This window comes from Cupriavidus sp. Agwp_2, assembly GCF_040784895.1.
Lineage (GTDB): Bacteria > Pseudomonadota > Gammaproteobacteria > Burkholderiales > Burkholderiaceae > Cupriavidus.
The window spans coordinates 288,358-345,242 of sequence record NZ_CP088085.1 but is presented as its reverse complement, the minus strand read 5'-3'; the positions used below and the strand labels follow the sequence as shown (position 1 = coordinate 345,242).

Sequence of the window (56,885 nt, the reverse complement as noted above, 5' to 3'; positions counted from 1 at the left end):
GCCGCTCAGGGCGCACGACGGCTTGCCCGCCATCGGGTGTTTCGACGAAATTCGCCATGCCGAGAAAGGTCGCGACGAATGGATTGCTCGGCCTCAGATAGGCTTCGTTCGGAGGCGCTACTTGTTGTAGTCGCCCTTTATCGATGATCGCCAGGCGGTCGGAAAGAGACAGCGCTTCCTCCTGGTCGTGTGTGACCAGAATCATGGTTACGCCAAGAGAACGCTGCAGCTCCTTCAATTCAACTTGCAGGCGTTCGCGCAATTGCCGGTCCAGTGCGCCCAGGGGCTCGTCCAGCAGCACGATCGATGGCCGAAATACCAGTGCACGCGCAAGCGCGACCCGCTGCTGCTGACCGCCTGAAAGTTGCGAAGGCCGCCGGTCCCTGACTCCCGTGAGTTGAACTCTTTCCAGCATCTCGTTGACCTTCTCGGCGATCTCGTGTCTTGGGCGGCGTCTGATCGAGAGCGGAAAGGCCACATTGTCGAAAACCGAGAGATTGGGAAAGAGCGCGTAGTTCTGAAACACCACGCCAATGCCTCGCTGAGCCGGCTCAAGGGTAGTGACGTCACGGTCGCCAATCAAGATCCGGCCGCGACTGGGTGCAGCCATCCCCGCGATCAGAGATAGCAACGTTGTTTTTCCAGATCCGCTGGGACCCAGGATGGTGAAGAGCTCACCCGGCTTAACGTGCAGGTCGATCTCATGCAGCACCGTCGTGCTGCCATAGGATTTGCCTAGGCCTTCCAGCGTGATCGAGTTTGAGCGCGGTGATGCCGCGCCACTGGAATCTCCCCTCAAGGGGAGAATGTTCGGCTTCGAGTTTGCACGGATGATTCGGTCCCTCGTGGTTTCCATCGAGTTCAACCTTTCGCGACAATGAGTCTGCATAGGCGGGCCGCGCCCGGGCCGAGACCCGGGCGTTAAAGTCCGCCAGGATTGTTCAACTGCTGGGAGTGCGCGGTCTGAATCAGCCAAGCAGGCGTTGTTCCCACTCGCTGAGAGCGGTGTCCAGCCGATCCATCATGTCGTCGATCTCGTCGGGCTGAATGCACAAGGGGGGAGCGATCATGATTGGCAAGCCGCGGCGTAGCGCCGCGCTGCGACGGGGGCCGTACAAGGTCCCATAGATCGCCAGGCCGTTTTTGAGGGCATAGGCCTGGAAGAGTCGTTCTGCTCCCTTTTCGACGTCGAAGTATTCCCGTCGCTCCTTCGACTCAACCAGTTCGATCGCCATGAACAGCCCCCAGCCGCGAACGTCAACCACCGTGGGATGTTCCTTCAGCCTCTTGGCGTGCTCGAACAAGCGCGGGCTCATTGCGGCGGTTTGCTCGACCAGCTTGTCTTCCTTCAGGATCTGCAGTGTTGCCAGTCCTGCCGCACAGGCCATGGGATGGCCTTGGTACGTGAAGCCGTGCAGGAAATATGCGCCATCCCGGCGGAAGGGCTCGTTCACCTTATCGCTCACCAGCACAGCGGCGAGCGGCAGATTTGAACCCGAGATGCCTTTGGCCAATGTCATCAGATCCGGCTCGACATCGAAGTGTTCCATTGCGAACCACCGGCCCGTCCGGCCGAACCCTGTTACCACTTCATCCGCGATGAGGAGTACGTTGTGCTCGTCGCAGATGCGGCGGATTTCTCGCCAATAGCTTGCGGGAGGAACAAGGCCGTAGTCCGCGCCGACGCCATGCGGCGTGGCAATGAAGGCGGCCACGGTATCCGGGTTATTGAAGTACAACACTCGCTCGAGCTCTTGCGCACACTGCACGCCCCAGGCATCGCGACCGATGCCCGGTGGCATGTGAACTTCGCTGTATTGGCCCATGTGAAGCCAGGGGGACATGATTGGATCGAAGGTCTTTCTGTAGCCGGGATTGCCTGCCAGCGACATGGTTGCCAGCGTCATGCCGTGATAGGACTCAAAGTAGCTGACCACCTTGAATTTGCCGGTCGACCCGGTCAGTACGTGATACTGCCTGGCAAGCTTGAGCGCGGAATCGACCGCTTCGCTGCCGCCACTGCAGAGATAAACGGCGTTCAGTGATGGCGAGGCGATGGCCACCAGAGCCTCGCAGAGCTCTGCGCGTCTGCGGTTGGCAAACGTGGGGTGGACGTACGCATAACGATCGAACTGTTCACTCAGCGCCGCCTTCATCCGCGGGTCGCCGTGGCCAATGTTGACGGACATCGGGCCGCCAGACGCATCGATGTATCGCTTTCCCTCGGTGTCGTACAAATACACGCGTTCCGCGTAGGCGAGTTCCACATCGAACGGGTGGTGCGAAAAGCAATGACGCCACGCCCCCTCGGGGGCCAGCATGCCGGGCAGGCCATGGTCAAGAGGGCTAACAGGTGAATGGGAAAGCATGCGGTCTCCTTCTGGGATTAGGGCGCGGTCGCAGGCGTGAAGTCATGCACCCTCATTGGGGCGGCACGCACGACGTTGCTGTTGTTGTCTGCTGACGGACGAATGCTATAACGTGTGTTATACAATTACAATTGTTGGGACGTCAGGGATTACGCGTATGAAACGGGTGTCGCTGGGGGGCGCGGTAAAGCCTTCCCCGTTAGGTGCATGACCGGTTACATTAATCGTTGCTGCGCGGCGTCTTCAGGTGGGGAGTGTGCAATTCATCACCTGGAACCGCAGGGTGGGATTGCTAGGGGCAAGCTCGGCCAATGCTCGACTCCTGGCCGTTCCGCAAGATGACGTCTTCATTTTTTGCGCCATATTCCCGAGCCGATCGCATCGTCCGCGGACATCGGTATTTCTCTTAAATTGCTAGCTCTCTTCCATGACACAAGCCAAGAACTTGGAGACGCCAGATGGTCGTGATTCCGCGACCACCAAAGCCGAGACCAATGCGCGGAGGCGGCGACCCGGGCCAAAGGTCGGGGATCACGAAGCCAGGCGCGCGAGCTTTCTTGCGGCCGCAACCGCCGTGGTTGCGCGGGAGGGCTATGCCGGAGCTTCCTTGCGAAAGGTGGCGGAGGAGGCGGGCTGCACCACAGGTTCCTTGCTCCACTATTTCGAGAACAAGGAAGCGATGATCAAAGCTCTTGTTGAAAGCCACTTTGACAAGTTCGAATCCTTCATGGCGCCTGTCCATGACCCGAGCGATATCAAGGCGACTTTCAAGCGCTTCGTGACCTGGACCAACGCCGAGGATCCGGGACAGTGGTGGATCGTGCAATTTCAATTGCTAGCCCAGGCGAAATGCGATCCGGCCCTCGCTGCCGTCTTCCAGCGGCGCAACGCCCAGTATCGGAGTAAGCGTGTGGCGCTACTGGAGAGGGGCCAGGAAGAAGGTCTAGTCCGCAGCGATGTCTCTGCAGACCTGCTCGCCGACCAACTTAGCGCGATGGGCGACGGCTGGATGATGATGCTCCCCATCGAGCCGGAGCGATTCACGCCGAACCGTATCGATGCTCTTCTGGACGCCGTCATCACAGTGATAAGCCCACCCGGACCGCCACCTGCGAAAACAGATCCTGTGAAGCCGGCAGTCCGCAGGCGCCGCCCAAATAAGAGTCACCTAGCCGATTGAAATGTTGGTCTCAGCGATTGCCGCGAAGACCAAACGTCGACTGACTTGGGCTGGAGATGCCCAAGAGCGCGCAGCGGGCCGAGTAGAGGCGAAGGAACGGGGCGCGGCCTTAACGTCTACTTCAACCGTTCCGAGTTGGGGACACGGCGGGCAGCGCCAAGTTGTGGAGAGAATCAAGGGCGCTTTGCGACCCTTCTCCGCCGGTCGGCGGTCCAACTGTTCTGACTGAAGTCGCGACAAGAGCGGTCGCCCGGCTCGGTGCTGCGACCGTCGCCCGCGAGTTGGATATCAGGTTTTGGCAGACGATCAGGCTGCAGTGCAGGAGATCAAGCTTATGTTGTCGGATCGGCCAACGAGGCGAACGACAGGTTGCTCCCGCAGGACCGCGAGATGCTCACGCTTGCCTCGACCAGCGCTTGGATTGCCTTTGTCTTGATTCGCCGGACATCAGGGCTTGCGCCGATTAGCGTCAGACAGGCGACTGCCTCGTTCTGAACATCGAGAATCGGCGCGCTCATGGCTGACAGTCCTGGAATGAGAACCGATTCCGCTTCATCGTATCCGACTCGCCGGATCGTCGAAAGACGCTCAAGCAACTTGACTGGCGGCTGTTCATGGTTCTTCGAAACGGCCAACTCGATCAGGTCATCTCTGACCTGATCGGGGGTGAAGGCGAGTAGCACGCGACCTGTAGCCGAGTTCGTCAATTGGAATGTCGAGCCCACCGACAACGTAGTGATGAACGGCACATAGCTGCGTTCCCATCGCACGATAGTGGGGCCGCGATCGCCGAGCACACACAGGAGGGCAGGCAATCCCGTGCTGGAAACTAGCTGTGGCATCGCTTCGCTGGCGAGGCGCAAATGATCAACACGCGCGAGGGCGGACGCGCCAATGCGTACCGCCGTCGGCCCAAGGTCGTAGAGACCGGTGACTTCATCCTGTACCGCGAGACCGCTTGCCATCAGGCTCGCGAGGTAGCGATGCGCGAGGCTGTTTGGCATGCCGATGGCGCGCGCCAGATCTTTGAGGGGTGTCGCCTTACCCGCCTCGACAAGCGCAAGAAGAACCTCCGTTGCCTTGTCGGCCGACTGAATCCGGCGCCGTCCTGCGCCATTGCCGGCAGCAGTCGGTGGCAGGTCGTCCGCCGATACTGCCGATGGTTCTGCGATGGTTTTTTTTGCTTTTGTCAAAGCCGTCGATACTCCTCTCGGAAGGGGCGCTCGGATTCAGGGTGCGCGAACGACTTTTGAGTTTATCACGGGCGATGACACGTGAACTCACCCGGCCCCTGGCAAGCAAATGACGCGCGCGTCGGCATTTCGCAGGCGGAGCGGCAGAATGCGCTGATAGTCTGTGGAGGTGTACCAGGCTTCGGCTTGCTCAGGGCTCTCGAACTCCAGAACCACGAACGTCCCCGTCTTGGCGTCGCCCTCGAGGACGTTGGGCGTGCCTCCCCGAATCAGGAACACGCCGCCATAGAAATCCAGCGTGGGCTGGACCTTCCTGGCGTACTCATCCCACTCCGCGCCGGGGGAATGGATGTCTACCTCGGCAAAAATATAACCTTTCGTCATGTTGTCTCCCGTCAGAAGGATGAGGTGAAGTTCGCTGGCGGGTCGCAGGCCACCGTTCCCATCTTTGCCGGAATCGAGACTTCGAGAAGCTCGAGGTCTGGTGAGATCGCCAGCTCGTTGTGCTTGAGTCCGCCAGGGATCAGGAGCGATTCTCCCGCGCTGATGCGAAGGTGGCGGCCGTCCTCGAAGACCAGGTCGACCCAGCCGCGCAGCGTATAAATGAACTGGGAATCGCAGAGGTGATAGTGCCACCCGGTTTGCTGCATTTCGCCGGTTGCAAGAGTTATCTGCGCGCGCATGCGGCCATCAGTGGGAGTCGTCACGCCCAGGTCCCGATACTTGAAGAATGAGCGGCGTCCCGGCACCTGTGGCGCCGTTTCGGGCGTGGCATAGGCAAGCTTTGCCGCAAGCGCTTCTGCGTCGGCAATCGACGCGTCGGAATGAACGTTGTCGGTGGATGAATCCATGATCTGCTCCATGAGTGTTGTCGTTGTCATGATTGAAGAACCGATTGGCGGGTCACCGCCGTGGTGCCCCGCGTACCAGCACGTTGGCGCGTTCTTCCACGCTCTTGATGATGGAAGTGAAATCGTCCTGGCTGCGTCCTTCTTCCATTGCCGTGTGCCAGACGCCCCGGGCCTGCTCCAGAACCCGCGCCGGGACGCCCAGATTGCGGGCCTCCGTGATGGCGAGTTCCACATCCTTTGCGAGGATCGACATGTGTGCCCCGAAGTCGAACGATCCGGGGAGGGCGAAGCGAGCGAGTATGTCTGCCGCCGCGCTCTGCCCGGTACTGGATTGGATGACGTCAGCCATGGCGTCGGCGCTCAGCCCTGCCTTGGCGCCCATCGCCAGCGCCTCCGATGCAACGGCCATGTTGGCGGCCAGCATGATGTTATTCACCAGTTTCATCGCCTGTGCCTGGCCGGGCTGATCGCCCAGGTTGTGAATCGTATTCGCGATGCGAGCCAGCGAGGGCATGACCAGCGCAATGTCATGGTTCGCGCCAGCCAGCATGATGGACAGCGTGCCCGCACGCGCGGCAGCCGGCCCACCACTGACTGGCGCGTCCACCGTGGCGATATGCTGACGCTGAAGTCTCTCGGCGATGGAGGACACCGCGGTCGGACCGATGGTCGACATCTCGACGTATGTCTGCAACGCGTTGCCGGCCGCCACGCCGTCCTGGCCGAAAATCGCCGCTTCGCATGCCGCCTCGCTTGGCAGGCAGGCCATGACGATGGCGGCGGCATCGGCCACCGAACGCGGACTGGCATGCGCCACCGCGCCAGCGTCCACGAGTCTCAACACGGCTCCCGGGTTGGGGTCGTAGACGTGCAGTCGGTACCCGGGATGAATAAGCCGCAATGCCATTGCGGCACCCATGTTGCCAAGGCCTAAAAAGCCGACGTGGGTCATCTCGCTCATGTTCGTATGTCTCCGTATCTGGGTAGATCTCCGCGCGCCGCGACCAGCAGTTGGTGCCACGCGGCGTGCTTCGGGTAACGTTGCAGTGCCGGCCTTCACTCAGATCAACAGTTCGATCAGGAAGGGACCGTCCTGGCGGAAGCTCTGCTTCATGAGATCGGCGCACTGCTCGAGCGTCGTTGCGCGTGCGGCTTCCACCCCCATGCCGTTGGCGAGCCTGACCCAGTCGAGATCGGGATTCGACAGATCGAGCATGCTCATGGCCGTGGGCCCCGGTAATGCTCCAACGTTCTCGTACTCGCCGATCAGGATGTTGTACTTGCGGTTGGCCAACAGAATCGTCGTGCAGGGGAGTCGTTCACGTGCCTGCGTCCAAAGCGACTGAAGCGAATACATCGCCGAGCCGTCAGCCTGCAGGCTGATGACCCGTCTCGAGCCCCCACAGGCCACCGCCGCGCCGGTTGCAACCGGGAGTCCGTCGCCGATGGCACCGCCGGTCAGTGAGAGCCAGTCATGTGGTGCTGCAGCGTGGGTGAATCGGTAGAAGCTGCGGCCATACGAAATGCTTTCGTCCGATACGATCGCGTTCTCCGGCATCACGGCGGCGATCGTCTGGGCCAGCCCTTCCGGCGTGGGGGCACCGGTAACGATTTCAGAGCAGGGCTGCGCGGGCGGCATATCGACCACTGGCGCGTTCAGCGCCTCCGCCAGCGCAAGCAGGGCCGCTTCGGGATGCTGGTCGATGCGCGACAAATGATGGATCTGGGCTTCGCGCGGATACTGGAGGGACGGCTTGCCGGGATAGGCGAAGAATCCGACTGGTGGCCTGGCGTTGACCAGGATGATGTGCCGGAACGATGCCATCATCTTGATGGCCTGATCGGTGCTGTAGGGCACCCGCTCGATCGGCAGACGGCCTCGTCCACGCGAGACGCGCCCCATCACGTACTCGTACTTCAGGGTCGCGCCCGTCGAACTGGCAATGCGCCAGGCGAGCGCCTGCGCTTCGGGCAGCGCGCATTCGCCGCCAAGCAGGATCAGCACGTCATTGGTGTTCTGGCGCAGAATGCGCGCCGCATTATCGACGGCAAATGGATCGATCGATGGCGCCGACGGTACGGGCAATGCGCGCGCGGCAACGCCGCCCGCATCCCAGGAAGTATCGGAAGGCAGGATCAGTGTGGCGATCTGTCCGGGCGCGGTGCGCGCAGCGGCTGCCGCGGCGGCCGCATCACGACCGACGTCGGCTGCGGACTGGCTCGTGCGGACCCATGCCGATACGGCGCCCGCGAGCGCGGCCGTATCGGCAGTGAGGGGCGCATCATACGGGCGGTGATAGGTCGCCTGATCTCCCACGATGTTGACGACCGCGCTATTCGCACGGCGAGCGTTGTGAAGGTTCGCCCAGCCGTTGGCAAGTCCCGGGCCGCAATGCAATAGCGTGCTCGCGGGCTTCCGGGCCATGCGGAAATAGCCGTCGGCCATGCCGGTAACGACATTCTCCTGCAGCCCCAGCACACACCGCATACCTGGTATCTGATCCAGGGCCGCGACGAAATGCATTTCGCTGGTGCCGGGATTGGCGAAGCAGGTATCGATGCCCGACTCGAGCAGTGTGGTGACCAGACTTTCGGCGCCATTCATGTTGTGTGTTCTCCGGTTCGATGAAGATTGGTCGCGTGGGGTCAGCGCGAGCAGGCAGGATCCGCCCAGCCAGAAACCGCCTTGGCTTCAAGAAACTCCTCAATGCCCCAGATCCCGCCTTCGCGGGCACGTCCGGACGCCTTGATGCCACCGAAAGGAGATCCCGGTGCGCGTGGCCTGCCATTCATCTCCACCATGCCCGAACGCAGCCGGCCCGCGACGCGGCGGCATCGTTCGTCATCGGTCGATTGCACGTAATTGGCCAGCCCATACGGCGTATCGTTCGCGATGGCGATCGCCTCTTCCTCGGTGTCGAAGGGAATGATCGAGAGCACAGGGCCGAAGATCTCCTCGCGGGCGATGGTCATCTGGTTGGTCACGTCCGCGAAGACGGTTGGCAGCACGAAGTAGCCACATTCGTGCGCTTCGGGACGCCCGGGGCCGCCTGCAACAAGTCGCGCGCCCTCCGCCATGCCTGTCTCGATCATTTCTTGGACCTTCCTGAATTGCGCCGCCGAGGTCAGCGGGCCAAAGAACTTCCCCGGCGCGTGCGCCGCCTCGGCCGCGAAGTTCTCGGCGATTTCGCGGGCCTCGTCGACTACGCGCGCATAGACCGAGCGCTCGACCAGCATGCGGGTAGGGGCGTTGCAGCTTTGGCCGGTGTTCTTGAAGCAATGGAGCACTCCGCGTCCGACCGCATCCGCATCCGCGTCGGCAAAGACGAGGTTGGCCCCCTTTCCGCCGAGCTCGAGCACCACTCGCTTGAGCGTTTCGGCTGCGGCCTTTGATATGGCGATGCCAGCACGGGTCGAGCCCGTGAAGCTGATCATGTCGATATCGGGATGGGACGACAGACGCGCGCCGACTCCCGTGCCATCCCCGTTCACGAGATTGAACACACCATTCGGAAAGCCGGCTTCCTCGATGAATTCGGCAAAGAGCATCGAGGAGAGCGGCGCAATCTCGGATGGCTTCAGCACGACGGTGCAGCCGGCAAGCAATGCGGGCACGACTTTCAGCGTGACCTGATTCATGGGCCAGTTCCACGGGGTGATGAGGCCGGCGACGCCGATCGGCTCCATCAGGATCCGATCGTTGGGTGCATGCGTGCCGAGGGAACGTTCGAACGAGAACGTGCGAAACGCGGTAATGAAGTTCCTCATGTGATACGCGCCGGCGCCGACATGTTCGGAGCGCGCCATGTCTAAGGGCGCGCCCATCTCCAGGCTGATCATCCGCGCCATTTCCGTAGCGCGTCGTTCATAGATCTCCAGCAGGCGCTCTACCAGCCGAAGGCGCTCGCCCGGGCTGGTACGAGACCAGCCTGAGAAGGCTTGCCTTGCCGCCCGCACCGCAAGGTCCGCATCGAGCGCATGGCCGACGGATATCACTGCGCAGGGTTGTTCGGTGGCTGGGTCGATCACCGTCAGGTCTTGGCGCCGCGAGGACGTGACCCACTCCCCATCGATATAGAACAGTCTCTTATCAAGCACGTTATCTCTCGCTGATTTGCGTTGCGGCAGGCCGGTCGCGCTGAAGGCCGCTGCCGATGAACCGAACGGTAGAACATCAGAGTCGCGTTGTAAATAGGGTTGTAGTGTTATCCATAGGATAATTTTGTCGAAGAGTGGGGCGCAGGGCACTTTGCGACAAATTATCCTATGGATAACCATGAAACCTTATTTACAACACAAAGCGATCCGACTATGGTTGATCCGAGGGCGCTTCCGATCGCCAGGACAATCCAGGAGACAACCAACCATGACCCACCGCTTCAGCCCCATTTCTCATTTCCGTTCACGCCGCGCGGTACTGGCGCTGGCTGCCGCCATGCTGGCTGGAGCAGCGTTTCCGGCGGCAAGCCAGAGTCCCGCGTGGCCGGCACGGCCCATCCGCCTAGTGGTCGGTTTCGCTCCCGGCGGCGGAACGGACGTGATGGCGCGTGCGATTGCACAGTTGCTGAATGAAGCACTGGGGCAGACGGTGATCGTCGACAACAAGCCAGGGGCGAGCGGCAACCTGGCGCTCGGCGAAGTCGTGAGGGCGGCGCCGGACGGGTACACGTTTCTGATTGCGCCCACCTCGGTTGAGACGGCCAACCCATATCTGTTCAAGTCGAATCTCGTTCCGTCCCGGGATCTGACGCCCGTCATGGCGATCGGACGCGCCCAGATGTATCTGGTCGCCCGTCCAACACTTGAGGCCAGGGACGCCAAGCAGTTCATCGCTTTGGCGAAGTCGCAGCCGGGCAAGATCAACATCGCGTCGGCCGGTACCGGTACGGCACCGCATCTCGCCGCCGAGCTATTGAACCAGAGCATCGGCACGTCGATCACGCACGTGCCTTACAAAGGCTCCGCCCCTGCGCTGCAGGATGTGATGGCCGGTCAGGCGGACGTCGTATTCGACCCGGGGATTGGTTTCCCCCACATCCGTAGCGGCAAGGTCAAGCTGCTGGCAGTGGCGAGCGAGAGCAGGTCACCGTTCTTTCCGGACGCGCCGTCATACGCGGACCTGGGCATCCGCAATGCGAGCCTTGATATCTGGTTCGGTGTCTGGTCACCGAATAAGGTCCCGGCCGACATCAGCGAGCGCTTTTCTGCGGCGTTAAAGAAGGTGTTGGCCTCGCCAGTGCTCAAGCAACGGTTCGCGCAACTCGGCGCCGAACCGGTGGCACTGGACAAGCCATCTTTCCGAAGCCTGCTCAATGACGAGAGCAAGCGGCTGTCAACGCTGATCAAGGAGCGCGGGATCGTCGTCGAGTAAGCACCTCAGCGGCTGCCTCTCAGGGAACGAATGTCGACAGAAGTAGGTCGGGAGCTTGCATGAGGTTCATTTGGATGGCCGAAGCTAAGCGTAGACCCGCCGTTCGGGGCGTGCGGCCGACCGTCGCTTCCTGGCCGGCTACTGCCGTTGCGTTCCGCCGGCCTCGCAAACAAGGGGAGCTGCTGCGCGCGTGGTCAGGATGCTCGTGACGCCGGCGTTGCCAGGGTGCGGCGATAAGGCACGATAACGTTGTGCCTATCGATGCTACCTAATACAGGTCTGGCGGGAGGGGATAGGCTATCGCGGCACAATTCTGTGTGGAATGGGGCGATTAGGTATCGCTTGCACGAGCTGGTACCCTCTTGAATGCTCAGGGCCTACGCGAAAGAGGCGATATTCACGAGAGTCAAGTGCCGAGATGGATTGACTTGGGTTCGTGGCGGCCTCAATGCTTGGCGCCCAACCTCCACTCGCTACGTACTGGTTGAGGCTTATTGATTCCAGGCGCGCAAAGAGCGTCATCGAGGGATACAAGTCCTTCACGTTAGGAATGGGATGCTCTGTGGTGACAGTGAGGTTCATTTACGCCCTTGTTTACGTCTGAGCCTAGTAATCCGGGTTACCTGCGGATCTCCTGCTACACCTTGGATCATTGACACGAATGGTCGCTCTGCCTCTGCTTCTCAGCGCTTGTGATACCGAGGCAAGCTCACCGGGCTTTGCGCTCCCAGCTCATTGCCCACCCATAAAGGGCAATGCATCCGAATACAATCATCGTAGGGCCGAACACAAAGGACAACAGCGGCATCATCAACAATGAACAGCACGATAGTAGGTACACATGCAACGTCATCTGCAGCGGCACAGCGAGCACGACAAAGGCGATGCTCAGCACCGTGAGAAAGGCTTTCTTGGACCAAGAAAAATCGAAAATGTAATAGACGAGCGCATGCCCCCAAGGCAGCAGCAGCAAGAACCCGGCGGAAGTTTTGATACCGTTGTCAACATAGCCGCTCACCGTGTACGGGAAGCTCTGCGGCGCTACTGCGAAGTACAGCAGGGCCGTGACCTGGATGAATACCGCGAATAGCAGGAAATACCGAAGAGGTAGGTACTGATCATTTATGCGCGGCGCCAGCACGCCGGCGGCGAGCGTGATGACAAACGTCGCCAACCACGTCTGTGAATCCGGCGCGTTAGCGGCGACATCCAGGTAGGGCAGGGTGACGTCGAACCACACGAGCGGCGTGGTGCGTTCGACGACCGTGCCATCGATGTGCAACTTGTCGAGCCAGAAGGCTAGCACCTTGGCCCAACTGGCGCTCAGGCGGTCGCTGAGCCCCCATTCGGCCAGATTGAATGCCACGGGCACCAGTAAGATGCCAACAAGCGTTGACCGGGACAGCGTCAGGCGATCCCGCGACCGGTGTCTGGCCAGGGCCAATACCGAAAGTCCGAGTGCGTCGCACTTGTCCGGGGCAGGTTTCGCGTCACCAGGATCGTGTGCCATGGCTAGAACTCGACGAAGAATCCTATCTCTGCCTGCTTGCGCTTGTAAGACGGGTTGTCGTAGTACACGGCGCGCAGGTTCATGCCGTAGCGCTTGGTGAACCATTTGCGCCAGTTTAGCGAGACCTCGTGGCTGGTGAAATCGCTCAGCAGCGACTGCTCGCCAGTCAGCTGGTAGGCTTCGCTGCCGCCGTCGTATTTCAGCGTAATGTACTGGTCCTTGTCGCGGCCATAGATGACGGCGATGATGCCGCGGTTGGAGCGGACATTGCCTGGATCGCTTCGATTCAGCCTTGCCCCGAGCTGGATGATCCACGGAGCGTCGAAGTAGTAGGTCAAACCGAGCAACAACGTCTTGTCCGTATAGACTTCCTTGGCCCGGTAATAGGTGAAGCCGACACTGGCCACCAGGTTCTTTTTTTCCAGTAGCTTGCGAAATAACGCGCCATCGAGCCGGAATTCCGGCAGGAAGAAGCCGCCCGCGCTAGTGCCGGCGCTCAGGAAGGCATACCAGTTCTCGTCAAAGGTGCGCGTGTAGCCAAGGCCGAAGAAGGTGCCCTGGTCATCGAAATGGCTCTGGTGGCTGATTTCACCGGTGACGTAGTCCTTGGGTGTCAAGTGCACGCCGCCGCGCAGGTACTGGTCATTCCAGTTGGCGTTGTTGCCGGTAAGGTTGGCATGGCCAATCCCGCCTTCCACGAACCCCGTGAGCAAGGGAACGAAGGTCCGTGGCGGCGTGGCTTCAGCCTGCGCGCTCGCATCTGTCGCCGCTGACATTGCCAGCAGCCAGGCCAGCGCGTAGGCGCCGGGCGTTCCGGTTTGCGAGAGCTTCACCATGCGTATCCTGTCGTTCCAGTCGATCGCGAGCGAAGGATCCTTCAGGACCCACCGGCCCGGCAACAGCTTTTTCACGATACACCGCTTCGCGGTCAGAAGTCGATGCCGAGTCCCTTGTGTTGCGCGACAGCACGCATGCTCAGCGTTCGCCAGCGCTCATCTCCACGACGCTCATGCCGCCGCTCAGCGGCACCGCACGCCTGTCGGCGGCGGCGCCAGGGCCTGTTCAGGTGTCAGGCGTGCGTCGAACGCAAGGTACAGCGCTTCTTCCAGGACATTCCAGTGGCTTCCGTGCCGGAACTGGATCGAGCGTGTCCTCCAGCATGCGATCGCGTCCTTGTCGTTCATCTTGTCGGCGACAAGGGCCACCAGTCCCCACGGGAAATCTACTTCAGACATCTGCAGCCATGTCATGCGGTACTGCTTCATCCAGGCGCCGTACGCAGCAGCATGAGGGTGGCTGGTGGGCTGGATGTCGGCAAGGATGGGAAATATTTGCGCTACCGTGTCGGGATAGAACTCGGTCTGGTTGCGCGGCTGGGTACTGACCAGGTAGCCCCGGCTTGCGTGCCAGAATACCCTTAGGATGTCCTGGTCGAGGTGCTGGGCCTTGTGCATCCAGGCGGCGGCGCCCGCATTGTCCCCGAGGCGCTGGCTATAGCGGCCGGCTGCCTTGAAGGCGCTGGAGATCTCAACGTTGTCCATCAGCAACGCCACTGGGAGGGCAGCCGAGATGTGGTAGACACTGGTGCGCTTGTCGCGCAGCGTTTCCAGGTACTTGCTGGCCTTGTCGAAACTTCCCTGCCAGGCAGGCGGCAACCCCTGTGGCGGTGCCGACCGCACAAGCAGTTCCATCCATGCTGCCATCATGGCATCGTCGGCATCGGCGGGCTGGCAGGAAACCAGCCGCTGGGCCTTCATGCAATAGCGATCGAATCGACCGTCGGTGTGCTGGTGCGGCAGCAGCCAGGCGATCCACCGGCCTGCGGCGGATGTCGTGGACATGCCAGCGTCCTGGGCTGCCAGCAGTGCCTTGGATGCAAAATAGGGGTCGACGGAGTCGCCCTCAAAGTAGGTGGTGATCGCGCCGTCCGCGCGCTGGTAGCCCCGTAGCGACAGTTCGGCGCAGGTGGCCATCTGGTGGCACTGGGCAGTGAGCATTAGAAGCAGGACAAGCAAGGTTTTCATGGTGTCGGAAGCGCATCAATCGGTGGGTGCGACGCCCGTGGAAACGACCCGCCCTTCCTCCAGCGCGCAGACCGCGCCATGGATCACCGCGCCAACCTGCACCCGGAGTACCGGTGCCACGACAGTGGTCGGCTGCGCCGCGGTACCAATCACACTGTGCGCACTGACGGCGATCTCGCGCTCGGCCGCCATTGGCCCGGCGACGCTGCAGGTGTCGCCAACTGTGATTGCATCGGCGGCGACCAGTGCGCCGTCGATGCGCACCTGCGCTTGCAGCCATATGCTGCCGCTGGCCTTGACGCTACCTCCGATACGTGTACCCGTCCCGAGCCAAAGGTTGCCGTGCACCACCAGATCGCCCAGATACAGGCTGTCGGCCGGCAACCGGAGGTCGTGCGTGACGAGCCAGCGGCCATCGCGGGCCTCCGCCGGCTCAAGCGGGGTTGCAGAGGCCTCGCGTGGCGCCGGTTGCGCAGCGCCTTTCGTGCGGTTGTCTCCACCCCGTATCGGCTCGGCCGGCCCGAACCGAATCACCGGTGCGCTCACCGAAGCAAAGCGGCAATCGTCGTCGATGTGGACGGCATGCAGTGCGCAAAGGGGGCCGAGCAGTTGGCATTGCGGCTCCACTCGCACGCTGCGCGCGTGCGCCCACCGGTTCAATTCGCTGCCCTCGCGCAGCACGATCACGCCATCCGACAGCAGTGCCTGGACCCGATTCTTACGCCCGGTGCAAATGCCGACTTGGCCGAAGATATCGCGGGCAAAAGTATAGCCGTCAGGCAGCGACAGGGCACCACGGGCGACTAGGGTCTGCGCGCACACGCCTGTCGCGATCTGCGCCGCGGTCGGCTCGAAGGTGTTCGTCACATGTGCGACGGGCCGCAGCGAACTGACCGGATGCTCCATGCCGCGTTGGAAAGAGAGATCGTCCTGGCGCTCAATCATGGAGCGGAACCCGGCCGCCACTGCAGCCACGTCCAAGGTGTGCTCACCATCGATGGGAAGTGGTCGGATGTCACGCCTGCGCCGCCATTCCAGTATTGCCGGCAACAGCGGCAGCATGAAGGTGAGCAAGGTCAGCGCGGCAAGCAGCAGGGGCCACATGTTCAACTCCGCTGTCGATAGCGGATAGTCTTGTCCCAACGCAGTTCGCGGCGCAGCAGGTAGTCAAAGACGATCTGGTCCACAATTGCGCGCGACACGGCGAGGACGCTTACCAGGAAGCCAAAATAGTTCAGCGGCAGCAGGCGGATGCGCTCGCGGCTGCCATCCAGATACACGGCCGCTGCGATCTCGAAGAAGGCGGCGAAATTGCCAAGCGTGCCGTATGACATCAGCGCGAACAGCAGCACAGCTGTACCTAGCAGCGGCAGGCCGCCAGCATAGAACAGCAGAATCGCCAACAGCCAGCCAAACAGCATCAGCGGCGCCATCATATAGATGCCAAGCAGCGCGACACCGTCGACCTTTTCCAGCAGGCCGTGGTGCCGACACGTCGCCATCCTCCACCCATGGCGATAGAGCGCCTGGTTGTGCCCCTTAGTCCAGCGCATGATCTGCCGTACCCGCACGGGCCAAGTTTCCGGCACCTCTTCGTAGCACTCGGACCAGTTCTGGTACACCGTTTTCCAATCCGACAGCAGCAGCCGATAGGTCAGATCGGTGTCCTCGGCCAGCACGTCGTCGTGCCAGCCGCCGGCACTGTGCAGTGCCCGCATCCGGATGCCCCCAACCGTGCCACCGTACTGGGGCACCAGGTTCAGATTCATCCGCGCCTGCTGGTCAACCTGGTAGCCGCCAGAGCGCTCCAAATCGAGCAATCGCGTCAGCAGGTTGCTGCCAAGGTTCATCGGCACTACGCGGCCCATCGTCGCACCGACCTCAGGATCAAAGAAAGGTGCCACCAGTTGCTTCAACAGCCCTACCGGGGGCAGGTAGTCGGCATCGAACACGACGACGATCTCACTAGCGACTTCTGCGCTTGCATCCTTCAGCGCGGCCGCCTTCCCCGGCTTGCCGACAGTGCGGTGGAACGGGGTGATGCGCCCGGGGTACTTGGCCACAAAGTCGTCGATGATCTCGCGCGTGCGATCGCTGGAGCGGTCGTTGACAGGCATAAGCGTGAGACGGTCGGTAGGGTAATCGGCACGCAACAGGCACTCCAGCGATCCCGCGATGACCGCCTCTTCGTTGTGCGCGGCGATCATGACAGTCAGCGTCGGCCAGCACGCGATATCAATGTCAAGATATGGGTGACGCTGCCTGCCAAGCAGGCGGTTGAGCGTAAATAGGTAATGCCGCACGGCATAGAACAGCACCAACCCCACGATCATCAGGAGCAGAGTGGTCAGCGCCGCCACGATATCCAGCGTGCCATCGCGGGCTTGGCGCTGGAGAGTCGGCGTAGTCCAGCCATGCGGGCGCAAGGACGGCTCGGCAGACTCGGCGCCTTCCAGAGAGTCTGTTTGCACCATCGCAAGTGCCACAGTGGCATCGACCGGCTTGTCGGTGGCGCGTTCCGCGACGCTGGATAGGGCTCTCGCTGCGGCTTCGGGGGCGTTGGCTGCCTGCACAAGCGCAGTACCATGGCCGAGGAGGTCCATGGCCTGCACTTGCGAGGCGAGTACGACAAGGAAGAGTTTCCCACTAAGGGACAGCAGCAGCCGGTACGGTAGGCGCATGATTAGTTCCGCTAATGCGGGTTGGCACGTTCGCTTGTTGCCGATGCGCCGGCTGCGCACCCACCCCGGGGCGCGGCCGGCTCCTGCGCGTTATAACTTCCCGCTGACGAATGCCAGGGAGGTGCCGCCCAGCGATGTGACGATCCAGTTGTTGGCATCCCAGGTCACGATGCCAAGGCCCTGCGTCACTACGGGCTGGGTATAGGCTGATCGGGGCAGCACCCAAGCCATATCGGTCAGATCGCTCGGATGGCTGGCCTGGATCGTCCAGGCATTGCCCATGTCGGTAGCCTGCCAGATGGTCTGCTGGCGCCTTTGGCTAAACTGCGCGAGCGTGTCCATCGTGTACCAGCTGAAGCGCCCGAGCGAGGCCTGGGACGCAGCCCGGTTGAAGAGCGCACTAAGCACCGTCGGGTAGTCGACCGCTCCGAGCGGATGCATGTAGATCAGGCGGCTCGTTCGATTCTTGACCACGAAATCGATGAGCTGGCGATACCAGGCGGTGACGCTGGACGCTGGCACATTGAATTCCTCGAACTCCTCAAATGTCGCATACTGGCCGAACGGCATCACCGGGAACGCGCGGATGGTCTCGTTCGAGAGCGCGCCGTTACGGTAGCTGCGAGTCGGTGCCATGCCCGTATGGCCAAGGAAGTAGTAGCCGTTGTTGCCATTGGCTTCGAGCCAATTGACAGACCATTGGGGCGTATTACCTTCCGGCGCGGCGTACTCCTTCGCAGCTTGCCCTGTCACGCCTTCAACGCTCTGCTTGTTCATCACCAGGTACTGCTCGAAGGTTGCCTGATTCCCCTCGCTGGCATTGCCGCCCCAGTAGTCATGGATCCATCCGCCATGACTACCCACCTTGTGTCCTTTGGACACAAGGTATTGAACGAGCTGCTGCGCCGTCGCATTCTGCGAAAGGTTGATGCCTTTTGCATCGCCAAAGGTGATCTGGTCGGAACCAGCAGTTACGGAGATGGAAAACGGGCCGTTGTTGAAGGTTCCCCAGCCCTTCATCTTATTGGCGGGGGCGATCTGGTCTCCGGCGCAAAAATGCATGTTCAGCACCATCCCGCCGCGCGCCTTCGGTTGCGCAGAGAGCCGCGGCATCTTCATCAAGTTGCTTCCAAAGTAGCGCAGGAAACCGTGCATCAACATGCCGTCGGTCTGGCCCTTCAGGTAGGCGAGCGGCGTGTTGATAAACAGCACGCGGCCCGAGCCAAAGCTGCGCAGCCCTGCCACGAGTCCGAAGTTTGGTGACGTCAGCAGTGCCGTGCCGGTGTATGTGCCCTGCGTCACGAAACTCGGATAGATCAGAAACCCATAGACGTATCCCGAGATGCCTTCCACGGGATCGGTGGTGGATGGGCTCCACACCATTGATTTGCCGGGCGGAACCTGGATGGTCCTAAGCGTGCTGCTCAGCCCGGTGACCGGCCCCAGGCCAATCATATTGCCGAGCAACTGGTCGTACAGTACGTAGTCGACCCCAGCAAGATTGCTTAGGCGGCTGCGCTGAGCAGCGTAAAAGCCGGTCGTGGTCAGTGCGCCGAAATCGTAGACTAGCATCAGGTTCCCGCCCTGGCTGGCGTAGGTCTCCAGCGCTGCGATCAGCGCGTCGCTGGCGTTGACGTGCACCTGATCCGGCAGGATCACGCCGGAGAACTGCGCGGTTGTCGTGCCTTGCTGGAACTGCGTGTCGTTGATGACGGTGATCTTCAAGCCTTCTTCCTGAGCCGCATCCAGCCAGGCCGAAACGCGCGGGTCAGGAAGAGCGAGTTCGTCGGGTATCAGCAGCGCGATCTGGTTGGTGGCGGCATGCGCTATGACCGGCAAAGTCAACGCCAGTGCCAGCAGAAACTGGATGACCAACAAACTGCTTCGCTGCAAGAGCGGATGAGATTTGCAGTGCACGATCTTCTCCCAGCGAGAGGATTGTCAGATTGCGGTACAGGGCCGAACGGCCAGCTGGCGCGTCATCGTCAAAGCGGAAGGGCTCGCCATCCGCACGTTCTGGAACATCATTGGAGCTCCGCTTCCGCTGCGGGTGCGGGTGCGGGTGTATAAGCGCCGCTTTTTACCTTGGGCCCACTCACAGCAGTCTTTGGCTTCTTGGCTTTCGCCTTGTCCTTGATCGCCTTGTTCTTGCCCACGCTGTGCGCTTCGAACGCAAGATCCATCTGGAAGCTGTGATCGTAGCCTTTCAGGCCGCCGGGATTCGTCGGGCTTGCCGGAAGGTAGAGCGGGGGCGCTGAAGCGGCTGTAGCAGCTTCCTCGGTCAAGGCGGCGAGGGCATTGGCCGATGTCAGGATACTGGCGGCGAACAACGCTGCGGCCCCTGCTACAAGCCGAGCGTTAGTTGTCACCCATGCAATACGTGAATGATTCATTGCCTTGCTCCTGCAGAGAGCGTCCAGCGAGCCGCAGGCGTTGCGGCGTTCCGCTGGGCGCACTGGTATCACTTTGTTGACCATGGCCGGCTGCCTATGAACTCACAACCCCGCTAAGGTTTATCGTTTCGCCGCATCGCAGATCCGCCTGCTGGCGCTTGCCTTGTAGCGCTAACACAATGCGTTCGCTCGCTCGCCCGTCACCAAACGGGTTGTGCGCCCGCGACATGCAGGCGTACTCATCGGGATCGTTCAGCAGTTGCTCCGCTGCGGCGATGAGGCGCGCCGGGTCGGTACCGACAAGTCGGGCAGTACCAGCCGCGACGGCCTCCGGCCGTTCTGTGGTTTCCCGTGTCACCAGCACTGGCTTTCCCAACGCCGGCGCTTCTTCTTGGATTCCGCCTGAGTCAGTGACGATCAGGCAGGCACGGGACATCAGGAAGACAAAGGGGAGGTAGTCCTGAGGCTCTATCAGATGGATGTTTTGATGGCCTGTTAGCAGCGCCTGCACAGGCTCGCGCACCTGCGGATTAAGGTGCACCGGATAGACGATTTGGATGTCGGGGTTGCGGTCCGCCAGCGTGCGCAACGCAGTGAACAGCCGCTTGAAGGGCGCCCCAAAGTTCTCTCGGCGATGCCCGGTCACCAGAATCAGGCGCCTGGAAGGATCAAGGAAAGGGTACCGGCCGGCGAGTTCGCGCTGCATCTCGACATCCGTGTCCAACCGGCGTTTGACCTGCAGCAGCGCATCGATCCCGGTATTGCCGGTTAGGCTGATGCGGCTCGGGTCGACGCCTTCGCGTAGCAGGGTTTCCTGCGCTTGCTGCGTCGGCGCGAAGTGCCACGCTGCCATCACGTCGGTGACACGGCGGTTCATCTCCTCGGGCCATGGTGCGCTGAGGTTTCCGGTGCGCAAGCCCGCTTCAACGTGCCCGACTGCCACGTTTCGATAAAACGCGGCGAGCGTGGCAGCAAGCGTGGTAGTCGTATCCCCATGCACCAGCATGGCATCCGGCAGAAACCGGTCCAGCACCTCATGCACGCCGCTGAGTACTCGTGTGGTGATGTCGGCCAGAGTCTGACCTTGGCTGAGCACGTTAAGGTCGAAGTCCGGGACGATCCCAAACAGCCGAAGCACCTGGTCCAGCATATGGCGGTGCTGACCAGTCACGCATACACGCAACGTGAATCCGTCGGATGCTTGGAGGGAATGAATAAGCGGCGCCATCTTGATAGCTTCGGGCCGGGTCCCGAATACAGCGAGGATGTTCTTTGGCATGTCAGTCTCTCGTCTTGCTGTTGGTGCCAGACGGTCGCGGTCGAAGTTTGGGCCGCGGGCCTGCCGCATTAAGCGCTGGTGTGTTTCATCGCGCGGGGAAACGGATAGCGATGGCTGTGCCACCCGTGGGCAATTCCTGAATTCATGCGGGTTCTAGGACATTTGGACCTGAGCGACGGGGCCGCCTGTCATAAATGTGGTTGCAAAGCCGTAACAACGGCTTTTATTCGCGGCGTCCGTATGCTGGCGCACGGATGTGGCTGCTACAGCACGATGCACCGCCGCAGCGCATGAAAGTGGATCATAGGGCGGTTGAGCGGCGGGATCGGCAAGCGCACTTTGCTGCGTGCGAAACGCAACCCTTCTAGTGAGGGTGCTTCACATTAGGGACTTCGATGCACAGGGGAAAACGGTCTTTTAGGTCGTAAACAGCGGGACTGGCGCAGGACGAGAGACCGCAATAGCCAAAAGGCTTAAGACAAAAGGGGGAAAGTAAGCACTTGACGCAGTTGGTTTGGTCACGGCACCCATCCATTCGAGGGAAGGGATCACCCGAATGTGCGCATGCGGCAATCAACCGAATCGGTTTCACGAATGAAAAGGTGTCTATATTAGATATAAATAAAAATTAATCGCAATAATATGCAAGCAATACAAGTATCCGCACGCAAGAAGAAACGAGCGGATCGCACCGCCGAAGAGTTGCGCGCCGAACTGGCGGCGCGCAGCGGGGCCCGCGACGCGGCCGAGCGCAGGCCGAAGCGCGCCCGGATTGAGGCGCAGTCCGCGGCGGTCGCCGATCGGCTCGCCAGCGCCGAGCAGCGCAGGGAAAGCGGTGCACACGTGGACGCGGTGCAGGCGGAGTTGGGCGACCGCAACGCCGAGGGGCAGAGCTGGGACGGGCAGGGCGAGATGCCCGCCTAGCTGCGGCGGGCGGTCAATGCAGGGCAATCGGTGGAGTTCACCGGATCGGATAGCTTCGACAGCGGATAAGCTTGGATCTCGCCCGTGCCGCGGGGCGGTTTTCGCTGTTCTCGCGTCCAACCCCATCGGAATATCGCGGCAAAGCGCCCATTAAAATACATTACAATGCACTATATTTGTCATCAAATGATGCTATAATTTGTGCATGCTTACGGAGATTTCCATGCGTACGACTATTGCGCTTGATGACGACTTGATCGCCAAGGCTCAAGCCTATACGGGCCTGGAGGAGAAAACGGCACTCGTGCGCGAAGCACTAAAGGCCTTGATCCAGCGTGAAGCCGCGAAACGACTCGCGAATCTTGGCGGTAGCCAACCGGGCATCAAGGGGGCACCGCGTCGCCGGCAGGACATCGAATGATTCTGGTCGACACGTCGGTCTGGATTGTCCACATCAACGCTTCTGATCCTATGCTGATTAGCCTGCTTGCCGAGGAGCGTGTGCTGGCTCATCCCTATGTGATAGGCGAGATTTCGCTCGGTAGTCTGCGTGACCGTGACGTCGTGCTTGGCGCGTTGCTCGATCTGCCACGCGCGCCAGTTGCGACGCCGGAGGAGACGTTTTATTTGATCGAGCGCGAAGGGTTGTTCAATCGTGGAATAGGATATATCGACACGTCACTCCTGGCGTCCGCGCGCCTACAACCAGGCATCACCATCTGGACGCGCGACAAGCGATTGAAGAAGGTTGCCGATGAACTTAATCTCGGCGCGGTGCTTGCGCACTAGATAAACAGTCTGGCGCGCTGGTCACTGCATTGCCTGAATTTCTGGGGGGTCACCCTTTTCGGCCAGACCTTGCGGCATGTCGAAGCGGCGCCTACGACTCCAGAATCTCCAGCCCGTTTTCGGCACACCATTGCCTCAGAGCTCTTTCGACAGAGTCGGCTTCAAAGGAATACCAGATTTCGAGAATGCCTTCGCGCTCCACCAGATCCTTAAAGCGCGCGTAAGCCCCTTGCCGGCGGAAGAATTCTTCAACTTGATCGTAACGCTCAGGCAACTCTTGTGCGACAAATTGGAGGGCGAGACGTCTTCCGGAAAATACCCATACGGGGCTTTGGCTCATTGGAGGGATTTCGCCATAACGCTGCGCACGAGCGGCCCTTTTTCTGTTGTCGGATTATGCAAGGTTAAGCGTAGCGAACAGATCGGACAGGGGCTTCAGAGCCAAGCGGACCTCGTCACCTGTCAAGCGTTCTTGGCGCAAATTGCGATTTTTCTTGGCGGCTCCCAGCTTGCGATAGGTGTATTGCTCATCGAATTTTTTTCAGTAAGTCCATTTCTCCCCTAAGCTCCGGCTTTGGGGGGCTCTAGCACATGCCTGGTTAGAGCAGCGGACCTAAAATCCGTTGATGCCGCGTCCGACTCACGGCGCCCACCATAAAGCCGCGAGATCTCTTCAGTCACACCGTTCTGCGAAATCCGCCTCGGCCCCAGGGTTCTATGTCGGGACCGTGACCAGACACGGCACTAAACGATGCCGCTGCCATTCTTCATCCGATGAGCGCCATACAATCTTCTACGCTATTCATGCGTCGCTGTGAAGAGATCTGGCGCAAAGCGTAGCCGTTTCTGCGCGATTCGTCTGACGGCATTCGCCGCTGATGTGTCTACTTTGAGTCAAAGCCGACATCAGAATGCGATGCGATTTGACGCGATCGGCCGAGCCATACATTAATACAAGCAACCAGCCGGTTCGTATCGACAGCCAAGTCAACTGGAAGGTTTAGAGAAACCTTGCAGGCCGTCGATGGAGTGCGTATAAGTCAATAGTGGTCAAAAAAATTGGAGGCAAAAATGGCAACGTATCAGCAACTACTGGAGCAAAAGGAAGCTTTGGAAGCGCGGATCGCAGAGGCGCGTTCGACTGAGGTCGCTGGTGTTATCGAACAGATCCGCGAATTGATGATTCGGTATAATCTCTCGCCCGAAGATGTGGCGCCTCGGCGTCGTCGCGGCCGGCCTGCCGGTGCAGCATCCGCTGGCACGGAGAAAACTCCGCTGCCGCCAAAGTATATGGATCCCAAGACCGGAAAAACCTGGTCGGGTCGCGGCCGGACGCCGGCGTGGCTGGGCAAGCGGCCCGAGCGTTTCCTTATCGAGCAGGTTGAATGACACGCGCCGGAGCCGTTGACGACTACGGCAGGTCCGTCATGAAGCCGGCCCATGTCTGAGTGATCGGCGCGCAAAAAGGGCGGCTCTCGAGCCGGTAGCAGAGAGCCGCGGAACGTCCATAAAGAAATCGGGTAATGGATACGTTACCCGTTCTCAGTATGACCCCGTCGCCCTTGCTAGGCAATGGACCTGCCCAATGAGTTCTCCTCCGCGCGGACTCACCAAAAAATGCCCGTATGCCGAGGGACGGTGAATGCGGGCGGTAGCAGGACTGCCCCTGATATTATGGGGTCCGATAAGCAAGCTCTAAATCTGAATTAAAGCCGCTTTCGCCCCTCAGTCAGCGGGCAACGTCATGTTAGTGGCCTTGCGCGGGCGGGCTTCGACTGTTTGACCCATAGCTACCTCCGTATGGTCATTTTGCGCATGATAGCCTTATGACAGTGCGCAAGCCATGTCGGCACAAAAAAAAAGTGCGTCATCGGGAGCTATGCCGACGTGATTCCTGAGCCTGTCTCGTACGGTCCCAGTTTGGCGCGGTCTCCCTGGCACCACGGAACATCCCGCTTAGGCAGTCCGCAGCGAAGCAGGAACCTGAGTTGCGAAGCTCAGGAATCCCCTTCCTTTCCGGCATTCGCCGACGCCGCAAGGCGAATGAGGGGAGGACGTCAATCAGGCGGCTTCTTTCTCCAAAGTTTCCAAGGACCCTCGAATTCCTTCGAAGAGGCGGTCCGCAACACGTGCAGGGAAGTTTGGCGGAAGTCGATCTGCCACGTTAGCAACTGCCGTCGGAACTTGTGCCAACAGCTCCCTGAGAAGGGGCTCCGCAGATTGGCCATAGAAGCACTTGGGTGCCATGGCGTTGAAGTGCCGGCGCTTGATGTCGTTTAAGTGGTAGTGCCGATTCTTGCTCGCAACGGCCATTGCAAGTCTCGCCTTCTGGTACGGAACTTGGTTCGGTCCATCGCCGATGATGGGCCAAACCGTCATGATGTCGTAAAGCGGCGTCAGTTTGTAGCGGCCGCCAGGCAACAGGTGAATACTGAAGTTTTTTGCATGCCCATCGGTAGCCGCAAACATCCAGAAAAGGACCTGTGCAGTAAAAAATGTCCTCAGATCTTCTTCAGCCGTCTCTGACTGTCGCAGCGTAGAGGCGATATCGATCATGCTTGGCCCGCCAACGTTTTCGTATTTGAGGTGTGACGGCACACCAAATGCTTGGCAGAAGTCTTCCTGCGGTAACCGCATAATCCACTTACCACTGGAGTGCATCTGCCGGTCGAATCGACTGACGACAAGCACTGTATGCTTGCCGAAGGTCTGTATCTCACAGTCGGCGGTGGGAAGGCCGAGTTCTTTGAAGAGCTGCATGCAGAGCCATTCGTTCTCGACCGAAGTCGTGAAGTCCGCATTGCGGCCACCCACCAAGCCAATAGGCAGTTTGAGAATGTGCGTGGTCGGAGTGGCTCCATGCGGGAGTAGCCACTGGCCTTCATGGAAGAGCAGGGCGGTTTTCTCTTGTGCACCAGCTATCGAGATTCGGAAATCTTCTTCTTCCGAAAAATTGGCAGGTCCGGTCGACGTAATGGCGTGGTTAAGTAGCGTTTCGATGTCAGCTTCTGCCTGCGGCGTTCCGTCGATGCACTGGACATTCTGCGGCACATCGTCCTCTTCAAGGAGCTGTACAGCACCTACACAATCACGGCCAATTGCTTCTAGCAGGTCGAAGGCGTCCGTAGAGCCAGTATGATATTTTGTGGCGAGGCGTCGACGAATGGGGTCACTGTCGGGCAGCAGGTTGTCGAAGTAATTCTGGACGTTGTCGCCTCGGAGCGGAGCGTTATCAATTCCAAACGGTAGTGAAAGGGACAGTGGTCGCCCGGCCTGCGAGGCGACCCACTCCGCGTCATATTGGAGTTCCATTGGCCGGTGTGGGGCCATTCGCCAAGTGCCGACGCGTAGGCCGTTGGCCCAGACCGACAAAGCTCGTGTGTGCGATTTTCTTCCCATCGTTACCACTCAGATTCCGAAGATTCCGCGGCATGTGTTGTTGAAGGTTTCGATTGGATGACTAGTTCGAGCCCGTAAAGGCTGACCAAGGCAAGCAGTTGCTCTGCCGTAATAGCCTTAGGATCAAGCTCCATCGCGGACAACCGGCTCTGGCTGAGCCCGAGTCGGGGCGCGGCCTGACCTTGCGTAAGCTTCTTGGCGCGGCGCGCGGTGCGCAAAAGGTTGCCGAGTTGCGATGGAGAGGACACCACGAGTTTCATATCAATTACCTGCTATACGAATATATTCATATTACTCGTTTTGCAGCTAAAAACAAGATACCTTCCACAGAGGTATTACAAATTTACGCGTTTGGCAGGTATTATTTGGTCTAGATGAGGCTCATGAGCCTCGTGCAGCCGCTCAGCCGGCCGACTAGTCTCTTGGCGGGTGCCCAAGTTCGCGCCGGTGGGCTGGGATCTGAAGCTAAGGCCAGCCCCGAAGAGGCCAAGCTCCTCGGCAAGCTCGAAGAGTCCATTGTCTACCTCGACAACGATCGGCACTTCATCGTGAACTACGGTGACCGCTATCGGCATGGGGAGCCCATTGCATCAGGTTTTGTCGAGTCGGCCGTCAACCAGGTGGTGAGCAAGCGATTCGTCAAACGGCAGCAGATGGCCTGGAACACCAGATCGAGAGCTCGGCGGATCGCAGACAGCATGCCAAGCGCGAACCGTCGACCTTGAGCAGACTGCCGCGAGCGCAGGTGCTGCTCGGCGTTGGGCAGTACATACCCACACTCGGGAACCGGGCGATGCACACGAATGGCAGTCAGCCATGCAGGGGCTTGCGCCAGCGCACGTGCCATACAGTATTCACCTGTACGGAACGCAACACGGCGCCCGCGTCTCGTCCCATCGTTTCAAGAAGCTCAAATGGGAAGTCAGGAAATCCGTCAGTTGTCACGTAACAATCGACACCTGCGGAAGCACATTTTGGCGCAATGGGAGGCGTTTGTTGCCACCCAACTGCCTGCTGCCAAAAACCTGGATTCCCTCGCCCTGCGCGACCACGCGCCGCAGATCCTGCAAGCCATCGCTAAGGATTTGATGACTCCCCAAACAAGCGAGGCGCAACACGAAAAATCATTGGGACGGGCCCCGAAGGTGCCCGGCACGCCAGACACTACCGCACAAATACACGCTGTCATGCGGGCGCGCGGTGAGCCTTCGACGCCGGCCAGGAAAATGGCATTCAGCAGCCCGAGGCCGATCTGCACAGCTGATTGGTGTCAACCAGCGTCCGTTTGCATAATTTTTATATGGACGCCTCCCGTTTTGCCAAGAGAGATTGGGTGTATTGGCGGGCAGGAAGGCTGCGGTTTTATATCCGGCCTTGTTGCAGGTCGAACCCGCTGGCCCCGATGGAATCCGCTGACCCACGCCTCATTTGTTCCACGGGCTGTGAGCCCGCAAAATTATTCAGGTTTAGTGAGTCCCGGTCTGACCTGTTTTGCCATCACACTCAACTACCTTGCGCAACCTTTTGACGTGCCTATCCTCTGCAAAGCTGGTTATTCAATCATCGAGCTAGTCACACGGGCTTGACACTCACATAGGTGCTCTCATACGAGCGGTCGTAAGCGAGCAACGCCCAGATCGTCCGCGCCATCTTGTTTGCCAGCGCTACAGTCACTACGTTCTTCGGTCGCCGCTTGCTGATCTGCTCGACCCACGGCGCTGGCTCTTTCGTGTGCGAGAGCACCGCTCGAGCCCCGTGTATGAGCAGGGTGCGCAGATACGTGTCACCTCTCTTGCTAATGCCCAGTAGCCGCACTTTGCCGCCGGTGCCGACCTGACCTGGAACCAGTCCAAGCCATGCTGCAAACTCCCGCCCCGATTTGAACGCTTTCGGGTCCCCCATCGTCGCCACCGCGGCTGTCGCCGTCAGCAGTCCAACGCCAGGAATCGCCGCGATCTGCCGGCACGACCGGTCCTCTTTCATCCACGCCGACAGTCGGTGCTCGATCTCGGCGATCTGCACATCCAACTCGCCGAGCCGGCTCCATTGTTCGCGCAGCGTGTTCACCAGCACGGCCGGCAGCCGCTCGTTCAGCCGGGCTAGAACTTCGGTCATTGCCCGGTTCAGCGCTGCTCGACCGACTGCCATCACCTCACCGTATTCGGTCAGTAGTCCGCGCAGACCATTGCTTTGCATCGTGCGGAACTTAATCAACTGCTGCCGCATCCGGTGCAACGCAAGGATCGCCTGCTGCGCTTCGCTCTTGACCGCCACCGACTTCACGCCCGATTGCTGCACAGCCATCCAAATCGCTCGTGCATCGGTCACATCGTTCTTGTTGCCGCTCACGAACGCCTTCACCGCCTTACCCGGCATCAGCCGCACCTGGTGCCCCATCTCGATCAGTTGGCGTGCCCAATGCTGAGCTCCACCGCAAGCCTCCATCCCAATCAGGCACGGCGCGCGATTCGCGAAGTGTTCGAGGAATCCCGCGCGCTTGATCTGCTTGCTGATGATCTCGCCGGTTTCCGGTTCGACCCAGTGCAGTTGGTCGGGTAGCAGCGACGCATTACTGCGCCGCCGCCCCCTCAGAACCGGACGTGCAGGTCGCCCCGCATCCGGCTCAAGCCATTCCTTCAGCGCCATTGAGTGGCACCGGGCAACCCGACAGAGCGTTTCGCGGATCGACGGCGGGCAAGGTAGAGGTCCCATGCCGGATCAAATGGATTGGCCAGTCCCCGGATTTTGACGTGACGCTGAATCGCGACCGTCGTTGCGCGGAAGAGTTGTAGGCCGCAGGTGTCATCCTCGGTCGAACTCCTCGTTGCAAAATCCCAGGACCGGTGTCCGTCTCGCCGGAAGTACCGTTGCCTGACCCACCGGGCTCCTTTCGTGGGGTGCCTACGTCTTGCCCACTTCCAGAGCAGGTGCCAGATGTGCGAGTCGATCGTCGAGAAGGTCGCTTTTGCCACGACGTGGCGATGATACATAGCCCAACCCCGAACGATCGGGTTCAGCCTACGGATCAACGCCTCTTGGGTGACACTCGCGTTGCCCTTGATGACTTCCCTGGCCTTGTCGAGCAGCGATTTGCTACTTTTCTTCGCTGGCTTGATCAGCAGTTTGCCGCCGTACTTGCGCACGTTTTGGCCAAGGAAATCGAAACCCTCCGCTATGTTGGTGATCCTGGTCTTCTCTTCCGAGAGTTCCAGACCTCGGGCGGCCATAAACTGCCTGACCGCGGGAAGCACCCGGGATTCCAGCACATCTTTCGACACGCCAGTCACCACAAAGTCATCGGCATAACGGACGACGTTGAGCTGAGCCTTGCTGCGAGCAAGTTTGGATGTTCCCACACTTGCATGGACTGCCGCTTCAAGCCCATCCAGCGCCATATTCGCGATTACGGGCGAGATAACACCCCCTTGGGGTGTACCCGCCCGCGACTCGAACAGAGTTCCCTCATCGATATATCCGGCCTGAAGCCACTTTCGCAGAACCCCCTTATCCATCGGTACGTTCTCCAGGAACCAGGAATGACTGAAGTTGTCGAAACAGCCTCGAATGTCACCCTCCAGAACCCATTCTGGCGAGGCACGCTTAGCCAGAACGTTGAAGCACTGCTCGATGGCATCGGCAGTCGAGCGTCCGGACCGAAAGCCGTAGGAATTGGCATCCGCCAGAGTCTCCGCGACGGGTTCCAGAGCGAGCTTCCATAAAGCCTGCATCGCCCGGCACCGCATACAAGGAATTCCTAACGGACGCTTCTTGCCGTTACTCTTGGGAATGTAAACCCGCCGCAGCGGCATCGCCCGATAGCCGCGATGTCGTAGCGACACCATTCCGTTCCATCTGGCCGCCGGGGACGACCATATCCTGCCATCCACCCCCGGCGTCCTCTTACCGCGATTTTCCGTCACACGCTTCACGGCCAACATCTTGCCGCTATGCGAGCGGGTCAGCAGACGTTGCAGGGCTTTCACCTTGCCCCATCGGCCTTCCCGGACCACCTTGGCGATACGCACCTGAAGCCGTTTCACCTCTGCCTCAATGTGCGGCCAGTTCGCCTGATCCCACATCTGTGCAGCGTGAGAGGACGCACCAGCTCCCGACACTTTCGCATCGTACGCCGTCATCTGCTTTCCCTCGTATAACGGTTGGTCAAAGTTCTCTCGCCATGAATGACCCTGCGGAAGTCTGCCCACTTTCGTGTCGGGCCATGTTGCAGCCCGTATCCCGGCCATTACAGCCGGGCGTTCGCTTTCTCCGCATTCCTTTACCCACCGTGCCAACAGCGTTCCTTACGGTTCGCCTGCCGTCACCGGCAGCATGATGGGCTTACCCTGTTCCGCATGAATCTCCGAGCGGGGCGGACCCTTCCTCTTCGCCGGCGGCTGGTTGTCCATGGTGGTCCAGTCTTCGAAGACCACTCCTCACCGCATACCGTTTTGGTTCAAGCCTGTCAGCACGTTTGGCTTGTCAAAGATCACGACGTTTATCAGAAGTTCACATATGTTGGTCGTACCCACTCATCCCTTGCTCCTCTCCGCCTTCGTGCTGGCAGATTCCGCTTCGCCTCGCGGCTGGGCGTACCGGTTATCCGGCGGCTACGTTGTCCCCAGAGCTTCACACCGAGCTGTTACCGGCTCCGCATGTCTGGGTAGGGAACGGTTGATGGAACAACCGGTTTCGTCAGGCCATACGTTCTCCTGTGAAACAGAAATTCAGGCGACTTGCAGGTCGCACAAAGACTCGCTTTGCAACATCGACGCCGACTGCGGTGAGCTTCATTCGGATTCTCCTACCTCAAGTGGTACTTGCTGGAACTTCCACTTTGGCACATCTGATGCCGTCGGCTGCGAGAACCCGGCCTTCCTGCTTCTGAACTGCTTCACTCGCTAGCCCTTGCGGGGGGAGGCGTCCATTCCATTTGTTCCTGCTGGTCGCCCGCCAGTTGGCCGTTTCCGAGGCACCGGGAACAATTTTATGCAAAGAAACTTTGCAGAATATTGTTCCTCCAGGCGACGTTTTGCGTAATTTTGTTCCTTTTCCCAACGGAGCGTTCAGTCGCTGCCTGGCCCGCTGCGGCTTGCGAAGACGCGGACGCGCGCCGTCAGGGGCCCCCGTGCGCGCCCCGTGCGCTCACGGTGCCAAGCCGGCGGCACGCCGGTGAGGCTGGAAGGGCGGTCCCCGCGACGCACTTTGGTCTGGCCCATGGGGCCAGGAACAAAATTCTGCAAAAACCGGGAACAAGTTTGTGCAAACCGACGCAGGCGTAATGCACTTTGTTATATAGCATAACAATTTAACATAATACTTGTTATCCGAAAAATGCTTCTGGAGAGACTTCGAGTATCGGGTTATAGTGCATCGAGCTTCTTCAACTCGGTATCCGCCCAATCGCTGAACTCCTTGACTTGCATTGTGAGTGCGTCGAATTCCGCCGGATCCTCGAGTGCGCAAGCCATGTCGGCACACAAGCAGTGCGTCATCGGGAGCTATGCCGGCGTGTTTCCTGAGTCCCTTTCGCACAGCTCCAGGCAGAGGGCCGCATCAGACACGGCATCGCCCTCCTTCACATGGCTGACGCTCACGCGTGGGAGCGGGCCCGATCATCTATTGCTATTTCGGTAATGACCAGTTGCAACATTTGGATTATTGTTGCGATAAACTACACTCAATGGGAACCCAACGCAACCATCTCACTGTGGAGCCCATCATGGCCAGGCCGACCGACATCAAGCTAAATGACAACCTCGAGCGCAAGCTTGCCGAGACGACTGTGCACGGAGGCGACTCCCGGCCGCTTCTGGCAGACCTAGTAACCACGATCGAAGGTTACCAGGCCTGGATGCTCCGACTGAAAGCCACTGCCCGCAGTGCGGGTGTCATGTTCGCCGCGGGCTAATACCGTTAGCGCGCAGACTAACCCTCGGTCAAGAGTAACGGCGCGTCTTTCGTGTAGCCGACCGAGCTTCGGGATGTCGAGCTTCCGGGCGGTCAAGAGTTTGAGGATCGCCGGGACGCCCCGCTTCGCGATCAGGTTCAGGATGCTGTCCAGGTATGGGGAGATCTCGTCGGCAAACGGACAGCCCACATCGCGACGACGGCCGAGAACGTAAGCGATTCCAATATCCCTTTGTCGTCAGCTTTTCCGTGGCGTTAGTACAGGCATCGAAAGCCATCTTCGGTGAGTCTGAATACCTCGCCGTCTTTCTGAAGCCATCTGGATGTTGCGAAGGACTCGAACATGTGAGGCAAAAATCTCTTGCTGTCGCGGATTCAGGAATGGAACAAACTCAAACCGGAATGGTTTCTCTGGAATGACGTCGCCAACTTGCATCTTTTGCTTGCGCATGAATTCCATCAGCAAGCTTACCAGCGCTTCGCTCTCGTCTCTCGGCTCCCTGATGGTCAAGACCGCGTTATAGCGGTTTCCACTGTCCTTCAGTTCGCGAAGCACGTTTCCGAAGCCGGGCATCCCGTAAAACGTGTCGATTTCCGCGTTAGTAGCGTCGCGCAAATCAATGTCGATCTTGATCACTATCGTTTCCCAATACGACAGCTACCGCCCGAAGTTCGGGGCGCTTGCGCGCCAGATTCGTTTCCCGATTTCCATGTACCGGCTTGGCCGGCTTTTCCGACCCTATTGCCCAAACGTCGCAATTGCGCTTGTGTGGCATTGGCGAGCAGCAGTCCAATCTCGGGCCCCGTCAGACCGTCGGCAGTATCGCCAAGTGAGTCCGCGATTGCCTCGATCTGGCTCAATGAGAATGTCAATCGTTGCTCACGCCGATGTCCTTTCCCCTTATTTTATGAGCCGCATTCCGGCGCCCTTGGCCGCTTTCGTGTCAAACGTCATCGTGTATTCACACTGCGCGTCGTGACACATCCGTTCGATAAGGCAGTCGGCGAAATCGGCCGATGATCCGCCATAAAGGCGCAATGCCTTCCAGACTGTTTCCGCCGATTCGACTACCAATTCTTTCGTCCGTAGCAGCGTCTCGACCACCTGCGTGATTTCATCGCGGTTCGCACCATAAGCCCGTCCCAATACCCACACGACTTCGACGAGGGCCACCTGTGTGACATAACCCGGGGCGTCCCCGGTCAGCGACTCGATCAGTTCTGTTGCCTGCTTAGCCTGCACAGGTTCATCTTGCGCGAAGTATCGGACGAGCACATTCGTGTCGAGACCGATCATCGGGCAGAAGCCCCCTGCTCCGCTATCGCTGCGTTCATGTCGTCGATCGAGACTGGCTTCGCAGGCTTGCGAATAATGCCCTTGAGAGAGGTTACCGATCGGGTGGCAGGGACCATTTCATAGCGTCCCGTTTGTTCATTGAGGACGAATTCGATCCGGTCCCCGGTAGACAGGCCCAGATGAGTCCGCACTTCCACCGGGATTGTGACCTGTCCCTTTGATGTCATGGTTGCAGAAGCCATAGCACCTCCGGATATTTGTATTCCTTACTTTAATGTAAGGAACTCGAAACGGCAAGATCGTCCTCTCACATCCTTGTATTGGCACACAGCAAGTCGCTGTTGAAGCGCCCCCGGATCACACCTAATACAGTTGCCTCGACTGTCCCCTCCCTCCCACTCGCAATGCCTCGCCGCCTGGAAGATTGGTACCCATCCCCTGCCCGGGTGGCTCGAATGCGGTCGCCTAGCGGCTGAATGGTGCGAATTGCCCCGCGCGACAAGTGCGTCGGATCAGGGCGTAACCGCGGCATGCCGCTGGTAGCCCGTGATTGATAGTTGCAGGCACAGCTTGGCGGTTAATTGCATTTAGATTTCGGCATGCGACGTAACGCTTGGCCGGCCCGCAGCTAAGCCCTGGCCGCGCTGCGTATCTCATGCATCACTTAATTGGGATCCTCATACTGCGCCACGCTCCATATGTCCACTGCCCAGCCAGCTAGACCGCATTCGGAAAGCCCCCGCTGGATTGATGCTCGCCGAGTTGCTAGCCCAGCATCCCGACGTTGCGCGGCGGACAGCCCAACGTTGGATCCGCCAATGGATCGATGGGGGACAGATCACGGCGATCGGCGAAGGACGCGCCCGTCGTTATTTCGTGGCGAAAACGACAGAGCTTGCCACGACCACGCCTGAGCGGGACCGCTTCCCGAGTTACATCCCGCTTTCCGCAGACAGCCGCGACATCGTGGCCTATATCGATCAGCCCCCGAAAGCGCGCAAGCCTGTGGGCTACCAACGTGACGTCCTTGTCGCCTATCAACCCAATGTCACACGGTACCTTTCGAAATCGCTTCGGCGTCAGCTACACCGGCGCAAGACCGCACAGGCTGATGCTCCCGCTGGAACCTATAGCAGGGCTATTCTGAACCGGCTGCTGATCGACCTGTCGGACATCCGTGAGCTGATTGAGCACGGGAAGGCAGCGCAAGGCAAGGCGGCCATCGAAACCCAGATGATCCTCAACCACAAGACGGCCATCGAACTGCTGGTGGAGAAGATCACTACAGTCGGTTTTGACCGCTATACCTTGATGAACTTGCATAGCGCCTTGTCGGAGAACCTGTTGCCCAACCCTGCCGATGAAGGCCGGATTCGCCAGCATGCCGTGGACATCGGCTAAAGTGTCTACCGTCCCCTGTCGGCACCACAGCAAATTGAGGTCGCACTAGATGCCCTGCTCGAGAAGGTAAATCAAATTGCTGATCCCTTTGAACAATCATTCTTCGTGATGATGCACCTGCCATATCTGCAGCCATTCGCGGACGTCAACACGCACCTCGCGCCTGATGGCCAATCTGCCGCATCAGCCGCTGCGTGTTCGGGTGCCAACGCGCATGCGACGAGCATCGTCAAACCCAGTTCGTCCAGCACAGGCGTGCTCGATATTGACCCCCTTGTCGCTCCCCAGCTTGGACAGCATGCCGACAGAGACACCGCAATGCCTCGCCGCCTGGTCAATGGACATCCCTCCTCCTGCCCAGTTGGCTCGTAGGCGGTCGCCCAGTTGGGAAGAATCGTCGCGCGCGACGAAGGCGTCCCTTGCTCGAGCGGATGTTCCTTCGCGAAGATAGCCCTCTGGCCGAAGAGGCAGACACATCCTTCCTCCGTGAGGTGAAGGGCAGACTGCTCTCAGTCCTAAATTTCCTCGCGGAACATCCAGGTTCGAGCCACGGGCAACTGGTCGGCACACTGCTGCGGGGTGAAGACGAAGCGTCGTTGAAGGTCACGTTCAAACGCTTGGTCGAGAATTACCATATGGTCGACAAGCGCCACCCGGTGTTCTCGGAGAGCAAGAGTCGCAATGCCCGCTATGACATCACCGACAACTTTCTGCAGGCGTGGCTGTCGGTCGTGAAATCGGCACGGGACGCTTCCCGCATGCGCCCGCTATCGAAAGCGATCGATCTGACGCTCCCTCGTCTGCACGGGCACGAGGAATACGCGTTCGAGAAACTGATTCGTCAGTTGCACGTAGAGTGTTCGCGAAAGGGCGTGGGCGATTTCTAGCTGACCTCCATCGAGCTGGGCTACTGGAATCGGCCGCGAGACGAACAGAACGCGATCGAGATCGACATCGTCGCACTCGACGAGGATGCGCGGCGTATTCGCTTCGGCTCGTGTAAGCGCAGTGCAAGCAAGCACATCCGGTCCTCGCTTTCTGAATTTGAGCGACACATCGAGCGATTCATGTCGACAACGGAAGGGCGCCGGGTGAAGGGGTGGACGTTGACCAAGGCGCTGTTCTCGCCAGTCTTCTCTGACGAAGAGGCTCGGGCGCTGACGGCCGCCGGCTACCAGTGCTTGGACTTGCCGGCGTATGTCAGGATGCTTACGTCTTCGCGGTCCGTGTGATGTTCGAACCGGCCCTAGCTTCTGACCGCCCCGGCAGTAAGTGTTGAAGGAAGCGGTGCGAACGATTGCACCGACCGTAATCCCTATGAAGGGCTGCGCCCTTCCCTTCAAAACATGCCGGGATCGAAATGGGGGGTGCTCTGAAACTCTCCACTCGATGCCAATCCAATCAGACCGTCTTCCTGGGGCGGCGAGTGCCAGCCAGTCATCCCACATTGATACAATCGATCGCGATTCGCCAATCGACTATGAGAGGATGATGACAAGGGTGGCTACGCGCGCAAGCGTAATAACCTCGGCTGATAGCTTCCGTGAATGCGGCACGTCCGAACAGGTCGACGACGGGAGGACGGCATCACTGCCTCGTCAGCGAGCAACGAACATATGTGCTCGATGGGCCAAGCTTGGTAGAACAGGTGCATCTGTTCCAGGTTGCGCTCACCTCGCCCGAAGAAGGCGCGGCCAGAAACTGTATTTTCGGACGTGCCGCACCGAAGCGAACCGGGGTCCGTTCCCGCTGCTACCAGACGCGGGAGCGGTTCTTCGCTATTTTGACGCGTTGGTACGGATGTTCGAGCAGTCGCTGCAAATGATCGCTACCCTGCCCGATACACAGCGGCCGGCACTCTGGACACGCCTTGCTCAAGTGCGCCGCACCAGCGACAATTTCGGCTACGGGGTGGGCGATGACATGGATGCATTGCTGGCCGAGTATGGCGCCGATGGCTGATCGTGATGCGTTCGCCGCGCTGCAAGCCGAGAACGCCCGCCTGATCGCGCTGCTGGAAGCGCATGGCATCGCATGGCGCTTGCCGCCGAAGGAGGCTGCGCCTGGCGTTCTTGGAGCTGAACAACCGCACTTGTCCACGGACGACAAGGTGGCGCTGTTCCGCCGATTGTTTCGCGGGCGCACGGATGCCTATCCGATCCGCTGGGAGAGCAAGTCCACAGGCAAGTCCGGCTACGCGCCGGCTTGCGCCAACGAATGGCGCGCCGGCGTCTGCGAGAAACCGCGCATCAAGTGCGGCGACTGCGGCAACCGATTGCTGATCCCGCTCTCTGATCAGGTCATCTACGATCATTTGGCCGGTGAGCACACGGTGGGAATCTATCCGTTGCTGGAAGATGACACCTGCTATTTCCTCGCCGCCGATTTCGATGAGGCCGAGTGGCGGGACGATGCCGGTGCCTTCGTGCAGTCTTGCAGTGAACTTGGTGTGCCGGTCGCGCTGGAAATTTCTCGCTCCGGCCAGGGCGCCCACGCCTGGGTCTTCTTCGCGGGCAAGGTCTCGGCGCGCGATGCGCGCCGCCTGGGCACGGCCATCATCAGTCACACCTGCTCGCGTACCCGGCAGCTCAAGCTGGCGTCTTATGACCGTCTGTTTCCCAACCAGGACACGATGCCCAAAGGCGGCTTCGGCAATCTGATTGCCCTGCCACTGCAGAAGCGACCGCGTGAGCATGGCTGCAGCATGTTCGTCGATGCCTCTTTTCATCCCTATCCCGACCAGTGGGCCTTCCTGGCGTCAATCCAGCCGATGGCGCCGCACGACGTCGAGCCAGCTATCTTTCGTGCCACGGGTAGCGTCCACCCGCTGGATGTCACCTTCATCGGCGATGAGGACTTGGCCACGCCATGGAAGCGCGAAGCGTCGACGACAAGCAAGTTCACGGGCAAGATGCCGGCGTCGCTGACCGTGACGCTGGCCAACCTGATCTATTTTGAGAAGGCGCAACTGCCGCAGCCGCTGGCCAACCGCCTGATTCGCTTGGCGGCATTCCAGAACCCCGAGTTCTATAAGGCGCAAGCGATGCGGTTGTCAGTGTGGGACAAGCCTCGCGTGATCGGTAATGCAGAAAACTACCCGCAGCACATCGCCCTGCCGCGCGGCTGTCTCGATGCCGCGCTGGACCTGCTGCGCGACAACGGAATCCGCTGTGAGCTACGCGACGAGCGCTTTGCGGGCGAGCCCATCGATGTTGGCTTCGTCGGCACGCTTCGCCTTGAACAGGAGGCCGCCATTGCCGGGATGTTGCCGCATGATGCTGGCGTGCTATGCGCACCGACCGCCTTCGGCAAGACGGTGACCGCGGCCGCCATGATCGCTCGTCGCTGATCGCGGCGCTCGACGCCCTGCCAGCTGACGCACCGCGCGTCTTGCTGGCGATCGGCAAGCTGGTTGGTGAGGGTTTCGACCACCCGCCACTCGATACCTTGGTGCTGGCAATGCCTGTGTCGTGGCGGGGAACGCTACAACAGTACGCGGGCCGGCTGCACCGCGAACATGCCGATAAGACTGACGTACGGATCATCGATTTTGTGGACACCGGCCACGCAGCATTGCTGCGGATGTGGGACAAGCGCCAACGCGGGTACCGGGCAATGGGGTATCGGACGGTGGGAGGGGCCGGGACAGAATGATTGTTTCCCTGCAAGCCTTGGGCACAACCAGCATCGACAAACCCAGCCGGTCCAGCACACGCTGGGCGTGGTCGCGCGCGAAGACAGCGTCGGATCAGGTAGTGGCCGCGACATGGGGCCCGTTCCTCAAAGTAGAAAAGCAGCATGGAGGCTATAAAGTTTATTATGATTCGCTCAAATCACATTGCGCGGTGGTGTTGGAGCCGTGCATCCGGCGACTTGCGTCTACGATGTAAGCCATCGGTCGGCCGATGGCAAGGCTGCTAAGTTCTTCTGCTGATGCCACAAGGCCCAAAATTTTGTCTTGCGGCCCAAGTCGTTGCACCTTAGGTCATTACTGCCTAGCTGGATTGTCTAGCCGCTTATTCATGTCTCCAACGGCTGGCTTGTGGTGAACAAGTCGGCGGGCGGCACCGAGGCGCTAGTGCGGATCTGTCCGGCGCGCGAGGAGGGAGGCTATGCGAGGACGTCGTCCGGCGCAGGCTGCCCACGGTCACCGTCATCGAAGTGCCTGTTTCGCTCAAAAAATTCACCTAACCCTACGAACGATGCCTAAAGGCCATGTCTTCATTTGCGGCGACCCCCATGGTGAGTTCGGCCCGCTGATCGAAAGCGTCTATCGTCACCGCCCCGAGGCAGTGGTGATTGCTGGCGACATTCAGGCCAAGCGTCCACTGGATGAAGAACTCGCCAGCATCCTTCCCCTGACGCAGGTGTGGTGGATTCCAGGCAATCACGACACCGACAGCGATGCCGACTACGACAACGTGTTCGGCTCGGGCCTGGCCGACCGGAACCTGGATGGGCGGGTGGTCACGATCGCAGGCCTTCGGCTTGCCGGGCTAGGGGGGATTTTTCGGGGCCAGGTCTGGATGCCGCCCGAAGCCTCGCGCGTAGAGAGCGCCACTGACTATCTCGCCAAATGTGGGAAGGGGAATTACTGGCGGGGTGGTCTGCCGCGGCGCCATCGCAGCACGATCTTCCCGCAGACCTACAACGCGCTGCTGAGTCAGCATGCGGATGTCCTGGTCAGCCACGAGGCTCCGGCTTGTCACCCACACGGGTTCGAGGCGATTGACACGCTCATCGAAGCGATGGGCGTGCAACGTGCTTTCCACGGTCATCACCACGAATCCACGACTTATCCGACCACAGGACCGTGCCGCATCTTCGGTCTCGGTGCGTGCGCGTTGGCCACGATTGAGGGCGAGTTCTTGCCCAGCGTCCGGACTTGACCAAATCAAGACGAAGCAGGTTCGGCCGGCGGTTGAGGTTCGCTGGCAGCGCTATTGGACGGCAGGGCAGACGACCGGCGCGCTTTCGGATTGTGCACGCAGGCCAGGCCGCCCGCAGGTCGACATGACACCGGCAGATCCGGTGCTCGACCGCGCAGCGGCGGCTGCCGTCGGCAAGTTGGACGCGCCGGTTGCCAGATAGTGGGCGCGACCAAAAAAACAGCCCTCGCTCCGATGGAGGAGAGCCGCAGAACGTCCAAGAAGAAATCGAGTAACACCTTGCGGCGCCGCCCGCAGTCAGTATCCGCCAGGTTGCCGTTGACGGCAATCCAGACTGCGCCGCGCAGTTCATACTGTTCGCGAAAAAAACCCGCGCTCACCAGGGAAGGGGCGCGGGTGGTAGCAGGACCTACCGGAGCAGGATACGGCGAAATAAACATCGCGCAACACAGGATTAGGTGCCATTTTTCCCGGCAGTTCTTTTGCCAGCGAGAAAATTGTCACGCAGCTAACAGAACGCTGAACGAGGGGTGGCCCGACCTTGCAGGACCGCCTCAAGTCGGAGGCACTGCTCGCCGGAGAGCTCTTGGCGCTGCGGACGTCAAAAGCGGGGCAGAACATCAAAAGCGGGACGCCGAGGGCGAACGAATCGCGCGCGGAGTTGACCCCGGGAACCGGGCGTTTGCCGCAATCAGTTTGTTAATGGTGTGGCCGGCTTTGATTTGCCAGCGCGTTAGCCGCGGAGCGTAGGGCGATCAGCCGGCGCACACGCGCTTATGAGGCCGTACCACGGTCGGCTCTTTGGTAGCGACGGGCGCGTTGGTACGCGTAGCACGAGCGAACGACAGCAAGCGCTGCTCGAATGCCTGGAGCGATTCCTGCCGTCAGGCATCAAGTTTGGGGTTCTCGGATTTAGCGCTCGCCTTCTGGCTCATGGCATTCGGTAGCACTCATACGACCTTAGTCGTCGGGGAGTAGCGGGTCATCTTCGTGTCGGCGGTCAGCAGCGTCATTCCCTCATGGAGGGCCTGCGCTACTAGCATGCGGTCGAACGGGTCTTTGTGGTCATCGTGAAGCGCCAGCGCATCGAGGGTGCTCGTATGGTACTTGTTTATCACCAGGCTTTGATATCCGCACAGATCGAAAGCAGCGTTGGCCTGCGTGGCTGTGAACCCCAGCTTGCCGATGGCCGATTTGATACCGATTTCCCAGAGGCTGACCACGGAGACGAAAATATCGTTGGTCGGCTCGGCAATGACCGCCGCGGCTGCGGCCGGCAGATCAGTGCTGCCGGTCACTGCCCACAGCGCGATGTGTGTATCCAGGAGCACCCTCACTCATCGCCCTCCAGAAACATCGCCGCGACTTCGTCGTCGCTGGCGTTGAATTTATGCAGAGTCAGTCCCTCTAGCGACGGAAGCATGCCCTTGGCCCCGCCGATGCGTTGTGGTGCGAAAGTGGGTACGGGGACGAGCTGGGCAGCCGGCTTACCATTGCGAGCGATGATGACTACTGCCTCGGTGCCGGACTCGACAGCGTCCACCAGCTTCGAAAGCTGGCTTTTCGCATCGTGCATGTTGATCGTCAGCATCTTTCTCTCCTTAGCTAGAAGTCTTAGCTAAGTATAACTGCCAAGGCGCTGACTTGCACGTTGGCAGCGATGCCTCAACGCGCCGCGCCCAACCGCTGAAGTAAAAAGCAAATAATACGTTCTGTTTTTAGTGATTTGAGCTATTATTATTTGCATCATGCCAAGAAAAGCCAGCGCCGTTTCCACCCTACCTGGCCCGGTCAGCCGGTCGCTGATTCAGCTCGGCCTCAACCTGCAAGTTGCCCGCAAGCGACGCAAAGAAACGATGGCGGCCTTCGCCGAGCGGATGCAGGTTTCCGTGCCAACGCTCCGGAAGATGGAGCAAGGCGATCCAACGGTGTCAGTCGCCGTTTATGCCATGGCGCTCTGGCTGGTCGGGCGCGTCAAATGGCTTCCCGAGATTGCCAATCCTGCCGCGGATGAGGTCGCGCTGGATCTGGAGATCTCCCGCGTGCAACGGCCTGCTGCCAAGTCGCAGTCCCAGTGGAAGAAAGCATGAACGGCCACCTGTACGTTTGGTTCTACCGACCTCACAGCCCTGAACCTGTGCTCTGCGGCCGCCTGGATCTGATCGGTGGTCGGCAGTGTCTGTTCTCGTACGCGCCTGATTATTTGCAGCGGAAGGACGCCATCGCGCTCTCGCCAGACTTGCCGCTCCGTGATGGCAAGTATTCGGCGCCGTCTGGCCTGGAGCTACACCCTGTCTTCGAAGACGCCGGACCGGACCGCTGGGGACGGCGCGTTATCGATCGGGCCTTCAACCCACGCAGACGTGCGGCGATTGACTACCTGGCCTTGGCCGGCGAGGACCGGATCGGCGCGCTCGGCTTTGCCGATCTTGCGGATCGGTATGAGGTCAATCATCCTCGCGTGTTCCATCGCGGGGATCTGCCAGGATTGCTCGAGGCCGCGCGCGCCGTCGAGCTGCAGCTGCCAATCGACGATCGCCTTCGCCAGTTGCTACGGCCAGGCGGCACCGCCGGCGGCGCTCGTCCCAAGGCGATTGTCGATGATGAAGGCAGTTCCTGGATCGCCAAGTTCCCAGCAGAGGGCGACGAGGTGGATTTCTGCGCGATCGAGCATGCCTCGCTCGTGCTGGCGCAAGCGTGCGGCATCGAGGCGCCGGAGTCCAGGCTTGTCCATTTGGGCACGAAAAACACGCTACTGGTCAAGCGGTTTGACCGGAAACCTGGCGGCGACCGCATCCACTTCGCGAGCGCTCGCACGCTGCTGCTTGCCGAAGGCATCCCTGAGGAACAAATGTCCTACGCGGACATCGCGGAGGTCGGGCGCCGCTATTCACCCTCGCCTCTCGACGACTGTCTCCAAATGTTCCGACGCATGGTTTTGAACATCCTCATCGAAAACACGGACGACCATGCGAAGAATCACGCCTTCCTGCATCAAGGTGGCGAAAACTGGCGGCTGTCGCCCGTCTATGACATCCAGCCGCAATTGCAAGGCATTCCCTACCAGCAACTGATTGTCGGCGATCACGGCACTGACCCGACGCTGGAAAATGCCCTATCCCAGGCCACCCGCTTCATGCTCACGCCTGCGGAGGCACACGCTGAAGTCGAGCAGCTTCTGGACATCGTTTCTGGATGGAGGAACACCTTCGCGGAAGCCGGAGTTTCTGAGCAAGACGTCGAGGCCTGCGCACGCTACATGATGCGTGACACCAACCTTCCCCCATTGCCAACGCGCCGTCGCACCCGAAGGAGTGCCTAGGCACTAAGCGCACGCCCCCCCCGAGGGAGTTGTCCAAGGAGATCCGCCGGTGACCTTGAGAGATGAGGAATGTGAGCTACGGGAAAGGTGCGCGGCTGCCGCCCGTGGGCGACTGGCCGTGGCCGGCAATCAGCGGGAGGCAAACGTTTTCCGGCTCGCCACGATGGTTCTGAGTCCGGATCTGCCGGTCGAATCTCGCCGCCTCATGGCCGCAAGCGAGCGCTACTTCGCGGAGCACCCGGATCGCCTGGTTCCGTCCGTGGATGTCGTGCGCAATGGCTGGATCATAGGCTTGCCGCGCCTGCGGGACATGCTGACGGCGCAGCTCCGTCCTCAGGACCCGATCTCATTCAAGCTGCAAAGCAGGCCGAAGCAGTCATGACAGATCACCCCATAGGCCCGAGCGCGTAGCATTGAGGGTCTGTGCCAGGCGCCGCAGGTTTTTCCAGATGTCCGTAGTTTCGCGGTGCCGTTTGGCGGCAACTTCAGCCACCACCTTGCAGACAAGCTGAAGCGGCGCTTCTTCGAGTACGTGAGCCAGCTGAGCATGATGTTGGGCGATGACGTCGAGCACCAGGCCGAGCACGTCAAGCAACCGGCCTCAAATCCGTCACTGTATTTGGCACGGCTGCGGCACGCATGTCACTGTAGACCCTGGCGGCACAATGACCGTACGCCCGCTCGCGGGGGGAGGCGAAGGCGACTGGATGACATGGCGCTCAAATGAGAAGCAGCTGCCCAGCCCGAGCAGAGGCAGCAGCGCCAGTGAACGCACAAAGATTCTAAAGGTTTCCATGTCGACCTCCCAGTCAGGTATGGCGGGCGGTGCGGGTGCCCAGCACGTAGGCTGTGAAAGTATAGGCATTGAAATGCGATCCGCCCTGCCCGCTCGCTCGCAAGCCCGGCCGTGAATCCATCCGACACTCAGGCTACGTCCCCGGCATCCGCCATTTGGCGCTTCCGGGTCGGCATAGGCGTTTTAGTCGTGGCGTGTGGGGCATGCTCGCGGTTCCCGTGGCGGCCTCGGCAGGTGCTTTCGCGGCGCACATTGCCAAGCTGACCGGAGCCATCGTGGTGGCAAATTAGATCATTGGCGTCGCGGTAATGGGTAAGCCGGGATTCATCCGGGCGAAGACCATGCTGCCTCAAAACTGCGGCCATCTGCCCTGAGGACACCATCGGGCCAGTTTGTCATGACAAAGTTTGGACTGTTGAGCGTGAACTTTATGCCGACTGGACTCAGAGCGCTACCCTTTTCCCACGTGATCCCAACCAGTGTTTGCTGGTGTCTCAAGCCATGATATTGACACCACCATCCACATATAGCGTTTCGCCAGACAGCCGCCTGGCATAAGGCGTCGCCAGGAACGCGCAGGTGTATCCCACGTCCATGATGTCAACCAGTTCTCCAAGCGGGGCACGCTGCACGGCGTCGGCGAGCATCACGTCGAAGTTCTTCAGTCCCGACGCAGCGCGGGTCTGGAGCGGACCGGGCGAGATCGCATGCACGCGGATGCCCTGCGGCCCTAGCTCGTATGCCAGGTAGCGCGCCACCGCCTCCAGGGCGGCTTTCACCGGGCCCATGACATTGTAGTTCGGTACCACCTTGTTGGCGCCGTGGTAGCTCATGGTGAACATCGTGCCACCATCGCGCATCAGCGGCGCGGCTAGCCGGGCCATACGCACAAAGGAATGGCAGGACACATCCATGGCCTTGGCGAAGCCCTCCGCCGAGCAGTTGAGCAAGCCGCCCTGCAGGTCGTCCTTGGGGGCCCAGGCAACTGAATGCATCAGGATGTCGAGCTTCCCCCACTGCTCCCGGATCCGCGCGAACAGTGCCTCCATTTCGGTCTCGTTCGAGACGTCCAGGGGAAGGAAGATGGGGGCAGCAAGCGCCTGTGCTACCGGTTCGACATGCGGCCGCGCTTTGTCGTTGGCATAGGTGATCGCCACCTCCGCACCCAATTCGTGGAAGGCTCTGGCGCAGCCGTAGGCGATGGAATGCTCATTTGCAATGCCACAGACCAGCGCTTTGGCATTGGCAAGGATCGGTTGTTGTTCGGCTGTCATGTCACATTCCCTGATGGTTTGTTGCTTCGGTGGCGCCGAACCGTGCCGAGCGCCAACCTGGCCGGGGTAGCTGTCATCGCGGATGCGCCGCGAGAATCTCCTGGGTGTGCCTTGCAATCATCAGTTCCTCGTTGGTCGGGATGACCCAGACCGGTACCCGGCCCGAGGCCGAACTGATGCGCGGTCCGTCGCCCGCATTGGCTTCGGCATCGACACTCACTCCGAGCCAAGCCGCCAGCCGGCATACGCGTTCGCGGATGGGCGCCGCATGCTCGCCGATGCCTGCGGTGAAGACCAGCGCGTCCAGCCCCTGCGTGGCAGCGGCGAGCGAGCCAAGTTCGCGGGCAATGCGGTACGTGTACAACTCGACGGCAAAGCGCGCCTGAGCATCGTCGCTGGCGAGCAGCGCGCGCATATCGCTCGACACACCGGAGACGCCAAGCAGGCCGGATTTGCGGTAGATCAGGTCCTCGATGGCGCGGGCATCCATGCCCAGCTCGCTGATCAGGTACAGGATCACACCCGGGTCGAGGCTGCCGCAGCGGGTTCCCATCGGCAGGCCGTCCACCGCAGTGAAGCCCATGGTGCTGGCCACGCTGCGGCCCGCCACCAGCGCGCACATGCTGCTGCCATTGCCGAGGTGGGCCACAACGGTGCGGCCCGCGGCCGCGCCCGCATCCACGCCTGGGAGGACACTCGCGATGTACTCGTAGGACAGTCCGTGGAAGCCGTAGCGCCTGACGCCTCGCGCAGTTATCTCCGCTGGCAATGCAAATGCCTGTGCCACTTCCGGCTGCGCCCGGTGGAAGGCGGTGTCGAAACAGGCGACTTGCGGCAGTTCCGGACGCCGCTCGGCGAGGATGCGGATGGGCTTGAGATTGTGGGGCTGGTGCAAGGGCGCGAGCGGGCAAAGCGTATCCAGTTCCGACAGTAACGCGTCGGTCACCCTTGCCGGCTGGGTGAAACGTACCCCGCCGTGCACCACCCGGTGCCCCACCGCGCTCAGCGTATGCCCTTCCCCATGGCCGCGCAGGAAGTCCGCCAGGAAGGCGATGGCACCTTCGTGCCCGAGCTCGGTGCCGGCGTCCCACCGCCTGGTCTCGATCTCGGCCCCCGCCGCATCGGTCGCGCGGAACGCCGGCGCCGTGTAAAGTCCGTCGAGGCTGCCGCGCAAGACAAGTTGCAGCGCATCGTCATGGGTATCGTAGGCGCAGTACTTGAGGCTCGACGAACCCGCATTCAGGACCAGGATCAGTTCGGCCATGGCATCACCCCGCCACCTTGCCGGACTCGCGGCGTGCCCTGGCCACCAGCGCGGCCACCGCGCACGACGCCAGCCGGGTCGTGACCGAGTCGGCGCGGCTGGTCAGGATGATCGGCACCCGCGCGCCCAGCACGATGCCCGCGGCGTCGGCCCCGGCCAGGAAGGTCAGGCTCTTGGCAAGCATGTTGCCGGCGTCCAGGTCCGGCACCAGCAAGACATTGGCGCGCCCCGCCACCGGCGAATCGATCTTCTTGATCCGTGCGGCATCCAGGTTGATGGCGTTGTCCAGCGCAAGCGGCCCGTCGACTACCGCCCCGGTGATCTGGTGGCGGTCGACCATCTTGCACAGCGCGGCAGCATCGAGCGTGGACGGCACCTTCGGGTTGACCGTCTCCATCGCCGACAGGATCGCCACGCGCACCTCCTCGACCCGCAAGGCATGGGCCAGGTCGATCGCGTTTTGCAGGATGTCGGCTTTCTCGGCCAGCGTCGGCGCGATGTTGACGGCAGCGTCGGTAACGATCAGGGCGTCCTCGTGCCCCGGCACGTCCATCACGAAGCAGTGGCTGACGCGTCGCGCGGTGCGCAAGCCGCTGTCGCTCTTGACCACGGCCCCCATCAACTCGTCGGTGTGCAGGCTGCCCTTCATCAGGGCCTCGGCCTTGCTTTCGCGAACGAGTTGCACGGCTGCCGCGGCGGCTGCGTGACTGTGCTCGGCATCGACGATCGGGTAATCGCGGATATCAAGGCTGGCTGCGCGCGCAGCGTCCTCGATGCGCGAACGTGGCCCGACCAGGATCGGCGCGATCAGGCCCAGCCGTGCGGCCTCCACCGCGCCTTGCAGCGACGACTGGTCGCACGGATGCACCACCGCAGTTGGTGTAGGCGGCATGGTCTTGCAAAAATCAATCAGACGCTGGTACTTCTCATGCTTGGCGTTCACGGCTTGCTCCGTCAGGGTCATCGGTGACGGTCGCCCGCGATGCAGGCGACCCACGGCGTGCTAGGACGCGCGCTTGATTGGAACGGCCGCGCCACGCACGCGTTCCGGCTTGGTGCCAAGCACCGTGCTGACCTGCTCAAGCATGGCTGCCTGCTCGGCGGTGGGCGTGGTGCCAAGCACGCGCTCATCGGTTCGCAGCTTTTCCGCCAGGGCCTGCAGCCGCTGCCGGTCGGCCTGGTGCCTGAGCAGCGCCGGCAGCGTCTCAAGCGCCTGCTCGGGCGCGTACCGCGTGATCAGTTCCTGCTGGCCGCGGAGCTTGCGCCAGGCGTCCGGCTCTAGTTCCGGCAGCAGATCCGCATAGTCCGTGACCAGTTCCTTGCGCAACTCCAGCCGGGACAGCGGCAGCGGTTCCCCCTTGCGGCCCAGCAGGCAGGCCAGCCGGGCAATGGCCTCGGCGTATCCGCCTTGCCCCACCACGGCCAGCGCCGCTCTGACTTCCGGCAACTCCCTGGGGTCGGTCACCGTCGGGGTACCCGCGCGGGCGGAAGGCTCGCTCCCTGGCAGGAACGGGAACAGGTTGGCGTACACGTTAAAAAAGGTGTACTCGGTCATCGCATCGCGCACGGCACGATATGCATCCAGACCGGCGCTGAGCATTTCCGCGCCCGCCTGCTCTTGCTGGCGCAGCGGATGGTCCGGCTCCAGCGCCTGCCGGCTGGCCCGGACCGCGTCGGCGGCGGGCTTCAACCATGCCATCCACGGATTCAGGTCGGAGAACAACCAGTTCTGCATGCGCAGCGGATGGAATTCGCGCAGCACCCGCGCAGTCATCTCGTTGGACAGCGCCTGGACGTAAGGCTGAGCAAACAGCTCGTAGGCGCGCTGGGTGAAGTCCGACAGGTTGGCGACCCTCTCGAACGGCCTTTCGTCGACGCGCTCGAAGCGGTTAAGCCTGCTGGCGATCTCTTCCAGCGAGTGCTCCTCGAACTCGACCTCATACTCCACGCCAGCGCTGCCCTTGCGCTCATGGATGACCATGGCGTAGAGCCCCGGCGGCAGCAGTTCGATGCTCTTGAGCACCGAGACGATCTGCGCGTGCTCCTTCTGCGCGACCTTGCCGGAGACGAAGATGCCGAGATGGCCGACGTTTCGATGCATCATGCCGACGATCACCTGGCCGCGCGCCTTGATCTCCTCGGTGCTGCCATAGATGTCCACGACCCAGTTGAAAGCCTGCTGCGGCGGCGTGATGTTGTCACCCATCGAGGCAAACAGCACGATGGGCGAGCGGATCTCGCGCAGATCGAACGCCTTGCCGCCGGCGTTCTTGACGTCACCGCTCCAGAGCTTGTTGCCGACGAACAAATTGCGCGTGATCCATTCGATCTCCTCGCGGTTCATCAGGTAGTAGCCACCCCACCAGCGTTCGAACTCCAGGAAACGTGGCGGCTCGGTATCGGCCTTTTTGTACAGGTTGTAGTACTTGTCCCACAGACTGTTGGCCGGATTCAGGTTCTCGAAATTCTGGACTAACCAGGCGCCGTCAAACTTGCCGTTGCCGAGGTCAGCCGTATACGAGGCCAGCCAGGTCCCGCCCAGCAGTCCGCCGGAATAGCGCATCGGGTTGTCGCCCTCGCCCTCACTCCAGGCACCGCTCCAGTACGACATCGGCGCGCCGTTGATGACGATCGGCCCGGTGTCGTCCGGGTCCGAGGCGCCAAGCATCATCGCGGCCCAGCCGCCCTGGCAATTGCCGATGATGGCGGGCTTGGCACTGTGCGGATGCAGCGCACGCACTTTCTTGATGAACTGCTGCTCGGCCTCGCACACGTCCAGCAGGGTCTGTCCCGGCTCGGGATCGCGGAAGAAGATGACGAAATACACCGGATGGCCAGCACGCAGTGCCACCCCGACCTGCGAGTCGTCCTTGAAGCCGCCGATGCCGGGACCATGGCCGGCCCGCGGATCGATGATGACGTAAGGGCGGCGGCTATCATCGATCGCCACCCCGTCGGGCGGCGTGATCTTCAGCAGCGCATAGTTGACGGGCCGCTCAAACTCGCGCGCATCCAACACGGTCTCGTAGCCAAAATGCAGGACCGGCTTGAGCCCCTGCATGGTGTTTTCGACAAAGTTATTGCCCCGTTGCCTGAGCGTGTCCCAGAACAGGATGGCACGCTGCATGCTGTCGACGGCATAGGCATAGCCGCTCATCGGGTCCATCCCTGCCGTCGGGATGGCCGGGCCAGCGCCCGGATCCCCAACGGCTTGCTGCACGCGGCCGCTATAGGCCTCCTGCGCATTCTTCAGGCGCTTTTGCAGCACCATGCCGGTCTTGAGGCCAACTTCACGCGCGTGAACCAGTTGCTTTGCTGCATCCATGCCGTTCTCCACTGGAAATGCTGTGACATGGGTGCCAAGGAGCCAGGGTTGGTTGCTATGGCGATCCCATAATAGTCCGTGACGCGACCGCGAACGCCAGGAAGAGGCCAGTACGGTCGGCGGGCTTGGCCTGTCCTGGAATGATCCGGTGCTGCTACTTGCCTGCGGCCGGCTGCACCGACACAGCAACCGCCTCGGTATAAACCGCTTCGACCCGGTCGCCCTTCTTGATGTCCTTAAGACGCTCCGGATCCTCAACCAGGAGGTCCACGGTACGTCCTTTTGGCCCCTTGAGGGTGACAGTCCTGGCGCTGGTGTTGACCGCGACAACGTCGGCGGTGGCGGTCACCTCACGGCCGACCATGCCGCCCGGCTTGGCTCCCGGCGACGCACGGTCCGAGATTTCGCGCTCGTGCATGGCAAGCGGCCCCTTACCCTTCTTGAGGCTGACGGTCAGGGCTTCTTTGTACTCGATCGTGACGGTATCGCCGACCTTGAGCTGTTCGAAGTTTCTAGCCTCCGGTCCCACCACGAGATCCGTCGATTTGCCGTCGGCGGATTTCAGCGAGACCGTTCGCGTCGGCGCATCGATCTTGACAATCTTGGCAGTGACTTTAGCCGTGCCGGTCGCCGCAGCCTGTCCGGGCGACTGCGTGACATCCACACGGGTTTCGGGTTGCGCCAACACAGAGGCGCTAGCCGCTACCATCACTGCAACAGCCAGAAGTGTCTTTCGTTTCATGCTGAATCCCCTTTGATCAGACTTGTATTGCGCCCATTTCGCGATGTCCTACGCCGCCCTCGCTTCAGTTAAAGCGTTCTCTCATGATCAGGGCAGTGATCTTGTGACTTTTCCAAAAAATGTCGTGGATGCGCCCCCGCAACTTGTCCAGGGTGTCGTCGTCGAGCGTATCGAAGGTCAGCCGCACGGCAGGCCTGGTACCGTCGCCCCCATCGCGGCCTGCACGATCTCAAGGGGATATGTGGAGGCCATCAGGACTTGCGACAGCACCGAATCAGGGTAGAGCGCGATGGGTGCGACCAGCGCCTCGAGTTCTTCCGGCTTGAACGGCGCCGGCTGGGCTGTCGCGTCCTGCGCCCGGGCGGAGAGCGCCAGCAAGGTCAGGCCCGCGAACATCCATGCGCGGATGCAGCGGCGCAGTACTCCTCCCTCCATAGCCAATCCCCCTCGCCCGACTGCCGGGCATCGACCCCCGCTGCACGCTATGACCACTTAGGCAGTCAATGACACGGTTGAAAGCATCGTAGCCAGCCCCGGACGTGCGTCTTGCTGCGTACTCTACCGTCACCCGTTGCTGCAATAGAACTGAATCTTTTCGGACGCCGAGATAAGAGAAATTTCTACCGGATGAATGACCAGTCCTACTGGACTTTGCGTGCGCTATGCTGAACTGGCGCGGTGCACACCCGCTCCCTCAATGGAGAACAATCATGAGGTGTCGCCTGCTAGGGCTGCAGTGTCGACTCTCACGCTGGCGCGTGTGGCACCCGGCGGTCCTTCGAAACCGCAGAAGCGCCATTGCTGACGAACGCGGCATGCTTGACGCGATTAGCGGCGATGGGCGAGACGGAAAAATAGATGGGCCTCATGCAGCCGAATCAGAATGGAGATGGATACAACGTAATCTGGGCGTCGGCTCTAGCAGCTTTAGCTCCCTTTTTATCCCTCCAGGTAGGCGATCGAAGGACGTTTTGAGGACGATCTGGCCTCACCGGACGAAGGAGGTCATCCATGTGGATGAATTTGCTTCTCATTTTTGTCCCGATCGCGATCGCCCTAGAATTCCTGGCCGCTGATCAACATCTCCTAATCTTTATTGCGTCTTCTCTGGCGATCCTGCCGCTGGCGGGATGCATGGGCCATGCCACCGAGCAATTGGCGGAGCGCATGGGAGAGGCGGTCGGGGGACTGCTCAATGCAACGTTCGGCAATGCAGCGGAACTTATCATCGCACTGGTCGCCCTGCGTGCCGGCCTGCACGAAGTGGTGGAAGCCTCCATCGTCGGTTCCATTGTCGGGAACCTACTGCTGGTGTTTGGCGCCGCAATGCTCGCTGGAGGCATTCGGTATCCTGAGCAAATGTTTAACCCGCGTGGCGCGCGTTCTCAGGCAACCATGCTGATATTGTCTGCCGTGGCTCTGATTCTTCCCGCCACCTTCGAAGCGGTAGAGGGAAAGACAGCAGGGCTGCACCGACTCAGCGTCTGGATTTCGTTCGCACTCCTGGTCGTCTATGCGCTGTATCTGCTGTTCTCGCTGGTCACACACCCCGCGCTGTTCCGAAGTGCCTACGAGGCTCGAAGCGTTGGCACCGAAGGCGAGGAGATAAAGTCTAACCCTTCTTCCTCAGGGCGGGCGCTGGCATTATTGGCGGCGGCCACCGTAGGAACAGCCTGGGTGAGCGAGATCATGGTGGGGTCGCTTGCCCCGCTTATGCGCGACTACGCACTGAGCGACATTTTCGTCGGCGCATTCGTGGTCGCAATCCTCGGCAATGCAGCCGAGCATGCGTCGGCCATTACCGCAGCCCTCAGGAACCGGATGGATCTATCGTTTTCCATTGCGGTTGGTTCAAGTGTGCAGGTGGCGCTGTTTGTCGCGCCAGTGCTGGTGCTGGCAAGCCACTTTCTGGGACCAGCCCCGATGGATCTGGCCTTCCGTCCCGCTCTTGTTCTGATTGTGGTCCTCTCCGTCGTGGTCACGGCACAAATGGCGAGCGACGGCCACGCCGACTGGTTCAAGGGCGCACAACTCTTGGTCGTTTACATCGCCCTTGCCCTTACTTTTTTCTTCCTGCCACGCTAGCCCGTCATTCTGGCAAGGGCTGCTGGCGGCCCACGTCAGCGCCCCATGCGGCGGTCATAGCTGCGTGAAATGCGGTCAAGCAAACCGGTATCGCGAGGATTGGCTGCGTTGAACTCCACCCGCACGCTGCCGTCGCCCTGCTGGCGAACAGTGGCCGTAACGGTATCGCCGCTGGGGCAGCTTCGGGAAACCGCCTAGCGCCCTTCTGCCGCACTGTACTTTCTTGCGTAGAAATTCGAAACTTCCTCGATCTCGTGATCGGTCATCGCTCGCGCCATATTGCGCATCTGCGCCTCGCTGTCATTGCGGCGGGTACCCTCGCGGAATGCGCGCAACTGGCTTGTCAAATAGGCGTGCGGCATGCCTTCGAGCCACGGCGCGCCGAATTTCTGATCCACGCCCCCGTGGCAAGAAATGCAGGGCGCCACATTGCGCAACGGGTCTCCCACGCGCACCAGGGCGGGCAGGTTCTCGTTGTAGGTCGTCGGAGCCGTGCGGGCCCTTGGAAGCGAAGCGTAGTAGGCCGCGAGATCGGTGATGTCGCGCTCGGAGAGATTGCGGGAAAGCGTCTCCATGATCGGACTATTACGCTTACCTGCCTTGTAGTCCTGCATCTGCTTGATGACAACTTCGGGATACTGTCCGGCGAGGTTGGGGGCATTGGATGCGCTCATACCCTGCGCGCCGTGGCACATGGTGCAGTTCAGCGCGAGCGTGGCACCCCGGCCTACGGCGTCGGCCGGCGCCGCATTTGCCATTGCGCGGTCCAGCACGACGTTGGTGGCCACGTGGCCGGTCCGCGCAGCACTGTTGCCGGCCCATTCGGACGGTACGCCCGCAGCACGGCAGATGGTGTCCCACAGTCCACGCACGGTAAAGTCGCCTTGCGCCATTGGCAGCCACAGAAAGCCGACCAGCATCAGCAGGGCGGTGATTACAGCCAGAGCCACCACGCTCTGCCTGCCGAGCGGGCTGCGCTCCGGGGGCGTAGGGTTGTCTTGCATCAGCGGCTCCCGATGGGCACCACCGGCACGCGGGCGTTGTCCAGCATGGCCAGTTGCACGATGGGATAGCCATAGTTGACCAGCGTCAGCGCGATCATCATGCCCACCCACAGCGCGAAGCCGTTCAGCGCGGCTGGCGGGCGGGCACCGGGATGCAGCGGCTGGCTAAAGGTGTAAGGGGTGGGAACCGGCCCGGGGCGTCGCTGGGCGCGGGCGAGGATCAGCACAAACAGGATGGCCGAGACGACCATTGCCAGCCCCCCGAAGGTGGAGGCGGTTACCGTCCATGCCTGCGGCTGGAGCGCCGGGTGGGTGTAGTCGTAATAGGCCATGCGGCGCGGCATGCCAAGCAGGCCAACCCAGTGCCACGGCAGCGACAGCACCAGCATGCCGAGGAACCACAGCCACAGTTGCAGGCGCACCAGCCCCGATTGCAGCGGCGCGCACCCAGTGAGCTGCGGCCACAGGTCATAGGCGACCACCATGTACATGATGACAATGGCGCCAGCGAAGATCAGGTGGAAATGTCCGGTGACCCACTGCGTGTTGTGTATTGTCTCGTTGAGCTGGTAGCTCATGTTGATAATGCCGCCTGCGCCGCCCAAGCCGAGCATGATGAAGGAGAACGTTACCGCCAGCATCATCGGGTTGCGCCACGGTAGCGCCGTCAGCCAGCCGAACACGCCCTTGCCGCCGCGCAGCCGCCCCGCGATCTCCACCGAGGCGACGATGGTAAACACCGTGAGCAGCGTGGGCACTGACACCAGTGCTGTCATGGCTGCATGCACGAACTTGAAGCCCGCGCCGACCTGCGGATCGGCAAACAGGTGATGGATGCCAATGGGCATGGAAAAGACGAGGAACAGCGCGAAGGCTACCCGCCCCATCGTGTCGCTGTAGAGCCGCCCGCCGATGGCGCGCGGCACGATGCTGTAGAAGGCCACGTAGGCCGGGATCAGCCAGAAGTAGACGATGGCATGCAGTGTCCACGAAAAGAAGACTCGCGATAACCCGGCGTTGATGGTGTCGGTCAGCCCGAGCGACGCCGGCAGAATCAGCACCAGGACCTCGACCGCCGCACCCACCGACGTCCACGCCCACAGGTAGGCGCCGGCCACTGTGCCGTACAGCGCCAGGGGAACGGTCGCGCCGGGGTTGTCTCGCCGCCAGGCGTGCAGATTCACCGACATCAGCGCCACCCACACCCACGAGCCCACCACCACCAGCACCACGCCGAGGTAGTAGAACGGGCTGCCGATCATGGGGGGGTAGAAGGTATAGAGCACTGACGCCTTGCCCAGTCCCATGGCGATGGCCGCCAGTCCCGTGCCCGCAATCACCAGCCAGAAGCCGAGCCATGCCCAGCGCAGCCCCAGCAGAGGCCGCTTCAGCGACAGCTCGGTGATGGCATAGCCGAATCCCATTGCCACCAGCGTGGGCAGCACATAGGCCATGACCGTGCCGTGGGCGGTGACGGAGCGGTAGTAGTGCTCGGGATTGTTGACCCACTGCGCCAGCGGGCTGCGGATGAACATCTGCCATTCGCCAAGCAGAAGGGCACCGAGGAAGGCAACGAACGCCACCCAGAAATGCGCGAGGACGAGCTTTCTAGCGAGAAACACAGTTCATCCTTTCCGCGCCACGCGCGCGGGCCATGAACTCCTCTCGGGGCAGGACCTGCACCCGCGCCCACATCGCCTCGTGACCCGTGCCACAGTACTCGTGGCAGGGCATCAGGTGCTCGCCGGCCTTGGGGAAGGTGGTGGTGAAAGTGGCCACGAAGCCGGGAATGAGCATGGTGTTGGCGTTGGTCGTGCCGACGATGAAGCCGTGGATGGCGTCGGCGGCGGTGCCGCGGAAGGTGACGGGCACCCCTGCAGGCACCACGATGCATTGTGGCTCGAATGAGTACTGCTGAGCGATGAGCCGCACCGTGACCTTGCCATCGGCGTCCACGGCGGTGCCCAGGTTGCCCTCGGCGAATTCGCCGCGCAGGTGCAACGTCTTAACATCCACCGTCTCCACCCGCGATGGCGGCATCGACGCCCAGTGCAGCCCGGCGAAGATCATCAGAAGAATAATCACGACAATGATGAGTCCGACCACCACGGCCCAGCGCCGCTCGGCCGCGACCGCGACCGCCTCGGCGTGATGGCCGTCCGGGGCGGCGGACGGTCTGGAAGGCGGCGTTGCTGCGTTCACTGGACTATCCCCCTCGGCACGTGGATGAAAAACCAGAAGGCGAGGTAGATCAGCACGACGATAGCCGTGGCCACCCCTGCCACGGCGAAGGCGCCGGTGGGTCCTGCGCTGACCACGCGATGCACGTCGGCCTCGCTGGGCTCGATGGGCTCGGAATGGTCAGGATCGGGGGCGACCGGTTTCGCGCTGGGTATCGGACTGGGTATGGTCATCGGATTCACTCCGGCAGCAGCTTGCGCAACTCATTCACCTGGCTTGGAGCGACCGGCGTGCCGGCATTGCCCCACGCTACGCGGATATAGGTAACGACAGCGGCAGCCTTGTCGTCGTCAAGAATGTGCGAGAACGGCGGCATGCCGTGTGGACGAGGATTCTTGGCGGTGCCGGGCGGATAGCCGCCATTGAGGACCATGCGGATGGAATTGACCGGCGAGGCCATCGTGATCGACTGGTTGCCAGCCAGTGGCGGGAAGGATGGCGGATGGCCCTTGCCGTCATCGCCATGGCACATCGCGCACTGCTGCGTGTAGACCTGCCGACCCAGTTCCATCACCGCCGGCTGGACCAGTCGCGCCTGGCTGGTAGGAGGCGGCTCGGCGTCGCGCGGCGGCAGTGACTTCAAATAGACGGCCATTGCTTCCACGTCCGCATCGGTCAAGTATTGCAAGCTGTTGTAGACCACTTCTGCCATCGGTCCATACACCGTGCCCCGGTGAGAAATGCCCACCTGCAGCAGGTCGGTTATATCCTTGATCGGCCAGTTGCCCAGTCCCGCCTCCCGATTGGAGGTCAGGGACGGTGCATACCAGTTCTGGTTGGGAATCATGCCGCCCTCGAATTCCTTCGATTCGCTGGAGCCGCCCAGCGCATTGATGGCCGTGTGACACATCGCGCAATGGCCTAGCCCTTCTACCAGGTAGGCACCTCGGTTCCACTGTGCCGTTTGCTTCGGATCGGGCTGGTACTCGCCTTCCTTGAAATACAGGGTACGCCAGCCGATCAGCAACTCGCGCTTATTGAATGGAAAGCGCAGCTCGTGTGGCCGGTTGGCATGCTTCACCGGCGGCACAGACATCAGGTAGGCATAGATGGCGTCCGAATCCTCGCGCGTCACCTTCGTATACGAGGCGAACGGCATGGCGGGGTAAAGCAGCGTGCCATCGCGCGAGACGCCGGTGTGCATCATCTTGTAGAAGTCGTCTGCGCTCCACCGCCCGATACCGGTCTCATCGTCGGGGGTGATGTTGGGCACGTAAAGGTTGCCGAAGGGGGTGGCCATGGGCCGTCCACCGGCAAAGGGCTTTCCGTTTGGCTCGGTGTGGCAGGCCACGCAATCGCCTGCGCGGGCCAGGTACTCGCCCTTGGTGATGACCTGGGTGGCAGCGCCGACCGGCCCGGCAGGAGCGGCCTTGGT

Annotated in this window: 52 protein-coding genes and 4 pseudogenes (2 of these 56 only partly in view); 18 read left to right on the top strand and 38 right to left on the bottom strand. The window is 60.9% G+C overall.

Going from position 1 to position 56,885, the window contains the following annotated elements; genetic code table 11:
* Positions 1-856, bottom strand: partial view of an ABC transporter ATP-binding protein gene (locus LPA45_RS31825; protein WP_317925221.1) — the 5' portion only. The gene continues 212 nt to the left of window position 1, outside the view; only the first 856 of its 1,068 coding nucleotides appear in the window; its start codon is at positions 854-856; its stop codon lies beyond the left edge, outside the window.
* Between the two features lie 112 nt (positions 857-968).
* The gene (locus tag LPA45_RS31820) at positions 969-2,369 is read right to left on the bottom strand and encodes an aspartate aminotransferase family protein (RefSeq protein WP_317925219.1); all 1,401 of its coding nucleotides are present in this window, start codon (positions 2,367-2,369) and stop codon (positions 969-971) included.
* Positions 2,370-2,796: 427 nt separating this feature from the next.
* On the opposite strand from LPA45_RS31820, the gene LPA45_RS31815 reads away from it, so the two are divergent.
* A complete protein-coding gene (locus LPA45_RS31815; protein WP_116323134.1) occupies positions 2,797-3,549 on the top strand; it encodes a TetR/AcrR family transcriptional regulator in 753 nt (250 codons plus the stop codon).
* A 332-nt stretch (positions 3,550-3,881) separates the two neighbouring features.
* On the opposite strand, the gene LPA45_RS31810 is transcribed toward LPA45_RS31815, so the two are convergent.
* From LPA45_RS31810 to LPA45_RS31785, 6 genes are all read right to left on the bottom strand, one after another.
* Complete coding sequence (locus tag LPA45_RS31810; protein ID WP_116323133.1) at positions 3,882-4,742, bottom strand: IclR family transcriptional regulator; 861 nt, start codon at positions 4,740-4,742, stop codon at positions 3,882-3,884.
* Positions 4,743-4,829: 87 nt separating this feature from the next.
* A complete protein-coding gene (locus LPA45_RS31805) occupies positions 4,830-5,126 on the bottom strand; it encodes a DUF1330 domain-containing protein (protein ID WP_317925217.1) in 297 nt (98 codons plus the stop codon).
* Positions 5,127-5,137: 11 nt separating this feature from the next.
* Positions 5,138-5,605, bottom strand: a complete 468-nt coding sequence (locus LPA45_RS31800) for a cupin domain-containing protein (RefSeq protein ID WP_317925215.1) — start codon at positions 5,603-5,605, stop codon at positions 5,138-5,140.
* A 40-nt stretch (positions 5,606-5,645) separates the two neighbouring features.
* Positions 5,646-6,554, bottom strand: a complete 909-nt coding sequence (locus tag LPA45_RS31795) for an NAD(P)-dependent oxidoreductase (protein ID WP_317925213.1) — start codon at positions 6,552-6,554, stop codon at positions 5,646-5,648.
* Positions 6,555-6,653: 99 nt separating this feature from the next.
* On the bottom strand, positions 6,654-8,198 hold the full coding sequence (locus LPA45_RS31790) for an acetolactate synthase large subunit (RefSeq protein WP_317925211.1): 1,545 nt from the start codon (positions 8,196-8,198) through the stop codon (positions 6,654-6,656).
* 41 nt (positions 8,199-8,239) lie between these two features.
* On the bottom strand, positions 8,240-9,691 hold the full coding sequence (locus LPA45_RS31785; protein WP_317925209.1) for an aldehyde dehydrogenase family protein: 1,452 nt from the start codon (positions 9,689-9,691) through the stop codon (positions 8,240-8,242).
* A gap of 268 nt (positions 9,692-9,959) precedes the next feature.
* On the opposite strand from LPA45_RS31785, the gene LPA45_RS31780 reads away from it, so the two are divergent.
* On the top strand, positions 9,960-10,964 hold the full coding sequence (locus LPA45_RS31780) for a tripartite tricarboxylate transporter substrate binding protein (protein ID WP_317925207.1): 1,005 nt from the start codon (positions 9,960-9,962) through the stop codon (positions 10,962-10,964).
* 709 nt (positions 10,965-11,673) lie between these two features.
* Here LPA45_RS31780 and LPA45_RS31775 read toward each other — a convergent pair.
* The 8 genes from LPA45_RS31775 to wecB form a co-directional block, all read right to left on the bottom strand.
* Positions 11,674-12,474 (bottom strand): hypothetical protein, encoded by an 801-nt coding sequence (locus LPA45_RS31775; RefSeq protein WP_317925205.1) that lies wholly within the window; start codon positions 12,472-12,474, stop codon positions 11,674-11,676.
* A 2-nt stretch (positions 12,475-12,476) separates the two neighbouring features.
* The gene (locus tag LPA45_RS31770; RefSeq protein WP_233528401.1) at positions 12,477-13,385 is read right to left on the bottom strand and encodes a YaiO family outer membrane beta-barrel protein; all 909 of its coding nucleotides are present in this window, start codon (positions 13,383-13,385) and stop codon (positions 12,477-12,479) included.
* Positions 13,386-13,493: 108 nt separating this feature from the next.
* Positions 13,494-14,498 (bottom strand): hypothetical protein, encoded by a 1,005-nt coding sequence (locus LPA45_RS31765; protein WP_317925202.1) that lies wholly within the window; start codon positions 14,496-14,498, stop codon positions 13,494-13,496.
* A 15-nt stretch (positions 14,499-14,513) separates the two neighbouring features.
* A complete protein-coding gene (locus tag LPA45_RS31760) occupies positions 14,514-15,602 on the bottom strand; it encodes a hypothetical protein (protein ID WP_317925200.1) in 1,089 nt (362 codons plus the stop codon).
* 2 nt (positions 15,603-15,604) lie between these two features.
* Positions 15,605-17,179: a glycosyltransferase gene (locus LPA45_RS31755; protein WP_317925199.1), complete on the bottom strand. Its 1,575-nt coding sequence runs from the start codon at positions 17,177-17,179 to the stop codon at positions 15,605-15,607.
* A 90-nt stretch (positions 17,180-17,269) separates the two neighbouring features.
* Positions 17,270-19,057: a hypothetical protein gene (locus tag LPA45_RS31750; protein WP_376790713.1), complete on the bottom strand. Its 1,788-nt coding sequence runs from the start codon at positions 19,055-19,057 to the stop codon at positions 17,270-17,272.
* Between the two features lie 146 nt (positions 19,058-19,203).
* Positions 19,204-19,572, bottom strand: coding sequence for a hypothetical protein (locus LPA45_RS31745; protein ID WP_116323110.1), 369 nt, complete (start codon positions 19,570-19,572; stop codon positions 19,204-19,206).
* Between the two features lie 94 nt (positions 19,573-19,666).
* Complete coding sequence (wecB, locus tag LPA45_RS31740) at positions 19,667-20,851, bottom strand: non-hydrolyzing UDP-N-acetylglucosamine 2-epimerase (RefSeq protein WP_116323109.1); 1,185 nt, start codon at positions 20,849-20,851, stop codon at positions 19,667-19,669.
* Between the two features lie 642 nt (positions 20,852-21,493).
* Here wecB and LPA45_RS31735 point away from each other — a divergent pair.
* From LPA45_RS31735 to LPA45_RS31725, 3 genes are all read left to right on the top strand, one after another.
* Positions 21,494-21,775 carry a hypothetical protein gene (locus LPA45_RS31735; protein WP_317921984.1) on the top strand — a complete coding sequence of 94 codons (282 nt, stop codon included), beginning with the start codon at positions 21,494-21,496 and terminating at the stop codon, positions 21,773-21,775.
* Between the two features lie 223 nt (positions 21,776-21,998).
* Complete coding sequence (locus LPA45_RS31730) at positions 21,999-22,196, top strand: type II toxin-antitoxin system VapB family antitoxin (RefSeq protein WP_022540311.1); 198 nt, start codon at positions 21,999-22,001, stop codon at positions 22,194-22,196.
* The gene (locus LPA45_RS31725) at positions 22,193-22,564 is read left to right on the top strand and encodes a type II toxin-antitoxin system VapC family toxin (RefSeq protein ID WP_317921986.1); all 372 of its coding nucleotides are present in this window, start codon (positions 22,193-22,195) and stop codon (positions 22,562-22,564) included. The genes LPA45_RS31730 and LPA45_RS31725 overlap by 4 nt, the downstream gene beginning before the upstream one ends.
* A gap of 91 nt (positions 22,565-22,655) precedes the next feature.
* On the opposite strand, the gene LPA45_RS31720 is transcribed toward LPA45_RS31725, so the two are convergent.
* The gene (locus tag LPA45_RS31720) at positions 22,656-22,904 is read right to left on the bottom strand and encodes a hypothetical protein (RefSeq protein WP_233528398.1); all 249 of its coding nucleotides are present in this window, start codon (positions 22,902-22,904) and stop codon (positions 22,656-22,658) included.
* 731 nt (positions 22,905-23,635) lie between these two features.
* On the opposite strand from LPA45_RS31720, the gene LPA45_RS31715 reads away from it, so the two are divergent.
* Positions 23,636-23,953, top strand: a complete 318-nt coding sequence (locus tag LPA45_RS31715; protein ID WP_116323107.1) for an H-NS family nucleoid-associated regulatory protein — start codon at positions 23,636-23,638, stop codon at positions 23,951-23,953.
* Between the two features lie 672 nt (positions 23,954-24,625).
* Here LPA45_RS31715 and LPA45_RS31710 read toward each other — a convergent pair.
* Positions 24,626-25,963 carry a type II toxin-antitoxin system HipA family toxin gene (locus LPA45_RS31710; RefSeq protein ID WP_317921987.1) on the bottom strand — a complete coding sequence of 446 codons (1,338 nt, stop codon included), beginning with the start codon at positions 25,961-25,963 and terminating at the stop codon, positions 24,626-24,628.
* A 2-nt stretch (positions 25,964-25,965) separates the two neighbouring features.
* On the bottom strand, positions 25,966-26,223 hold the full coding sequence (locus tag LPA45_RS31705; protein ID WP_116324020.1) for a helix-turn-helix domain-containing protein: 258 nt from the start codon (positions 26,221-26,223) through the stop codon (positions 25,966-25,968).
* A 123-nt stretch (positions 26,224-26,346) separates the two neighbouring features.
* Here LPA45_RS31705 and LPA45_RS34265 point away from each other — a divergent pair, with 123 nt between their 5' ends.
* Positions 26,347-26,688 carry a hypothetical protein gene (locus LPA45_RS34265; RefSeq protein WP_376790718.1) on the top strand — a complete coding sequence of 114 codons (342 nt, stop codon included), beginning with the start codon at positions 26,347-26,349 and terminating at the stop codon, positions 26,686-26,688.
* Positions 26,689-26,877: 189 nt separating this feature from the next.
* Positions 26,878-27,162, top strand: a pseudogene (locus LPA45_RS31695) (hypothetical protein); the annotation flags it as partial.
* Positions 27,163-27,535: 373 nt separating this feature from the next.
* On the opposite strand, the gene LPA45_RS31690 reads toward LPA45_RS31695, so the two are convergent.
* On the bottom strand, positions 27,536-28,609 hold the full coding sequence (locus LPA45_RS31690; protein ID WP_317921988.1) for an IS110 family transposase: 1,074 nt from the start codon (positions 28,607-28,609) through the stop codon (positions 27,536-27,538).
* Positions 28,600-30,099 (bottom strand): group II intron reverse transcriptase/maturase, encoded by a 1,500-nt coding sequence (gene ltrA / locus LPA45_RS31685; protein ID WP_367395339.1) that lies wholly within the window; start codon positions 30,097-30,099, stop codon positions 28,600-28,602. The genes LPA45_RS31690 and ltrA overlap by 10 nt, the downstream gene beginning before the upstream one ends.
* Positions 30,100-31,682: 1,583 nt before the next feature.
* Here ltrA and LPA45_RS31680 point away from each other — a divergent pair.
* On the top strand, positions 31,683-31,871 hold the full coding sequence (locus tag LPA45_RS31680; protein WP_317924962.1) for a hypothetical protein: 189 nt from the start codon (positions 31,683-31,685) through the stop codon (positions 31,869-31,871).
* Positions 31,872-32,108: 237 nt separating this feature from the next.
* Here the strand turns inward: LPA45_RS31680 and LPA45_RS31675 are convergent, their stop codons facing one another.
* The 3 genes from LPA45_RS31675 to LPA45_RS31665 all read right to left on the bottom strand — a co-directional run bounded on the left by LPA45_RS31675 (position 32,109) and on the right by LPA45_RS31665 (position 33,409).
* The gene (locus LPA45_RS31675) at positions 32,109-32,507 is read right to left on the bottom strand and encodes a hypothetical protein (RefSeq protein ID WP_317924961.1); all 399 of its coding nucleotides are present in this window, start codon (positions 32,505-32,507) and stop codon (positions 32,109-32,111) included.
* A gap of 264 nt (positions 32,508-32,771) precedes the next feature.
* Positions 32,772-33,167: a PIN domain-containing protein gene (locus LPA45_RS31670; protein WP_317924960.1), complete on the bottom strand. Its 396-nt coding sequence runs from the start codon at positions 33,165-33,167 to the stop codon at positions 32,772-32,774.
* Positions 33,164-33,409: an AbrB/MazE/SpoVT family DNA-binding domain-containing protein gene (locus tag LPA45_RS31665; protein WP_317924959.1), complete on the bottom strand. Its 246-nt coding sequence runs from the start codon at positions 33,407-33,409 to the stop codon at positions 33,164-33,166. The genes LPA45_RS31670 and LPA45_RS31665 overlap by 4 nt, the downstream gene beginning before the upstream one ends.
* Positions 33,410-33,917: 508 nt before the next feature.
* Here LPA45_RS31665 and LPA45_RS31660 point away from each other — a divergent pair.
* The 5 genes and pseudogenes from LPA45_RS31660 to LPA45_RS31640 form a co-directional block, all read left to right on the top strand.
* Positions 33,918-34,749: pseudogene (locus LPA45_RS31660) on the top strand (Fic family protein); the annotation flags it as partial.
* 238 nt (positions 34,750-34,987) lie between these two features.
* Complete coding sequence (locus tag LPA45_RS31655; protein WP_317924956.1) at positions 34,988-35,455, top strand: hypothetical protein; 468 nt, start codon at positions 34,988-34,990, stop codon at positions 35,453-35,455.
* A 934-nt stretch (positions 35,456-36,389) separates the two neighbouring features.
* Positions 36,390-36,530, top strand: coding sequence for a hypothetical protein (locus tag LPA45_RS31650; RefSeq protein WP_317924955.1), 141 nt, complete (start codon positions 36,390-36,392; stop codon positions 36,528-36,530).
* A pseudogene (locus tag LPA45_RS31645) lies at positions 36,514-38,222 on the top strand (DNA primase small subunit domain-containing protein). The gene LPA45_RS31650 and the pseudogene LPA45_RS31645 overlap by 17 nt, the downstream one beginning before the upstream one ends.
* Before the next feature lie 548 nt (positions 38,223-38,770).
* Positions 38,771-39,457: a metallophosphoesterase gene (locus LPA45_RS31640; protein ID WP_317924951.1), complete on the top strand. Its 687-nt coding sequence runs from the start codon at positions 38,771-38,773 to the stop codon at positions 39,455-39,457.
* A gap of 950 nt (positions 39,458-40,407) precedes the next feature.
* Here the strand turns inward: LPA45_RS31640 and LPA45_RS31635 are convergent.
* Both LPA45_RS31635 and LPA45_RS31630 read right to left on the bottom strand, forming a co-directional pair.
* Complete coding sequence (locus LPA45_RS31635) at positions 40,408-40,788, bottom strand: type II toxin-antitoxin system VapC family toxin (protein WP_271816161.1); 381 nt, start codon at positions 40,786-40,788, stop codon at positions 40,408-40,410.
* Between the two features lie 2 nt (positions 40,789-40,790).
* Positions 40,791-41,048 carry a type II toxin-antitoxin system Phd/YefM family antitoxin gene (locus LPA45_RS31630; RefSeq protein ID WP_116323145.1) on the bottom strand — a complete coding sequence of 86 codons (258 nt, stop codon included), beginning with the start codon at positions 41,046-41,048 and terminating at the stop codon, positions 40,791-40,793.
* 157 nt (positions 41,049-41,205) lie between these two features.
* Between LPA45_RS31630 and LPA45_RS31625 the strand changes: the two genes are divergently transcribed.
* The 3 genes from LPA45_RS31625 to LPA45_RS31615 all read left to right on the top strand — a co-directional run bounded on the left by LPA45_RS31625 (position 41,206) and on the right by LPA45_RS31615 (position 43,161).
* A complete protein-coding gene (locus LPA45_RS31625; RefSeq protein ID WP_116323146.1) occupies positions 41,206-41,547 on the top strand; it encodes a helix-turn-helix domain-containing protein in 342 nt (113 codons plus the stop codon).
* Positions 41,544-42,779, top strand: a complete 1,236-nt coding sequence (locus tag LPA45_RS31620; protein WP_317924949.1) for a type II toxin-antitoxin system HipA family toxin — start codon at positions 41,544-41,546, stop codon at positions 42,777-42,779. The genes LPA45_RS31625 and LPA45_RS31620 overlap by 4 nt, the downstream gene beginning before the upstream one ends.
* Positions 42,780-42,897: 118 nt before the next feature.
* Positions 42,898-43,161, top strand: coding sequence for a hypothetical protein (locus LPA45_RS31615; protein ID WP_317924948.1), 264 nt, complete (start codon positions 42,898-42,900; stop codon positions 43,159-43,161).
* Here LPA45_RS31615 and LPA45_RS31610 read toward each other — a convergent pair.
* The 7 genes and pseudogenes from LPA45_RS31610 to LPA45_RS31580 all read right to left on the bottom strand — a co-directional run.
* Positions 43,156-43,374, bottom strand: a complete 219-nt coding sequence (locus LPA45_RS31610; protein WP_367395338.1) for a hypothetical protein — start codon at positions 43,372-43,374, stop codon at positions 43,156-43,158. The two genes, LPA45_RS31615 and LPA45_RS31610, sit on opposite strands and share 6 nt — an antisense overlap.
* 695 nt (positions 43,375-44,069) lie before the next feature.
* Positions 44,070-44,849, bottom strand: coding sequence for an enoyl-ACP reductase FabI (gene fabI, locus LPA45_RS31605; RefSeq protein WP_116323148.1), 780 nt, complete (start codon positions 44,847-44,849; stop codon positions 44,070-44,072).
* A 73-nt stretch (positions 44,850-44,922) separates the two neighbouring features.
* Entirely contained in the window at positions 44,923-46,113 is a 1,191-nt protein-coding gene (locus LPA45_RS31600) for an acetate/propionate family kinase (protein WP_367395337.1), read from the bottom strand.
* Between the two features lie 4 nt (positions 46,114-46,117).
* Positions 46,118-47,077 carry a phosphate acetyltransferase gene (locus tag LPA45_RS31595; protein WP_317924628.1) on the bottom strand — a complete coding sequence of 320 codons (960 nt, stop codon included), beginning with the start codon at positions 47,075-47,077 and terminating at the stop codon, positions 46,118-46,120.
* Between the two features lie 39 nt (positions 47,078-47,116).
* Complete coding sequence (locus tag LPA45_RS31590) at positions 47,117-49,438, bottom strand: DUF3141 domain-containing protein (protein ID WP_367395336.1); 2,322 nt, start codon at positions 49,436-49,438, stop codon at positions 47,117-47,119.
* 154 nt (positions 49,439-49,592) lie between these two features.
* Positions 49,593-50,180, bottom strand: a complete 588-nt coding sequence (locus LPA45_RS31585; protein WP_116323607.1) for a DUF1344 domain-containing protein — start codon at positions 50,178-50,180, stop codon at positions 49,593-49,595.
* A gap of 213 nt (positions 50,181-50,393) precedes the next feature.
* A pseudogene (locus LPA45_RS31580) lies at positions 50,394-50,615 on the bottom strand (DUF3300 domain-containing protein); the annotation flags it as partial.
* Between the two features lie 576 nt (positions 50,616-51,191).
* On the opposite strand from LPA45_RS31580, the gene cax reads away from it, so the two are divergent.
* Positions 51,192-52,265 (top strand): calcium/proton exchanger, encoded by a 1,074-nt coding sequence (cax, locus tag LPA45_RS31575; RefSeq protein WP_317921591.1) that lies wholly within the window; start codon positions 51,192-51,194, stop codon positions 52,263-52,265.
* 194 nt (positions 52,266-52,459) lie between these two features.
* Here cax and LPA45_RS31570 read toward each other — a convergent pair whose 3' ends face one another.
* The 5 genes in view from LPA45_RS31570 to LPA45_RS31550 are tightly spaced (at most 5 nt apart) and all read right to left on the bottom strand, a layout consistent with a single transcriptional unit that may run on beyond the window.
* Entirely contained in the window at positions 52,460-53,269 is an 810-nt protein-coding gene (locus tag LPA45_RS31570) for a cytochrome c (RefSeq protein WP_116323605.1), read from the bottom strand.
* Complete coding sequence (locus tag LPA45_RS31565; protein ID WP_116323604.1) at positions 53,269-54,891, bottom strand: cbb3-type cytochrome c oxidase subunit I; 1,623 nt, start codon at positions 54,889-54,891, stop codon at positions 53,269-53,271. The genes LPA45_RS31570 and LPA45_RS31565 overlap by 1 nt, the downstream gene beginning before the upstream one ends.
* Positions 54,878-55,471: a cytochrome C oxidase subunit II gene (locus LPA45_RS31560; RefSeq protein WP_116323603.1), complete on the bottom strand. Its 594-nt coding sequence runs from the start codon at positions 55,469-55,471 to the stop codon at positions 54,878-54,880. Before LPA45_RS31560 ends, LPA45_RS31565 begins: the two co-directional genes overlap by 14 nt.
* Positions 55,468-55,683, bottom strand: a complete 216-nt coding sequence (locus LPA45_RS31555; protein ID WP_116323602.1) for a hypothetical protein — start codon at positions 55,681-55,683, stop codon at positions 55,468-55,470. The genes LPA45_RS31560 and LPA45_RS31555 overlap by 4 nt, the downstream gene beginning before the upstream one ends.
* Before the next feature lie 5 nt (positions 55,684-55,688).
* On the bottom strand, positions 55,689-56,885 hold the 3' portion of the coding sequence (locus LPA45_RS31550; RefSeq protein ID WP_116323601.1) for a cytochrome c. 117 nt of this gene lie beyond the right edge of the window; the window shows 1,197 of its 1,314 coding nt (coding positions 118-1,314); the start codon falls outside the window, past its right edge; the stop codon is at positions 55,689-55,691.

Bases quoted from the DNA above. Each gene is read 5' to 3' on its own strand.
- LPA45_RS31820 (WP_317925219.1), bottom strand. From the start codon at position 2,369: ATGCTTTCCCATTCACCTGTTAGCCCTCTTGACCATGGCCTGCCCGGC.
- LPA45_RS31815 (WP_116323134.1), top strand. From the start codon at position 2,797: ATGACACAAGCCAAGAACTTGGAGACGCCAGATGGTCGTGATTCCGCG.
- LPA45_RS31805 (WP_317925217.1), bottom strand. From the start codon at position 5,126: ATGACGAAAGGTTATATTTTTGCCGAGGTAGACATCCATTCCCCCGGC.
- LPA45_RS31800 (WP_317925215.1), bottom strand. From the start codon at position 5,605: ATGGAGCAGATCATGGATTCATCCACCGACAACGTTCATTCCGACGCG.
- LPA45_RS31795 (WP_317925213.1), bottom strand. From the start codon at position 6,554: ATGAGCGAGATGACCCACGTCGGCTTTTTAGGCCTTGGCAACATGGGT.
- LPA45_RS31790 (WP_317925211.1), bottom strand. From the start codon at position 8,198: ATGAATGGCGCCGAAAGTCTGGTCACCACACTGCTCGAGTCGGGCATC.
- LPA45_RS31780 (WP_317925207.1), top strand. From the start codon at position 9,960: ATGACCCACCGCTTCAGCCCCATTTCTCATTTCCGTTCACGCCGCGCG.
- LPA45_RS31775 (WP_317925205.1), bottom strand. From the start codon at position 12,474: ATGGCACACGATCCTGGTGACGCGAAACCTGCCCCGGACAAGTGCGAC.
- LPA45_RS31765 (WP_317925202.1), bottom strand. From the start codon at position 14,498: ATGAAAACCTTGCTTGTCCTGCTTCTAATGCTCACTGCCCAGTGCCAC.
- LPA45_RS31760 (WP_317925200.1), bottom strand. From the start codon at position 15,602: ATGTGGCCCCTGCTGCTTGCCGCGCTGACCTTGCTCACCTTCATGCTG.
- LPA45_RS31755 (WP_317925199.1), bottom strand. From the start codon at position 17,179: ATGCGCCTACCGTACCGGCTGCTGCTGTCCCTTAGTGGGAAACTCTTC.
- LPA45_RS31745 (WP_116323110.1), bottom strand. From the start codon at position 19,572: ATGAATCATTCACGTATTGCATGGGTGACAACTAACGCTCGGCTTGTA.
- wecB (WP_116323109.1), bottom strand. From the start codon at position 20,851: ATGCCAAAGAACATCCTCGCTGTATTCGGGACCCGGCCCGAAGCTATC.
- LPA45_RS31735 (WP_317921984.1), top strand. From the start codon at position 21,494: ATGCAAGCAATACAAGTATCCGCACGCAAGAAGAAACGAGCGGATCGC.
- LPA45_RS31730 (WP_022540311.1), top strand. From the start codon at position 21,999: ATGCGTACGACTATTGCGCTTGATGACGACTTGATCGCCAAGGCTCAA.
- LPA45_RS31725 (WP_317921986.1), top strand. From the start codon at position 22,193: ATGATTCTGGTCGACACGTCGGTCTGGATTGTCCACATCAACGCTTCT.
- LPA45_RS31720 (WP_233528398.1), bottom strand. From the start codon at position 22,904: ATGAGCCAAAGCCCCGTATGGGTATTTTCCGGAAGACGTCTCGCCCTC.
- LPA45_RS31715 (WP_116323107.1), top strand. From the start codon at position 23,636: ATGGCAACGTATCAGCAACTACTGGAGCAAAAGGAAGCTTTGGAAGCG.
- LPA45_RS31710 (WP_317921987.1), bottom strand. From the start codon at position 25,963: ATGGGAAGAAAATCGCACACACGAGCTTTGTCGGTCTGGGCCAACGGC.
- LPA45_RS31705 (WP_116324020.1), bottom strand. From the start codon at position 26,223: ATGAAACTCGTGGTGTCCTCTCCATCGCAACTCGGCAACCTTTTGCGC.
- LPA45_RS34265 (WP_376790718.1), top strand. From the start codon at position 26,347: ATGAGCCTCGTGCAGCCGCTCAGCCGGCCGACTAGTCTCTTGGCGGGT.
- LPA45_RS31690 (WP_317921988.1), bottom strand. From the start codon at position 28,609: ATGGCGCTGAAGGAATGGCTTGAGCCGGATGCGGGGCGACCTGCACGT.
- ltrA (WP_367395339.1), bottom strand. From the start codon at position 30,099: ATGACGGCGTACGATGCGAAAGTGTCGGGAGCTGGTGCGTCCTCTCAC.
- LPA45_RS31680 (WP_317924962.1), top strand. From the start codon at position 31,683: ATGGCCAGGCCGACCGACATCAAGCTAAATGACAACCTCGAGCGCAAG.
- LPA45_RS31670 (WP_317924960.1), bottom strand. From the start codon at position 33,167: ATGATCGGTCTCGACACGAATGTGCTCGTCCGATACTTCGCGCAAGAT.
- LPA45_RS31665 (WP_317924959.1), bottom strand. From the start codon at position 33,409: ATGGCTTCTGCAACCATGACATCAAAGGGACAGGTCACAATCCCGGTG.
- LPA45_RS31650 (WP_317924955.1), top strand. From the start codon at position 36,390: ATGATCGCTACCCTGCCCGATACACAGCGGCCGGCACTCTGGACACGC.
- LPA45_RS31640 (WP_317924951.1), top strand. From the start codon at position 38,771: ATGCCTAAAGGCCATGTCTTCATTTGCGGCGACCCCCATGGTGAGTTC.
- LPA45_RS31630 (WP_116323145.1), bottom strand. From the start codon at position 41,048: ATGCTGACGATCAACATGCACGATGCGAAAAGCCAGCTTTCGAAGCTG.
- LPA45_RS31625 (WP_116323146.1), top strand. From the start codon at position 41,206: ATGCCAAGAAAAGCCAGCGCCGTTTCCACCCTACCTGGCCCGGTCAGC.
- LPA45_RS31620 (WP_317924949.1), top strand. From the start codon at position 41,544: ATGAACGGCCACCTGTACGTTTGGTTCTACCGACCTCACAGCCCTGAA.
- fabI (WP_116323148.1), bottom strand. From the start codon at position 44,849: ATGACAGCCGAACAACAACCGATCCTTGCCAATGCCAAAGCGCTGGTC.
- LPA45_RS31600 (WP_367395337.1), bottom strand. From the start codon at position 46,113: ATGGCCGAACTGATCCTGGTCCTGAATGCGGGTTCGTCGAGCCTCAAG.
- LPA45_RS31595 (WP_317924628.1), bottom strand. From the start codon at position 47,077: ATGACCCTGACGGAGCAAGCCGTGAACGCCAAGCATGAGAAGTACCAG.
- LPA45_RS31590 (WP_367395336.1), bottom strand. From the start codon at position 49,438: ATGGATGCAGCAAAGCAACTGGTTCACGCGCGTGAAGTTGGCCTCAAG.
- LPA45_RS31585 (WP_116323607.1), bottom strand. From the start codon at position 50,180: ATGAAACGAAAGACACTTCTGGCTGTTGCAGTGATGGTAGCGGCTAGC.
- cax (WP_317921591.1), top strand. From the start codon at position 51,192: ATGTGGATGAATTTGCTTCTCATTTTTGTCCCGATCGCGATCGCCCTA.
- LPA45_RS31570 (WP_116323605.1), bottom strand. From the start codon at position 53,269: ATGCAAGACAACCCTACGCCCCCGGAGCGCAGCCCGCTCGGCAGGCAG.
- LPA45_RS31555 (WP_116323602.1), bottom strand. From the start codon at position 55,683: ATGACCATACCCAGTCCGATACCCAGCGCGAAACCGGTCGCCCCCGAT.